Genomic DNA, 56,130 nt, shown 5'->3' with positions numbered 1-56,130 from the left:
CCGACCAGGCCGCGGCACCGAAACAGGCCAGATGCACCTCGGCCAGGAGATCGGCGCAAAGCACCGATGCAGCGATCACATGCTCGCTCAAATTGGCGCGGGACGCAGCCCGCCCGCCGGCAGTTTCGCTTCCGGTGGATCGACATACAACGGCATCGCCGGCCGCATCGGCAGTCCTGCCGCCACGCGCCGGCGCAGCGCTGCCGCAATCGCCGTGCCCGAACAATACCGCGCATCGGTCAGCATCACATCGTTACCACGCGCGGCCAGCCGCGCCGCGACCGCGCCGGCCTGTTCGCCGGCCAGGGCGATCGGCCCGTCCGGTTGCGGCAGATCGGCCTCATCGAAACCGGTGGCAACACCGTCCCGCTCCAGGAAAACCCGGCCGCGCCGCGCCGTCAGCGCGACCCACAGCGGCCGCTGCAACAGCGGTAACGCCGCCCCGAACGCCTCACCCATCGAAATCCCGTGAACCGGCACGTCGGCGGCAAGGCCCAACCCCTGGGCCAGCGCGATCGAAGCGCGCAGGCCGGTGAAGCTGCCCGGCCCGATCGTCACCCCGATCGCATCGAGCGCTCCGGGTACCACTCCGCCCTCATCAAGACATTCGCCAACCCAGACGGCCAGCATCTCGGCAAGCCCTGTCTCCGGCGCACCGGCCCGCACGGCCAAAGCCACACCATCGGCCACCAGCGTGACCGAAGCATGACGCTGCGCCGCATCGATCGCCAGAATCCGGAGCGGCATCACGCCAGCACGCACGCCTCATCGAAACTCAGCCGCGGCGACCGCTCGAAAGGATCGCCCGCGACCCCATGGCCGAGATTGACCAGAAAATTCGACCGCCAACCCTGATCCGACAGAAACAGTTGATCCACCTTGTGCCGATCGAACCCGGACATCGGGCCGCAATCCAGCCCCAACGCGCGCGCTGCGATCATCAGATAAGCCCCTTGCAGCGTGCCGTTGCGCGTCGCCGTTTCATCCGCCAGATCCGGATTGCCCGAAAACCACGACCGCGCATCGGCATGGGGGAACAAGGTCGGCAGTTTCTCGTAGAACTGCGGATCATACGCGACGATCACCGTCACCGGCGCGGTCATGGTCTTGTCGATATTGCCGGGGTTCAGCGCCGGCTTGAGCTTTTCCCGCGCCTCCGGCGTGCGCAAAAACACGAACCGCGCCGGCGAACAATTGGCCGAGGTCGGGCCGAATTTCAAAACCTCGTACAACGCCTGCAACACATCATCGCCGACCGGCTGATCGGTCCACGCGGTCTTGGTGCGCGCGGTGCGGAACAGGATATCGAGCGCCGTATCATCCAAAGACGAACCGCTCACGCCGCGACCTGCTCGACCGAGGTGACCTCCGGCACATAGTGCCGCAGCAGATTCTCGATCCCCATTTTCAGCGTCGCGGTCGAGGACGGGCAGCCCGAGCAGGCGCCCTGCATGTGCAGCGTCACGACACCGGCACGAAAGCCGCGGAATACGATGTCGCCGCCATCACTCGCCACCGCCGGGCGCACCCGCGCATCGAGCAATTCCTTGATCTGGTCGGCAATTTCACGGTCGGCGGGGTCGACATCCTCATCGGCCAGTTGCGCATCGCTGGCCATGACCGGCCGGCCCGACAGGAAATGTTCCATGATCGCGCCGAGCACCTGCGGCTTCAGCGCCGGCCAGTCCATCGCATCGCTCTTGGTCACGGAGATGAAATCGGCGCCGAGAAACACCCGCTCGACCGCCGGCAGATCAAACAGGGCCGTCGCGAGCGGGCTGATCGACGCCGCCTCGGCACGATCGAAATCCGCCGACCCCTGATCGAGCACGGTGCGCCCGGGTAAAAACTTCAAGGTTGCGGGGTTGGGCGTGATATCAGTCTCGATGAACATGGCTGAACTCCTCGGGAAAACTTGTATTTCTAAACCGGACAACTCCGGTACTCTCTATACCATCGTGATCCCGATCGCAAAACACAACCGCCGGATCACGCGCCGCTGTCGCGCGCATTAAACAACCGTAGGCCATGATTCCGACACCGCCCCGCCAGTATCCCGTCATCGCGCAAACCGTATAAGACACCAGCGCACTGCCTGACCACCTGTAACGGAGACCACACATGCCTTCGATGATCCATCGCAAACCCGCTCTGGCTGCCCTGATCCTGACCACCGGCCTCGGCCTGGCCGCCATCAGCGCCACGCACGCCGCCACCACCACCACAGCCGCGCCCGCCACGACCGCCAACACCACCACAGCGATGACCCCGGCACAAAAAGCCATCATCGCCCATGTCGATGCGCGGCTCGCCACGCTGAAAAAATCGATCGGCATCACCACGGACGAGGAATCGAGCTGGCACGGCTTCACCCAGGTGTCGCGTACCAACGCGCTCAACCTTTCAGCGATGTATGAGCAACGCGCCAAGACACTCGCGACCATGAATGCCGTCCAGAACATGGAATCCTACGCCGCCATCTCGGCCAAGAACGCGGATGACATGAACGCTTTATCGGCCTCGTTCCAGACGCTCTACAGCAAGCTTTCCCCGGCCCAGCAGAAAAAGATCGACGCGGCCTTCCGCGCCAAGGCCGAGGCCATGACGAAGAAACACCTCAAGAAGCTCAAGCACAGCTGAGCCACGCGGTTCAGTCAGCGGGATTCCGCAAATACCAGCCGCCGGCGCCCCTGCATCAACGGGATCACGCCGGCGACATCCTTCACCGCCTCGGCCAGCACCACGCCGCCAAGCTGGGGCACCGCCCGCCGGCCGATCCGCTCGAGCAGATCCGCGGTGCTCAAATCCTTGCCCAACCCCAGCGGCGGGATCAGCAGCGCCATATCCCGCCGCTCAACCCGGAACATCGAGCCGGCCAGCAGCCGCCCAAGCTGCGCAGCACTATACGGCTGGCCATGGCCGAACGGCGTGCGCTCCAGATACGCCCAGGGCGATGCACGGTTCGGCACCACCACGATCATCCGCCCCTCCGGCCGCAGCACCCGCCACGCCTCGCGCAGCATGCGCCGCGCCGCTTCGGCGTGTTCCAGCCCGTGGATCATCAGCAACCGGTCGATACTGACATCCGCAAGCGGCAGACTATCCTCCTCCGCCGCAGCACTCAGGTTGAGCCGGGATGCCGGCCACCGTGTAACACCCATCTGTGCCGGCGTGATCACCACACAGCGTGCCGCCTGCTCGCGCCACACCCGCAAATAGGGCGCCGGATAGCCCACCCCGAGCACCTCCATCCCCGTCAGATCCGGCCAGAGTGCGGCCAGCCGCGCGCGAATCTGCCGGGCTGCCATCACGCCGTGCCGCGTGGCATAGAAATCGGCCATCGCCGTCGCATCTATAGTCATCCAATCCCTATAGCACTTCTGAAGGATCGATCATGTCCATCGCCTACGCCGGCTTCACCATCACCCGTGTGCCCATGCTGACCGACAATTACGCCTGGTTCGTCGGGCACGACGGCGCCACCGCCTTCGTCGATCCGGCCGATGCCGAAGCCGCCATTTTCGCGGTCGACCGCGAGGGCTCGAAGCTCGACTATGTCCTGCTCACCCACCATCACGACGATCATGTCGCCGGCGCCCGCGCGCTCGCCGCCCGGTTCGATGCGAAAATCGTTGGCAACGCTGCCGATGCCAGCCGCCTGCCGCCGCTCGACATCGCGCTGAAAGACAACGATACCATCGATTTCGGTGGTGCCAAACTGAAAATGATCGCGACACCCGGCCACACCACCGGCCATGTCACCTACCTGTTCGACGATGAAATCGCCGCTGTCGGCGACACGCTGTTCAGCCTCGGCTGCGGCCGCATGTTCGAAGGCACGGCGGAGGCGTTCCACACCAGCCTGCATCGCCTCGCGACCCTATCACCCGACACCATGCTGCTGTGCGGTCATGAATACACTTTATCCAACGCCCGTTTCGCCCGCAGCGTCGATCCCGACAATGAAGCGCTGATGGCCCGCGCCAACGAGGTCGAACGCCTCCGCGCCGAGCGCGAACCCACCCTGCCGGTCCGCCTCGCCGAGGAACTGCTGACCAACCCGTTCCTGCGCGCCCAGACGCCGGAGGAATTCGCCCGCCTGCGCACGGCCAAGGATAATTTCTGATGTCATGAGCATGTCATGAATAAATCTTTCTCACCCCCCCGGCTTCGCGCTACCTAAACAGCAGAACGAAACGCTACTTAAAATAGAGGGCTGCATGAGCAAACATCACCCCGGCAAGCCACACCAGTTTGGCACGCCGATGGCGGAACACCATGGCGTCCATTCGCAAATGGCGCCGCTGAGCAAAGGCTCGGGCTTTCAGCCCCTGCCCGCGCCGACCGGGCCGTACCCCTACCGGCTCGACCTTGCGAGCATCATCCCCGACCAGGTCGCCGCGATGAAATCAGCCGGCGGCATGACCATGCACCTGATCGCCGATACCGGCGGTGTGCTCGACCCGACGCCGCAGGAACTCGTCGCCGCCGGCATGATCACCGATGCCGGCATCGCGGGTCCGTACGGCAAACCAGGCTTTGCCTATCACTGCGGTGACGTGATCTATTTCGACGGCGAAGCGAGCCGGTATTACGCCCAGTTCTACCTGCCCTATGAGTTCTACCCGATCCCGATCCTCGGCATCCCCGGCAATCATGACGGCGACATCTACGACAACGGCACACTGGTCGATAACGTCCCCTCGCTGACCGCCTTCGTCAACAATTTCTGCGCCGCCGAGCCCGGCACACACACGCCCGAAGCGATGGACATTCCCCGCACCGCGATGACGCAGCCCAACGTCTATTTCACGCTGGAAACGCCATACGCCACCTTCATCGGCCTCTACACCAACGTCCCCGAAGGCGGCGAAGTCCACCAGGATCAGCGCGACTGGTTCGCCGCCGAACTCAAGGCCGCCGACCCCGCAAAACCGATCATCGTCTGCATGCACCACCCGATCCACTCGCTCGATGCGTACCACTCCGGCAGCAAGACCATGGCCGCTATCCTCACCGAAGCCGAAACTACCGCGGGTGTTAACGCCCATATGGTGTTCGCCGGCCATGTTCATAACTACCAGCGCTTCACCGAGACCGACGATGCCGGCAACCAGAAACCCTTTTTCGTCGCCGGTTTCGGCGGCTACCACAATCTCCACCGCATGGAGAAAAACGGCGGCCAGGACATCGTCGCGCCGTTCACCCCGCCCGATCAGCCCAACGTCACGCTCGAGAATTTCGTCGACGACCGCTTCGGCTTCCTCCGCCTCGAAATCGACGAAACCACCATCAGCGTGAAATCCTACTCCGTCCCCCGCCCGCAGGACTCCTACCGCGCGCCACCCCGCCTGCGCGATGCCATGAAACTCGACTGGAAGAACCGCCGGCTGGTCGCCTGAACGCGCACACCAGAGCTAACGCCCGATCTGACGGTCCAACCCCGTCAGATTGGCGATGAGGGTCACCAGAGTGTCGAACATCTGCCCGATCGCCGTCTCGGATAATCGATGACGGCCGCGTGACGGCAGATCAGATGTGCTACATCGCGCATCCCAAACCACCGAGCACTTTCAGAGCCGCGCCGCTTTCGGGGTTCCAGACAAACTGCTTGCCGTTGTTATTCAACTCGCTTTTATTCACTTCACCCTGCCCGAAATAATATTTCTTGCCCTGACTCATATCCTGATTCTGCGGGTTCGCGACGTAGGACCGATTGCGATAAAAAACATAGCCAAGCCGCAGAATATCCTGCCCGGCGTTCTGCACCTCGGTCCAGTTGTTTGTCACGGCAATCGCGCCTGACGGCGCAAAAATTGTAATCCTGCCGTCCTGCTCAGGGAACTGCGTATTATCCATCTCGGTTCCGTGATGAACGACCGGATTATCCATGCCGTTGCAAGCTTGGTTGATCAGGTTCTTGGTCGCCTGCTGGAATGCGGTGATGCGGCCCATCTGCGGGTCCACATTGCGGCGCTCCTTTTGTCCGAGCGACGACATTACAGCGGTCACAGCCGCATATAGCCGACCCGACTTCCTATTTGATGTCTGGCTAAGTTGTCTGAGCATCTCAGGCCGCGCGCTGCTCAAATGCGGGCACATCGCGAACACGTCATAATCCGCCGTAACCGGCAGGCCCGCGGATTTATACCCCAGAGCGAACACCGGACTGAAACTACCCCCCGGCATCCGGTACACCACGATGTATCGCTTCCCGGCGGCTTTGATTTTACTCACCATGCTTGCGAATGCCATCTGGCTTTCGTTGCGAACTGCACCATCGAGCGTCTGCATAAAGAACGCGCGATCGCTGTAATCGACCAGGCCAAGTTCCACCGCCCCGCCTTTCGAACCCAGCGCCTTGGTCGGATACACGAAAACTTTCTTGACCGGCGATCCAGGCCAGGTGCCATCAACCCGGATCAATTGCGTGCCACGCTTGTTATCGGCGAGTTCGTCAATGCGCCCTTCGGTCAGGAGCAATGGAAACCGTGCCACTTTCGTTCCTGAATCGTGTAGCGAATGCGCCGAATCCTGGTTGCCCTTATCCACGCCTCCCTGCGTGTCCGCTTTACTGAGTAACTGGTTCTCGCAGATAAACCCCGCATGCGGCCCCCAGTCCGAACTCTTGCTATGAATGTCGAGCCCTTTGGTCCCGAACCCCTCCTTGATCAACGAAGTCGAGTTCGGATTGACCGGCCGAAACAAGAGAAACGCGTTCGAACTAACCGCAATCCGGCTGATCGCATCGGCATGCGAGTCAACGAGCCCTGACAACTTGACGGCCTTCGTTTTGTTTAGTTCCACTGACAATCTCCTTCCTGTAAATAATGCGCGACCTTTGACCTTATGTATCCGATATGGCAGCCATAAACGTTGGGCAACTAAAATGATACTGAATATCTGAGGCACCGAAAAGCACCCGGCGCAAATTTTTACGTGGTTAGATAAAGCGAGCCCTGTGGAGACCACAGCCAATATCGTAGACAAAAAAATGACACTGATGTCTTGAAAAAATGAGGCAAAAAAAATGAGCTTGATGTAGGCAACGTGACTGACATCGTCATGGCGCGCCCAGCACGTCATTGCAGCGATGCCACAGCGCCTCACTCAACTCGCAACAAAAATAATCACAATTCGCAGCAATCTACTGCCACACGCGCGCGTGCCACCCGGCAACAAGAAATTCGTAAAATCAGAATAGGTTCTTCCTTCTTTTTTACAAAAAAGAAGATCTGCCTTTACTTGTCAAAACTTCCCCGCAATCGCCTCCAGCACGCTGGCATCCTCGATCGTCGGTGGCACCACCGGGTTCATCCCGTTCGCCATCTGCTTCATCGTCGCGCGCAGAATCTTGCCCGATCGCGTCTTGGGCAGCCGTTGAACGATCACCGCAGTCTTGAACGCCGCCACCGGGCCGATTCGCTCGCGCACCAGCGCCACCAGTTCAGCCGCAATCACCGCCTCATCGCGCTCAACGCCGGATTTCAGCACCACCAGCCCGAACGGAATCTCGCCCTTGATATCATCGTGCCGCCCGATCACCGCACATTCGGCGACATCGGGATGCGCCGCCAGCACCTCCTCCATCGCCCCGGTCGAAAGCCGATGCCCCGCGACATTGATGATGTCATCGGTCCGCCCCATCACCCAGATATCGCCCTCCGCATCCACCGCTCCGGCATCCCCGGTCCGATACCAACCCGGAAACGCCTCGAGATACGCGCGCCGATACCCCGCATCGTCGTTCCACAAAGTCGGCGCACAACCGGGCGGCAACGGCAGCCGGATCGCCAGCGCCCCCACCTCACCCGCCGGCATCAAATCACCCTGCGGATCGAGCGCCTGCACATCAAACCCCGGGCAGGCCCGCCCGCCGGAACCAGGTTTGAACGGCGTCAACCCGGTGCCGCGAAACCGCGCGCTGATCGGCCAGCCCGTCTCGGTCTGCCACCAATTATCGATCACCGGTTTGCCCAGCAGCCCGGCAATCCAGGTCGCGGTCGGCGGATCGCACCGCTCGCCCGCCAGAAACAACGCCTCCAGCCGCGACAGATCATGCGCCCCGATCAACGCCCCGGTCGGGTCCTGCTGCTTGATCGCGCGCAACGCGGTCGGCGCGGTGAACAAGGTTTTCACCTTGTGCTGCGCGCACACCCGCCAGAATGCCCCGGCATCCGGTGTCCCCACCGGCTTGCCCTCATACATCACCGAAGTGACGCCCGCGAGCAGCGGCGCATAGACAATATACGTGTGCCCCACCACCCAACCGACGTCGGATGCCGTCCACATCACCTCGCTCGCCGCCCCGGGACCCGGCCGCACGTCGAAAATCAGCGGCACCGAATGCGCCAGCGCCACCGCATGCCCGCCATTGTCCCGCACAATGCCCTTGGGCTTGCCCGTCGTCCCCGATGTGTAGAGCACATAGAGCGGATCGGTCGCCGCCACCGGCACCGGATCATGCGCGATCCCCGCCGCCTCGGCCGCGCTGAAATCCTCATCCCGCCCCGCCAGCAGCTCAGCGCGCAGAGCCTCGCGCTGGAAAATCAGGCAAGCCTCGGGCCGATGCGCCGCCAAGTCCAGCGCCGCGTCCAGAATCGGCTTATAGGCAATCACCCGCCCCGGCTCCAACCCGCAGGACGCCGCAATCACCAACTTCGGCGCCGCCGCATCGATCCTGGCCGCCAGCTCCGGTGCGGCAAACCCACCGAACACCACCGAATGCACCGCCCCCAACCGTGCACAGGCCAGCATCGCAATCGCCGCCTCCGGCACCATCGGCATATAAATCACCACGCGATCGCCCTTGACCACGCCCCGCGCCGCCATCGCCCCCGCCAGCTTCGCCACCCGGTCCCGCAACACCCGATAGGTGAACTGCGCAACCCGACCTTCCATCGCACTATCCCAAATCAGCGCGACCCGTTCCCCCGCCCCGGCCTCGACATGCCGATCCAGGCAATTCGCCGCCGTATTCAGCACCCCGCCCGTAAACCACCGCCCGAACGGCCCGATATCCGGGTCGAACACACGCTGATACGGCTCGATCCAGTCGATCGCCTTGGCGGCTTCGGCCCAATACAACTCGTTCATTGATTTTGCTCTCGGACGGTTAAGAAAGGCCTACTTTTTTGAAAAAAAGTAGCAAAAAACTTTCAGCCGATTCTAGACAATGCCGCGTCTAATCTTGCCAACTCCGCATGCGCCGCGTCCAGACGGTCGCGGTTTTCCACGATGATATCCTCCGGCGCCTTGCTGACGAACTCCTGATTCTCCAGCTTACGCGCGATCTTCTCGGCATCGCTCGCCGTCTTCGCCCGCGTCGCCGCCAGGCGTTTCCGCTCGGCCGCCAGATCGATGATATCCGCCAGCGGCAAAATCAGCGTCGCCTCACCCAATATCGCCTGCGCCGCCCCCTGCGGCATCTCGCCCTCCAACGCCTCCAGGCTGGAAATCCTGGCCAGCCGCGCGATCTCCTCGCGCCACCGCCCGGCCCGCGCCAAGGTCTCGGGCGTGGCATCGCGGATCAAAATCGGAATCCGCGTCGCCGCCGGCACGTTCATCTCGCTGCGCACCGCCCGGATTTCCGAAATCGCGGCAATCACCCACGACACCTCATCCCGCGCCGCCGCAGCATCACTGACCACCTCACGCTCCGGCCACGGTGCCCGGATCAACGACCCCACCGCGCCATAACCCAACTCATCCCACAACGCTTCGGTCACGAACGGGATCATCGGATGCAGCAACCGCAGCAACACCCCCAGCACATGGGCCGCCACCGCCCGGCGCTCGACCGCATCCGCGTCCTCGCCCCCCAGACCGGGTTTGGCGAGTTCCAGAAACCAGTCACAGAAATCGCCCCAGGTGAACCGGTAACAAATCTGCGCATACTCCGCGACCCGATACGCCTCCAGCGCCGCCGTCGCTTCGCTCACCGCCCGGTTCGCCGCATCCAGAATCCAGCGCGACAACGCAAGCCGCGCCGCCTCGGGCTGAAACGCCGTATCGGGCCGGCATGCGTTCATCTCGCAGAACCGCGCCGCATTCCATATCTTGGTAATGAAACTCCGGTTTGCCGCCACCATGGTCGGCCCCAGCTTGATCGAGCGTCCCGCGCCGCTCTGCGCGCTCACGGTATAGCGCAGCGCATCCGCCCCGAAATCCTCGATCAACGTAAGCGGGTCGACCACATTGCCCTTGGTCTTGCTCATTTTCTGGCCACGCTCATCGCGCACCAGCCCGTTCATCATCACGGTGCGGAACGGCACCTCGCCCATCACGTACAGCCCCATCATCACCATCCGGGCGACCCAGAAGAAAATGATGTCGAACCCGGTGACCAGCACATCACCCGGATAATATTTCGCCAGTTCCGCGGTAGTCTCGGGCCAACCCAGGGTCGAAAACGGCCACAGCGCCGAGCTGAACCAGGTATCCAGCACATCCTCGTCCTGCCGCAACTCGACCGGATGGCCGAAATGCTCCTCGGCATCGCGATGCGCCTCGGCCTCGGATTCGGCCACGAAAATCACCCCCTCCGGCCCATACCAGGCCGGAATCCGGTGCCCCCACCACAGTTGCCTGGAAATGCACCAGGGCTGGATATTCCGCATCCAGGCGAAATACGTGTTCTCCCACTGCTTCGGCACGAATTCGACCCGGCCGTCCTCCACCGCCGCGATCGCCGGCTTGGCCAGCACTTCGGCATTGCAGAACCATTGCTCGGTCAGCAGCGGCTCGATGATGGTATCGCCCCGCTCCGCCTGCGGCACGGTATGCGTATGCGGTTCGGTCTTTTCCAACGCGCCGATCGCATCGAGATGCGCCACGATTTCCAGCCGCGCGGCGAACCGATCGAGCCCTTCCAGACTCTCGAAAAACTCCTTGTCCTGCGGGTCCGCGCCATCGCGCACCTCCGCCAGCGTCACCCGCGCCGCCCGATCGAAAATCGAGGGCGTCGCCAGCCCATGCCGCTGCCCCACCGCGAAATCGTTGAAATCATGCGCCGGCGTGATCTTCACCGCCCCGGTGCCTTTTTCCGGGTCGGAATACTCATCGGCGATAATCGGAAACCGCCGCCCGGTGATCGGTTGGATCACGGTCCGCCCCACCAGTGCCGCATAGCGCGCATCGGTCGGATGCACCGCGACCGCGGTATCGCCCAGCATCGTCTCCGGCCTTGTCGTCGCGACGATGATCACCTCGTCGCTCCCCTCGATCGGATAGCGCAGATGCCACAAAAACCCCTTCACCTCGCGCATCTCGACCTCGAGGTCCGATATCGCCGAGCCGAACGCCGGGTCCCAGTTCACCAGTCGTTTCGCCCGATAGATCAAGCCATCGTTGAACAGCCGGACAAAAATCGTCCGCACCGCGCGCGACAGACCCTCATCCATCGTGAACCGCTCGCGTGACCAGTCGGGCGAGGCGCCCAGCCGGCGCAACTGCCTGGTAATCGCGCCACCCTGCTCCTCTTTCCACCGCCAGACCCGCTCGAGAAACGCCTCACGCCCGATCTCCTTGCGGGTCGTGCCCTCACCCTGCAACTCGCGCTCGACCATCAATTGGGTCGCGATCCCGGCATGATCGGTCCCCGGCTGCCACAACGCATCCCGCCCGATCATCCGCTGAAACCGGATCAGCACGTCCTGCAAGGTCATGGTCAGCGCATGACCCACATGCAGCCGCCCGGTCACATTGGGCGGTGGGATCATGATGGTGAAGGGCTTGGCGTTGCGCGCCGGGTCGGCCGCAAACGCGCCCTCCCGTTCCCAGGTGTCATAAAGCCGCGTCTCGAACGCGGCGGCGTCGAAGTTCTTGTCCAGCATGGGCCGATTATGCGCGAAACGATCGCGCCCGCAAAGGTGAGCGCCTAAAAACCCTCAGGCCGCCCGACCAACCGCTCGATCTCGGCCCGCACCACCCGCTCGACGAGGTTGGGCAGATGCGCATCGAGCCATGATTTCAGCATCGGCCGCATCTCCTCGCGCACGATGTCCTCGATGCTGATGCCACCCCGGCTCACCGCCAGCCCCCGATCGGCCGAAACACTCCGCATCAGCGCGCTGAAATGGCTCGCCGCCGCCTCGGCCGCTTGCGCCCCCAAAATCGGCTGCGGCCCCTCGACCGAACCCGCCGTGGTGGCCTCCGGCGCATGCGCCCGCTGCGGCTCGTAAGGCAGATCGGTCGATGCGGTGTCGGGTGGCGTCGCGCTCGACAGCGTCGGCGACAGGGCGATCGCCTCATGCACCGGCGCGCCACTCCGCGCCGCCCGCGCGGCTCCGTTCGCCGGTTCGCTCACCATCATGGAGGAATCCAGCACCATCACCGAGTCGGCATCAGCCGGTACTGCGCCGCCCTGAGGCTCCGGCGGCACCGTCACCGTCTCGGCATCCTTCAAAACGCGCCGGATCGATGAAAGAATTTCGTCCATCGAAGGTTCCGCCCCGATCGGCTCGTTCGAGATGCTCATGGCCTGATTCCCCCTGACTGGTTTTACCTATTTCGGCGACATGATCAGCTTCGGCACCACCGGCGCCGGCGTGCGCAGCAGCGCGCCGTCGGGGCTGATCCCCGCCTGTTCATACGCCTCGTTGCCATTGCCGAACAAGGCATCTTTCACCTGATCATAATACTTCAAATCGTCGTAATGCGTCACCGGCAACGCCAGATCCGTCGCGGTCAAACGCCCGATCGCCGCGGCGATCCCGTAGGATTCATTCACGACATTCGCAATGTTCTGAATTTGCGTGGTCTGCGCATTGAACAGCAATTGCTGCGCATTCAACACATCGAGCGTATCACGCGTGCCCACGATTTCCTGCCGCTCGGTACCATCGAGCGCGATGGCATCGGATTTGATCTGTTCCGTGGTGCTCCGCACCGCGGCCTTCGAGGCGATCAGCCCTTCCCAGGCCTGCGTTGCCGACTGCACCGCCGTCCGCCGCGCATCCACCACGCCGGCGATGCCATACTGCACCTTGTCGCGCGCCTGGCGGATCGCCGCATATTCCGAGCCACCCTGATACAGCGGCACCGTGAGGTTCGCGAGCACCTGCCCGCCGCGCGAAGAACTGTTCGGCCCCAGCGGATTATGCTCGCTGAACGCCGAGGCCGAAACCGAAAGCTGCGGCGCCAGCGCCGCGATCGCGACATCCACGGCATCGACATCGGCACTCTGGGTGAACAGCGCCGCGACGACATCGGGATTGTTGATCATCGCCTGGCGCACCAGATCGGCCTTGCCCTTCACCGGCAGCGCCAGGGGCTGCGGCGGCACCAGTTCGGCGGCCGGATACGAACCGACCAGCTGGCGGAAGGTCTCGTTCGCGATATTCAGATTGCCGCGCGCCACCTCCACCTGCTCCTGCGCGCCGGCCAGCGAAGCCTTCGCCTGCGCCACCGACGTCTCGGTGATCTCGCCGACACCGAACTGATCATTCACCGCCTTCAACTGCTGGGCCAGCACGCTGCGGTTATTGATATCGAGTGCCAGCAACTGCCGATCGGTGATCACTGTCACATAGGCGTTCACCACTTTGGTGAACACGGTCTGCTCGGTCGACAGCAACTGCGCCCGCGCAGCGTAAACGCTGTTTTTCGCCTCATGCGTTTTCGCAACCGTTGCACCGCCGCTGAACAATTGCTCGGTCACGGTCAACTGGCCGATTTCCTCGTTGCGTGATTGCGGCAAGCGCAGATGACTGAGTGTCGGTGCACCGGTCAGCGGGTTGGTGCCTGGCAATTGCTCGGTTTCGACGCCGGTAATCCGCCCCGCCGTTCCCTGCAACTCGACCGTCGGGCGCCATCCGGCCAGTGCCGCCGGCACCGTCTCGTCAGTCGCCCGCAGGTTCGCGCGCTGCTCCTGCAGGGTCGGATTATCCGCATAGGCTTCCGACAGCGCTTGGGTCAACGTCGCCGGCCGCTCGTCCGGGCTGGCCCACGCCAACGGCTGCAAGGCCAGAACACTCATGGGTACAATCGCGCAAAGGGTCGTGATTCGACGGCGCATGGTCATCCTTCTGCAAGCCTCGGAAAAACGCCGGCCACGCGGGCCGCATCTGGTCAATCGTTCCATCAGAACGCGAACGTCTGCGCGGGGCTGAACCCAGGCAACGGACCGGCCTGGCAATCGGCCAACACAATCTGCGCAAACCCCCCGCCGCTCACCTCCGCCCGCACGATCCGGCCAACGCCCCGCTGGCGCACGATCGCAATCACCCGCCCCTGCGGCGTCAATTGGCTGGCAAGTGCCGTCGGCAGCACATCGATCGCACCCTCGATCACGATCACATCGAACGCGGTATGCTGTGGTGCGCCCTCGCTCAACCGCCCCGCCAGCACCCGTACCTCGGGCGCCTCGCCCGCCAGGGCCGCCGTTGCCATCGCGCGCAGATCCGCGCTCGATTCCAGCGCCACCACCGCACCGCCGCACGCCGCGAGCACCGCCGCGCCGTAGCCGGTGTTCGCACCAATAACCAATACCCGCTCGCCCGGCCGCACCGCCGCAAAGCTCGCAAGCCGGCCGATGGTCAGCGGCGAAGGCATGGTCCGCCCTTCGCCCAGCGGCAATTCGGCGTCGCTATACGCCTGCCCGATCAGGGCGGGCGGCACGAACCGCTCGCGGCGCAGCGTGCGCATCGCGGTCACGATCCGATCATCGACGATGTTATTCGGCCGGACCTGACAATCCACCATCAAGGCACGAGCGGTGCGGAAATCGCGGTCTTTTTCCTTCATCGGGGTCCTTCAACCGGAAGCCTCTACGCGGGAGCGCCATCATCTATAAAGCGAGTCCGCGATCTCGCAAAACATTCCTGCCCCGCGCTGCCCTTCTTCTGCACCACCGGTCTTGACCACCAACCGCCGATGGCCCGATAAGCCAGCAATCGTCGTGCCCGGTCCGGTGGCAGAGTGGTGATGTAGCGGACTGCAAATCCGCGTATGCCGGTTCGATTCCGGCCCGGACCTCCAACGCACGATGCCATTGACGAAAATTTTCTTAAGAATAATTCATCAATGCCGTGCCGCCCGCACCCCGGGTCGCCCATCACCGACAGGCGCATGTCATGAACCGATCCGCCGCCGCCATCGCCATCATCCTGATCGTCATCGGCGCCCTCGCGGCCGGCGTTCTTCGCCTGTTCGGCCCCGGTGTCATCCTCATCCTGATCGGCGCCGGCGTCGCTCTGTCCCTGCGCATGGCAAATGAATGGGAACGCGCCGTCGTCCTCCGCCTCGGCCGCTTCGCCGGCATCCGCGGCCCCGGCGCCTTCTTCATCATTCCGGTCATCGAAACCATCTACGTCGCCGTCGATACCCGCAAGCAAAGCACCGTCATCAGCGCCGAAAACACCCTCACGCTCGATGGCGTCTCCGTCGCGGTCGATTCCATCCTGTTCTGGAAAGTCGAAGACGTGAAACGCGTTGCCACCGAATTGCTCGACTACCGCGCCATGATCAGCCAGGTCGCCCAAACCTCGCTGCGCGAAACCATCAGCGGCATGTCGCTCGCCGAAATCCTCGGCAACCGCGAACAGATGGACCAGCGCATCCGCACCGTCATCGCCGATAAATCGCAGGACTGGGGCATCGGCGGCATCGGCGTGCAGATCCGCGACGTGCGCATTCCCGCCGAGCTGAACGACGCGATGAGCCGTAACGCCCAGGCCGAAAAGGAAAAACAGGCCCGCGTCACCCTCGCCAGCTCCGAAGTCGCCATCGCCGAACAAATCGTCCGCGCCGGCGACATCTACGCCGCCAACCCCGCCGCCCTGAAAATCCGGCAGATGAACCTGATCTATGAGATGAATAAAAATAAGGGCACCACGATCCTGATCCCGACCGATCTGGCAAATGCGATGAGCGGCGTGATCAAGGCGAAGGAAAGTTGAAGCCAAGCAGGTCTTTTTTGAAAAAAAGAACCAACAAACTTTTTTTAAACTGGCGATCGACTTGGAACCGATCGGGATCAGGTTCCTGCGACTACGTCGATGGGGCACGGAAACCGCCGACGCCGCGCTCGATCTCCGTCACATGCCGCGGCTCGAACCAGGCCGCATCTGTCAGTCCGCAAGAATGCGCGATCATCTCGACCTCATCGATGATCTGCCGGGCATAATTCGCCACCCGCACCGCCTTGTCCGCAGGATCGAGCCCGGCGATCAACTTGGGCTCCACCGCCGTCACGCCGGTCGGGCAACGCCCCGAGCCGCATTTCATTGCCTGAATACACCCCAGGCTGAACATGAACCCGCGCGCCGAACTGACGAAATCCGCCCCCATACACAAAGCCCACGCCACCTTGTCCGGCGTGATCAACTTGCCCGACGCCACAATCCGCACCCGATCGCTAAGCCCATGCCGCGCCCGTACCGCCGCCACCAGCGGCAGCGCCTGGGTGATCGGCAATCCGACATAATCCGCCAGCGGCGCCGGTGCAGCGCCGGTCCCGCCCTCACCGCCATCCACCTGCACAAAATCCGGGCAATGCTCCGGATGAACCACACAATCGGCGAACCACTCTTCGACGAACGCGATATCGCCCACCACGAACTTCACCCCCACCGGCTTGCCCGTCACCGCGCGCACCCGCGCAACGAAGGCACCCAACTCGGCAATACTGCCGATGTCATGATGCCGGTTCGGGCTGATACTCGCCTCACCCTCCGGAATGCCGCGAATCGCCGCAATCTCCGCCGTCACCTTGCCCGCCGGCAAAATCCCGCCCTTGCCTGGCTTCGCCCCTTGCGCCAGCTTGACCTCGAACATCCGCACCTGCTCATGCGCCGCAATCGCCCGCAACCGGTCATCGGAGAGCGCCCCAGCACCATCGCGCACCCCATACTTCGCCGTGCCGATCTGCATGATCAGATCACCGCCGCCGGCCAGATGATAATCGGATAGCCCACCCTCGCCCGTACTCATCCAGATGCCGCCCAGCCGCGCCCCTTTCGATAGCGCCAGCACCGCCGCATGGCTCAAGGCGCCGTAGCTCATGCCGCTGATATTAAAAACATGCCGCGCCAGAAACGGCGTCCGGCACGCGCCCGGCCCCGCCGCAACCCCGATCAGCTTGCCGCCATAGTGCCGCTTTTCCTCATCGAGCACCGGAAACGGCGCGTTGCGGAAAATAAAACTCGGCACCGTCTCGCTGCCGAAATTCACCAGATTCGAAACGCCCTTGGCCGACCGATACACCCAGGATCGTTCGAGCCGATTGAACGGCCGCTCCGCCCAGTCCGGCAGGTATTGATACTGGCGCATGTACTCGCCCCAGGTTTCCGCAAAATACCGGAAATGCCCGATCACCGGAAAATTACGCAAAATCGTATGCGTCGTCTGCCGCCGATCATGAATATAAACCGCCGAAATGGCGGCCAGAATCCCGAAACCGACCAGCGCAACAACCATCATTGAAATCATCGAACTCTCAAAAACCGGCTTGAACGCGATACCGGCAATCGATAATCCGAAAAAGTTAATATCCGCTGAAGTTTACAGCTCAACCGAGCGAATACTCGACCTCGGCGGTATATTCAGGGTGCGCATCGCCCAGATGCGAACTGAACAGCGTGATATGCTCGACCGCGATCGGCGGTGAACGATACAAATTCCGGCTCTGCACGAATTCCGCAAACCGTGGCCCGATCGGCATGTCCATCCGCGCCAGCGTCACATGCGGCGTATAGCGCCGCCGCTCCGCCGCCAGCCCGATGCGGCGCAGCGCGGTCTCGATCTTCGCCTGCAGATGCAGCAACGACTCGTTGCGCTCGACGCCGACCCACAACGCCGAAACCCGCCCCGCCTTCTCGAACCAGCCCGCCCCGGTCAGCACCAGTGAAAACCCGCGTCCGCGGATCGCCGCCAGCGCATGATCGATCTCCTCGGCTTCCAGCCGCTTGGCCTCGCCGATGAACCGCAGCGTCAGATGCATGTTCTGCGCCGGCACCCAGCGCGCCCCCGGCAGGTTGAACGCAAACCCCGCCAGGGTCTGCTTGACCTCCCACGGCAGATCAAGGGCGACGAACAAACGCATGATTTGCCCTCCAGTCGCCATCAATGTTGCCGAGGCAACCGCGCCGGTCAAGCTCAGGCCGGCACGCGCTCCGCTGCCCAAGCCGTTACCCCGAGCCCCAGCATCAGCCCGATATTCTGCACCGCAGCACCCGCCGCGCCCTTGCCCAGATTATCCAGCCGCGCCACCAGCACCACCTGGCTCGCGGCCTCGTTCTCGAACACGAACAACTCCATCACATCCGACCCCGCCGCAGCTTCGACATAGAGCCGCTGCTCAACCTGCGTCATCCGCACCCGCACTTGCGCCGCACCCTCATAGTGCCCCACCAGCGCACACCCGATCTCGCGCGCGGTCGGCCGGCCCGGCAACGCATCCAGATGCAGCGGCACCGAAACCAGCATCCCCTGGCGAAAATGCCCGACGGAGGGCACAAAAATCGGCCGCCGCGCCAGGCTGCCATGGCGCTCGATTTCCGGAATATGCTTATGATTCAACGACAGCCCATAAAGCCCGAACGCCGGCCCGCCATCGCGCTCATGGTCCGCAATCAACGCCTTGCCGCCACCCGAATAGCCCGACACCGCATTGATCGTCAGCGGATGATCCGCCGGCACCAACCCCGCATCGACCAAGGGCCGCAGCAACGCCACCGCCCCGGTCGCATAACACCCCGGATTCGAAACCCGCGCCGCCTGCGCAATCGCGCCCGCCTGCCCGGGCACCATCTCGGCAAACCCGTACACCCAGCCGTTGGCGACCCGATGCGCCGAACTCGCATCCAGCAACCGCGGCGCCGCACTGCCGAGCCCCTCGACCATGTCCGCCGCCTCGCGCGCCGCCTCATCCGGCAGGCACAACACCACCAGATCGACCGATGCCATCATCGCCCGGCGCGCCGCATTGTCCTTGCGCGCGTGCAAATCCAGGCTCTGCACCACGACACCATCGAGCCGTCGCAACCGCTCGACAATCTGCAACCCCGTGGTCCCGGCCTCGCCGTCGATGAAAACACGCTTGCTCATGGCTTTTCTCCGCCCCCATGCTGGCACCAAAATCAACACCGTGCTAGGCGGGCGCCCAACCGGATCGCATATGTTCAGATGGAGCCAATCGTAATGTCCGAAACCCAGACCCCGCCGCTCACCCTCAACATCCAATACACCAAAGACCTCAGCTTCGAAGTCCCCAACGCACCGGCAATCTATACCATCCTGCGCCAGCCCCCCTCGGTGAACATCAACCTCGACGTCCAGGTCCGCCGCATCCAGGACGACCAGAACGTCTACGAAGTCACCCTCGCCACCCGCGCGGAGGCCACCATCCCCGCGCCCGCCGAATCCACCAACGGCGCCGAACCCGGCAAAGACATGACCGTCTTCATCGCCGACCTCTCCTACTCCGGCATCTTCACCCTCACCGGCATCCCGGATAACCAGGTCGAACCCGTCCTGCTGGTCGAATGCCCGCGCCTGCTGTTCCCCTTCGCCCGCAACATCCTCGCCGATGTCACGCGCGACGGCGGCTTCCCCCCCGTCATGCTCGGCCCCGTCGATTTCGTCGGCCTCTGGCAATCCCGCCGCGAACAGATGGACGCTGCACCCGTTGCGAATGCCTGAACGGTTAAGAAGGCCAGGGGGCTCTGCCCCCTGGACCCCCGCTAAGGGCTTAGCCCTTAGAACCCGCTAGTTTTAGGCAAGGGGAGGGCGCTGCCTGGGATTTTCCGTCGATCTGACCTGGGTCGCCCTCCCCTTGCCTAAAACTAATGGATTTTAAAGGCTCCGCCTTTAACGGGGTCCAGGGGCAGAGCCCCTGGCCTTGCTAACCGACCATGCATTAAGGACCGAGTGATGCGTTACATTTCGACGCGTGGGGTGGCCCCGGCCCGGACGTTCGACGGGGTGTTGCTCGCCGGGCTGGCTGAGGATGGCGGGTTGTTCGTGCCCGATGAATGGCCGGTCTTTTCGCCTGCCGAGCTGCGCGCGATGCGTGGCCTGCCGTATGCGGAACTGGCGGCACGCGTCATGGCGCCGTTCGTGTGTGGCGGCGCGGTTTCGGTCGATGATCTGCAGGGCATGTGCCGGGCGGCCTATCGCGGGTTCGACCGTGCAGCGGTGGTTCCGCTGGTGCAGTTGGAGCCTGGGCTATTCGCCCTCGAACTGTTCCATGGCCCGACGCTCGCGTTCAAGGATCTGGCCTTGCAGGTGGCCGGCCGTCTGTTCGATCATGTGCTGGAGGCGCGCGACGAGCGCGTGATGATCGTGGGCGCGACATCGGGGGACACCGGGTCCGCCGCGATCGAGGCGTGCCGCGACCGCTCGCGCGTCGACATCGCCATTTTGCACCCCGAAGGCCGCACGTCCGCGGTGCAGCGCCGGCAGATGACGACGGTGCGCGCCCCCAACGTGCTCAACATCGCGGTCGGCGGCAATTTCGACGATTGCCAGGACCTCGTGAAAGCGATGTTCGCCGATGCGCCGTTCCGCACGGACATGCGGCTTTCCGCGGTCAACTCGATCAACTGGGCGCGCATCGCCGGCCAGATCCCCTATTTCGTCGCCGCCGCCCTCGCCCTCGGCGCGCCGGACCGCGCGGTCGCGGTAGCGGTGCCGACCGGCAATTTTGGCAATGTCCTGGCCGCCTGGGCCGCCAGGCAGATGGGCGTGCCGATCGCGCGCTTCATCGTCGGCAGCAACGCGAACGACATTTTGGCCCGTTTCCTCGCCGGCAACGACATGAGCACGGCCGGCGTGGTCGAAACCGTCTCACCCTCGATGGATATTCAGGTCAGCTCGAATTTCGAGCGCCTGCTGTTCGAATTCCTGCACCGCGACGCAAGCGTGACAGCCCGCACCATGGCCGATTTCCGCACCACCGGCCGCATGGCGGTGCCCGACCCGGTCTGGCGCGCGGTCCGCCGCGAATTCACCGGCTTTGCGCTCGACGATGCGGCGACATTGGCGGAAATCGGCCGGATCAAGCGCGATTACGGCTACATCGCCGAGCCGCATACCGCCATCGGCATTGCCGCCGCGCGCGCCTGCGGCCCGATCGGCATGCCGGTCATCGCGGCCGCCACCGCGCATCCGGCCAAATTCCCCGATGCGATGGAACGCGCAATCGGCATCCGCCCCTCTCTCCCCGAACCTTTAAAAGACCTATATCATCGTCCTGAAGTCTTTCAGCGCTCCAGCAAGCGCCTCGCCGAGGTGCAAGCGCTGGTTCGCAATTTCGCGCATAGGAACAATGCATGACCGACGGTGTTCAGATCACCCATCTCGATTCCGGCCTCACCATCATCACCGAACGGATGGAGCGGGTGGAAACGGTCTCGTTCGGCGCCTATGCCGGCGTCGGCACGCGCCACGAAACCGCGCCGGAAAACGGCGTGTCACATTTTCTCGAACACATGGCGTTCAAGGGCACCGAAAAGCGGAACGCGGTGGAAATCGCCGAAGCGGTCGAGGATGTCGGCGGCCATATCAACGCCTACACCTCGCGCGAGCAGACCGCCTATTACGTCAAGATGCTGAAGGACGATCTCCCGCTCGGCATCGACATCATCGGCGACATCCTCTGCCATTCCACCTTCGATGCTGGCGAATTCGAGCGCGAGCGCGGCGTGATCCTGCAGGAAATCGGCCAGGCGAACGACACGCCGGACGACATCGTGTTCGACCATTTCCAACAGGCCGCCTATCCCGGCCAACCGATGGGCTGGCCCACGCTGGGCACCGAGAGCATCATCAAATCGCTCTCGCCCGACGTGCTGCAGCGCTACATGCGCGCCCACTACACGCCCAAAAACATCGTGGTCTCGGCCTCCGGCAAGCTCGAGCACCAGCGCGTGGTCGATCTGGTCAGCGAGCATTTCGCCGACCTGCCGAACGCGACCCAGACCCCGCCGATCCCCGGCATTTACGGCGGCGGCGAGTATCGCGAAATCCGCGATCTCGATCAGGCGCATATCGTGCTCGGCTTTCCCGCGGTCGGTTACAGCGACCCCGATTTCCACGCCGCCATGCTGCTCTCCACCCTGCTCGGCGGCGGGATGTCCTCGCGCCTGTTCCAGGAAATCCGTGAAAAGCGCGGGCTGGTCTATTCGATCTACTCCTTCGCCCTGCCCAACAACGATGCCGGGCTGTTCGGCATCTACGCCGGCACCGGCGAGGCCGAAGCCGCCGAACTCGTCCCCGTCACGCTCGGCGAACTCGCCAAGGTGCAGGACAGCATCACCGAGGCCGAGCTTCGCCGCGCCCGCGCGCAGGTCAAGGCCGGCATGCTGATGTCGCTCGAATCCACCGGCAGCCGCTGCGAACAACTGGCCCGGCAGTGGCAGGTATTCGGCCGCGTCGTGCCGATCGCCGAAACCGTCGCCAAGATCGACGGCGTGACGGCGGCCGACATCACCCGCGTCGCCACGCGGATTTTCCGCGGCAAACCCACCCTCGCCGCCATCGGCCCGATCGGCCGCGTGCCGCAGATGCCGAAAATCCTGGAAAGGCTGGCGGCATGAGCGCGCTCGATCATCTGAGCGCCCTGCTCGCCGCCGCCAAGCGTGCCGGCGCCGATCAGGCCGATGCCCTGCTCGGCTCGGGGGCCTCGGTCTCGGTCGGCCGCCGCATGGGCAAGATCGAGGAGATCGAGCGCGCCGAGAGCAACAACATCGGCCTGCGCGTGTTCGTCGGCAAGCGTAGCGCCATCGTCTCGTCCGGCGCGGTCGATCCCGCCAGTTTCGACCGCCTGGCCGAACAGGCCGTCGCCATGGCCAAGGTCGTGCCCGAAGACCAGTTCGCCGACATCCCCGACGCCCCACCCCCCGACGACGCCGCAGCGCTCGACATGGACGACGCCGTCGAGCCCTCGATCGATACGCTGATGGCCCGCGCCGCCGCCGCCGAGGAAGCCGCGCTCGCCTTCCCCGGCATCACCAATTCCGAAGGCGCCGGCGCCTCCTGGTCACGCAGCCACGTCGCCCTCGCCACCTCGCGCGGCTTCGCCGGCGCCTACAGCCGCTCCGGCCACGGCGTCTCGGTCTCGCCGATCGCGGGCGAAGGCGTCGGCATGCAACGCGACTATGAATATTCCTCCTCGGTCCACGGGTCGGACCTGTCGGACCCTGCCGTGATGGGCCGCGCCGCCGCGGAACGCGCGGTCAGCCGCCTCAACCCCGGCCGGCCGGTCACCGCGAAACTGCCGGTGGTCTATCATCCGCGCGTCGCCGGCAGCCTGCTCGGCCATTTCACCGGCGCCATCAACGGCTCCGGCATCGCGCGCGGCACCAGCTTCCTCAAGGATGCGATGGGCAAGCCGGTCTTCGCACCCGGCATTTCGATCATCGATGATCCCAAGCGCGTCCGCGGCATGCGCTCGCGCGCGTTCGACGGTGAAGGCCAGCGCGTCGAGCGCCGCGCCCTGATCGAAGACGGCATCCTCACCACCTGGCTGCTCGATTCCCGCAGCGCCGCCCAGCTCGGCCTGAAAACCACCGGCCACGCCGCGCGCGGCACCTCCGGCCCGCCCAGCCCGGCGGCCAGCAACCTCTACATCGAGCCCGGCACCCTATCCGCCGAGGCCCTGATATCGGACATCAAGCTCGGCCTCTATGTCATCGAACTCATCGGCATGGGCGTGAACGGCATCACCGGCGATTATTCACGCGGCGCCGCCGGCTTCATGATCCGCGACGGTCAAATCGCCGAACCGGTCGCCGAGATTACCATCGCCGGCAATCTGCGCGAGATGTTCATGCACCTCACCCCCGCCAACGACCTCGAATTCAAGCGCGGCACGGATGCCCCGACCCTGCGCGTCGAAGGCATGACCATGGCGGGCGGCTGACCGGGCGCCCATGTCCCTCGTCCTGACCGGTGCCGGCGGCCAGCTCGGCGTCGTCCTCCGCCCCCGCCTGGTCGCGCGCGGCATTCCGCTCCGCGCGGTCGATATCGCGCCGATCACGCCGGTCGATCCGCGCGAAACCACCGTGATCGGCGATTTGCGCGACCCCGCCATCGTCGATCAGGCGCTGCACGGCGCCACCGCGGTCCTGCATCTGGCCGGCACCAGCGTCGAACGGCCGCTGCCCGAGATCATCGAGAACAATCTGGTCGCCCTGCACGCTTTGTATGAAGGTGCCCGCCGACACAATGTGCAGCGAATCGTGTTCGCGAGCTCCAACCACACCATCGGCATGTACCAGGTCGGCCACCGCCTCGGCCTGTCCGACCCGTACCGGCCAGATGGGCTCTACGGCCTGTCGAAACTCTGGGGCGAAGGCATGGGAAGGCTCTATTGGGACAAATACGGCATCGAAGGCGTCGCATTGCGGATCGGCAGCGCCCTGCCCCGCCCCACCGAAGCGCGCCACCTGTCCACCTGGCTCGGCCACGAAGACCTCGAACATCTGGTGATGCAGAGCCTCACCGCCCCGATCAGCGACTACCGCCCGGTCTGGGGCGTCTCCGCCAACACCCGCAGCTGGTGGAACAACGCGGAAGCCGCCGAACTCGGCTACCGCCCGACCCAGAACGCCGAGGATTTCGCAACCGAAATCGCGGATGTGCCGGACGCGGGCTGGGACTGCCAGGGCGGTGCCTTCGCCGCCGCCCGATAAAACGCGCCCCCGATTCACCTTGCCCAATGCGCATTAAAGACGCATATATGACGCATCATCCCCAAGGAGCCCACCATGTCCGCACGCTTCAATCTCGTCCTGTCCGATGAATTGAACCGCCGGGTCGATGCCGTGGCGACCGACCCGGAAACCAAATCCTCACTGATCCGCAAGGCGCTGGCGATGTATATCGCCGCGGTCGAAGCGCAGCGCGATCGCGGCCTGCATGTCGGTCTGTTCGATCCGGCGACCAGGGAGATCAAGACCGAAATCATCGGCCTTTGAGCCTGATCGATCTCAACAACCTGCCGTCCGATGTTCAGGCAACGATCGGGCGCAAGGAAACCGATGGTGAACGCCGGGTCCGCCTCGTCAAGGATCTGGTCGTCTTCACCCTGGCGATCATCCTCATGGTCATCGTGGTCGCCTATTCGTTGGATATCCTGCTCGCCGCCACCGCTACGTCCGCCGACAAGCGCTGGGCACAATCGATCATCAGCGCCATCGCCGGCGGTGTCATCGGCTATCTGCTTCGCCGCTGAACCGGCGCGGCGTCAGTAAATCGCCTCGTACAACCCGATGATCGCCGCCGCATCCGGCACCGCCGGGTTATTCGCCGGACTGCCCGAGGCCAACGCCTGATCCGCCATCACCGCGCGCCTGCCATACCAATCATCCCGCCCGATCCCGAACGCCTCCGGCGTCGGCACGCCAAGGTCGAAATTGATCGTATCCAGCTCATCGACCAGCTTGGCACCCGCCAGTTGGTCCGCATCATCCGGCTGGGCAAACCCCGCGATCCGCGCCGCCTCGGCATAGCGCGGCAGCGCCGCATGCAGCGAATACCGCGTCACCACCGGCAGCAACATCGCGTTGGACAGCCCATGCGGCACATGGAAATGCGCCCCGATCGGGCGGGACATGCCATGCACGAGGGCCACCGAAGCATTGGAAAACGCGAGCCCCGCCAGCGTCGCCCCCAGCATCATCGCCTCGCGCGCCGCCCGGTTGTCCGGCTCATGATAGACCGCGCGCAAATTCGCCCCGATCAATCCCAGTGCGGCCCGCGCATAACTGTCCGACACCGGATTGGCCCGCCGCGACACGAACGCCTCCAGCGCGTGGGTGAACGCATCGATGCCGGTATCCGCCGTGGTCCGCGCCGGCACGCTCATCGACAATTCGAAATCGACAATGGCCGCGAGCGGTAACGCGCCCAACCCGCCGATCAGCATTTTCTCATCGGTCTCGGTATCGGTGATCACGGTAAATCGCGTCGCCTCGGAACCGGTCCCCGCCGTGGTCGGCACCGCGATCAGCGGCAACGCCGCCGCATCCGCCACTACCGGCACCTTGAACGCCCGCATCCTGGTACCCTCGGGTGCCGCGAGCAGAATATTGATCGCCTTGGCGGTATCGATCGGCGATCCGCCGCCGAACGCGACGATACAGTCGATATCCAGATCCGCCGCCAGCCGCACGCCCGCCTCGATCACCCGATCCACCGGTTCCGGCACGGTCTCGCTGAACACCGTATAAACCATTCCGGCCCGATCGAGCGGCTCGGTCACCCGGGCGATCAGCCCGAGCTTCACCATCATCGGGTCGGTCACGATCAACGGCCGGCTCAACCCCAGCTTGCCGAGCATCACCGCAATGCGCGACGCAGCACCGGCACCGATATCCATATAGCGCGGCGCAAAAAAACTCATGTCCATCATGGGCCGTCCTGGTTTCCTGCCAAGCATAATGACGCGAAAAGGTTAATAATCAATGAACAGCCGCGCGTTCCATACACAATTCACCGGTTTCTGAACGCCAACAGCACAATCACGCGAGCGCCGTCGCCCGCCAGCCCTGCCCCACCGGCTCGCATAAAATCGGCGTCGCATTCGTGGTCGGCACGTCCAACTCCAGCCCCATCAACCCCCGCACGGCGCGGAAAAACGCGCCATGCGATACAATCAGCAACGGCCCCGGCGTACCGCTCAGCACACGCCCCAGCACCAGCCCCGCCCGCACCGTGATCTCCGCGAAACTCTCCGCCCCCTCCGGCGTCGCCGTGCCATCCAGCCACTGCGCGAACCACGGATGCAAAGGCTGGCCTTCCATCCCGCCGAATACCACCTCGCGCAAATCCGCCTCCAGGCTGATCGGCAGCTTCAGCGTTTCATTGACAATCTCGGCCGTCACCCGCGCGCGCTGCATCGGCGATGCCACAACCGCCGTAATCCCGCGCCCCGCCAGCAGCGGCGCCGCACGATGCGCCTGGGCAATGCCGGTCTCGTTCAACGGAATATCGACCGCCCCCTGCGAAATCCCGCGCGCATTGTAATCGGTCTGCCCATGGCGCAGAAACCAGAACGCAACGCGCGGCAGCGCCATCAGACCAGGCCTTCCTGCGTCATTGCCCGCAACACCGCCGGCCGCGCCTTCATCCGCGCATAATGCGCCGCAATCCCCGGCGGCAGCGGCACCGTATTGCGTCCCTCCGCCCAGAACGACACATAAAACAGCGCCGCATCGGCAATCGAATACGACCCCAACAGCCATTCGCGCTCACCGAGCGCATGCTCCATCAGATCGAACCCTTCGATGAAAATCCGCTTGCCCTCGGCCCGCACCGCCTCTTTCTCTTCGGGGTTCGGGGAGAATTTCTCGGGGCGGAAAATCCGCGAAAACCCCTGCATATGCATGGTTCCGTTGATATAGCTGATATACCCCATCGCGCGCGCCCAATCGAGCCGATCCGCCGGCTCCAGCCCCGCCGCCGGAAACGTCGCCGCCAGATAGCCGGCAATCGCGATCCACTCGGTCAGCACGGTGCCATCATCAAGCTCCAGCACCGGCACTTTCGACGCCGGATTGACCGCCTTGAACGCCGGCTGATACTGCATCCCCTCGCGCAGATTAACCAGCTGCCCCTCATGCGGCACGCCGATCTCCTCGAGAATGACGTGAATACCCAGCGAACACGCGCCCGGCGCATAATAAAGCTTCATGATGATCTCCCTGACAATGGTTTCAGTCGAACAGTGAACTGACCGAGGTCTCCTCGGAAATATTCCGCATCGCGGTCGCCAGCAGCGGCGCAATGCTCAACACCCGCAAATTCGCCGGGCATGCCCGCGTCGCATCGAGCCGGATACTGTCGGTAATCGTCAGCGTCTCGATCGGGCTCGCCTCGATCCGGTCGAGCGCCTTTCCCGAAAGCACGCCATGCGTCACATAGGCCGAAGCCGAGGTCGCGCCATGCAGCAGCAAGGCTTCCGCCGCGTTGCAAAACGTACCGCCGGAATCGACGATATCATCGATCAGGATGCAGTTGCGCCCTTCGACATCGCCGATCACGTTCATCACCTCGGAAACGCCTGCCCGTTCGCGGCGCTTGTCGATGATCGCAAGGTCACAGTTCAACCGGCTCGCAATCGCCCGCGCGCGCGCCACACCGCCCACATCAGGCGACACCATCATGATATCCCGCCCCGCAAACCGCTCCTTGATATCCCGCGCAAACAGCGGCGCGCCGTACAGATTATCCACCGGAATATCGAAAAACCCCTGAATCTGCCCCGCGTGCAAATCAATCGTGAGCACCCGGTTCGCCCCCGCCTCGGTAATCAAATTCGCCACCAGCTTCGCCGAAATCGGCGTGCGCGGGCTGGTCCGCCGGTCCTGCCGCGCATACCCGAAATACGGAATGACCGCGGTAATCCGCCGCGCCGAGCTGCGCCGCAGCGCATCGAGCGTGATCAGCAATTCCATCAGATTATCATTGGCCGGAAACGCGGTCGACTGGATCACGAACACATCCTCGCCGCGGACATTTTCGAGAATCTCGACATGGATCTCCATATCGGCAAACCGGCGGATCAGCGCCTTCGCCAGCGGCAGATCAAGCGCGGCGGCCACCGCCTCGGCGAGCGGCGGGTTCGAATTGCAGGCGACAATCTTCATCAGGGAGGTTCCAGGGGCTGATGCGCGCGCTCGCGCTCGATACGGGGCGAAGCGGCGCGTTTAGCAATCGCTTGGCGCGCTGTCCATTGTGGGCCGCCGAATCAGACGATGTCCGAAAAAGCGAATTCGTCTCTTTCATGGACAAAAACCCAGCACAAAAACGCTGCTCCTCCGTCGTGTGCTCGCGAAACCATCGGCGGCCCCGTGCGAATCGCCATTGCGTTATACCCAACCGGACCATACTCTCTCACCCATGAGTCAAAGCCTGTCGCTCCGCCCGGACATCGTGCTCGATGCATGGCTCACCCGCGATGTCTGGCCGCGCCGGATCATCGCCTTCATCATCGACATCATCCTGATCGCCGTGCTCGGAACGGTGCTCGCCTGGGTCATCGCCGTGCTCGGCATCCTCACCCTCGGCCTCGGTTTCCTGCTGTTCCACCTGATGCCGCTGATCCCCGCCATCTACTACGTCGCCTGGCTCTGCACCCGCAGCGCCGCCACCCCCGGCCAGCGCCTGCTCGGCCTCACCCTGCGCCAGGACGACACGCTGAGCCTGCCCGTGCCCGCGCGACCCAGCCTCGCCCAGGCGATCGCCTGGACCGTCCTGCTCTATCTGTGCTTCGCTCTCAGCATGATCCCGTTTCTCCTGGTGCTGATCACCCGCCGCCACCGCGCCCTGCACGATCTGCTGTCCGGCCTCACCCTGGTCCACGCCGCCGCCCTCAACCGGGCCCCCGCCGCGTGAGTCGATCGCATACCCCATGAAACCCGGCCCACCCATGTCGCGCTCGCCACAGTTCTTCTACGCCACAGCACCGCTGCCCTGCCCCTATCTGCCCGGCCGCACCGAACGCAAAGTCGTCACCGAACTCGGCGGCACCGGCGCCGAAGCCCTGCACGACCGCCTCTCGCGCGGCGGCTTCCGCCGCAGCCACAACATCGCCTACGCCCCGGTCTGCCACGGCTGCCGCTCGTGCATCCCCATCCGCATCGTGGTCGCCGAATTCACCCCCAGCCGCACCCAGCGCCGCATCGCCGCGCTCAACACCGGGCTGCGCGCCTATGAAATGCCGCCGCGCGCCACCTCCGAACAATTCCTGCTGTTCCAGCGCTACCAGCAAGCCCGCCACGGCGATGGCGACATGGCCTCGATGAGCTTCTATGACTACCGCGCCATGGTCGAAGACACACCGATCGAAACCTGGCTGGTCGAATACCGCGACGAGTCCGATCGCCTGGTCGGCGCCTGCCTGACCGATCGCCTGGGCGATGGTCTCTCGGCCGTCTATTCCTTCTTCGCCCCCGACCTCGCCCGCAACTCGCTCGGCACGCAATCGATCCTCTGGCTGGTCGAGCGCGCCCGCGAGCTCGGCCTGCCCTATGTCTATCTCGGCTACTGGGTCCCCGAAAGCCCGAAAATGGCCTACAAAGCCAAGTTCCGCCGCACCCAGGTGCTCGCCGGCGGTGCCTGGGTCGACCGTGAAACCATGTTCGACCCGCAGCACATCGCCATCGAACGGACCCCCATCACGTCGGCTTGATCACCAATCCTCCGGTTCAGCCGCCCCAACGCACCCGCGCCGCACGATAAGCCTTGCATCCGCCCCGCCGGGTTCTAACTGGCAATCAGCAACCGAGCTTGCTGCACCGCACCATGACCGTTGCGGCACATGCCAGAGGAGGCTCCATGGCCCAAACCGCGACAAGCACCAACCCAACCCAAGCCCTCGCCCCATCCAACCCGATCTCGCACGCCGCAAACAACGCCACCACCGCCATGCACGGCCTGCCGCATGCCCTGATCACCCTGATCCTGATCGCCGCCGCCCTGCTGGCCGCCGCCATCATCCACTTCGTCCTGGTCCACGCCGTGCCCGGGCCGCTGCTCAAGCGGCGCCCGGTCCTCGCCATCCTGGTCAAACGCACCAGACGCATCCTGTTCCTGGTGCTCGCGGTCGTGCTGGTCGGCACCGTTCTGCCCGAAGCGCCGATGGCGGCGTCCACCCTCGCGCGGGTGCTGCACGTCCTGAGCGCCGGCTTCATCGTGCTGCTCGGCTGGAGCCTGATGGTCGCGGTCGACACCTTCACCGTCTATAAATTATCGCTCCGCCCGGACAATATCCAGGCGGACGTCATGGCGCGCAAGCACGTCACCCAATGGCAGGTGCTGCGCCGCGCCAGCCACGTCCTCATCCTCATGATCACGGTTGCGGCCGCCCTGATGGTGTTCCCCGCCGTCCGCCAGTACGGCGTCTCGCTGCTCGCCTCGGCCGGCGCCGCCGGCCTCGTGGTCGGCCTCGCCGCCAGGCCCGTCCTGTCCAACCTGATCGCCGGCATCCAGATCGCGATCACGCAGCCGCTCCGCGTCGAAGACGCCGTCGTCATCAACGGCCAATGGGGCTGGATCGAGGAAATCACCAGCACCTACGTCGTCGTCCGCATCTGGAACTGGCAACGCATGATCGTGCCGCTGGCCTGGCTGCTCGAACAACCCTTCCAGAACTGGACCCGCGATTCCTCCGAACTGATCGGCACCGTCCACTGGAACGTCGACTACACAATCCCGGTCGATGAACTCCGCAAAAAACTCGACGAAATCGTCCACTCCACCCCGCTCTGGAGCGGCAAGGTCGTCGTCCTGCAAGTCACCCACGCCCTCGCCACCACCATCGAACTGCGCGCCCTGGTCTCGGCCCGCAACTCCGGCGAAGCCTGGGATCTGCGCTGCTACGTCCGCGAAAAAATGATCGACTACCTGCAAGCCACCCACCCCGGCGCCCTGCCGAAACAACGGCTCGAACTCGAAGGCCAACCGATACCCGACCACCCCGCAGCCGCCGAACCCATCCACGAGGACGCCTAGCCGCCGATCACCCACGCCGACCGGCGACGCGCGGAACCTCGCCAACCCGGCCCGCGTCAGCGGAACATCAGCACCGGAATCCGGCATGATCGCAGCATGGCGGTGGTCGTGCTGCCGATCACCAGGCTGCGGATGCGCGAATGGCCATAGGCACCGATCACCAGCAGATCGAATTTTTCGCTCTCGGCCAGCCGCGCGATCACAATCTCAGGCTCACCCGCCTCGATCCGCGTGCTCACCCGGGCGCCGCCGGCCTCGGCCTGCGCCCTCGCTTGCTCCAACTGGGCGTGACGCGCCGCATCGGCTGTCCCGACCGCGAGTATCTGCACATCCATGCCCCGCAGCAGCGACGATCGCGCGGCGAATGCCATCGCCTTGCGAATACTGGCGCCGCCGTCATGGGCAATGATCACCCGCTCGATCGGCCTGAACCCCCGCGCCGCTGCCAGCACCGGGCATCGGCTCGCCCGCGCCACCCGCTCCAGATTGGCACCCAGATGCATCGTCGCGAAATCCGCCGCCTCGCCGCGCTTGCCGAGCACCACGATCGTCTCGTCGGTCTCCAGCGCGGTCAGCGTCTCCACCAGCGAGCCGTGGCGCTGCGTCGTCGCAACCGCCGCCCCGGCTGCCCGCACACGCGCCGCACCCTCCTGCAAAACCGCCCGCCCCTTCGCGAGGCCGAGCCGCGCCTGCGCCGCCTCACTCTCGATCAGCTCGGCCATCAGCGCATCATTGGCATCGATCCCGATCGCGCCGCTGAAATTGGCCACCGAAGCATGCTCCCGATGATGATCGAGCACATGCAGCAACGAAACATCCCCGCCCAGCCGCGCCGCCAGCCAGGCCGCATGGTCACACACGCTGGCCGCATAAATCGAGCCGTCGAGGCAGCCGATGATATGGTTCATGATCAATCCTCCCTCAGCCATGGTCCAGCAGTGCCAGCGCGTCCGGCTTGTCGTGAACGGCGAGCCGATCAACGATGGTCGCACTGGCTTCGTTGAGCCCGATCACCTCGACCATCGTGCCGTTGCGGCGCAGCTTCAGCACCACTTTATCGAGCGACTCGACCGCCGAAATATCCCAGAAATGCGCATGGGTCAGATCGATCCGCACCCGCTCCACCGCCTCCTTCAAATCGAACGCGTTGGCAAACGTCACCGTCGAGGCAAAGAACACCTGCCCGGTCACCCGATAGACGCGCAGCGTCCCATCCTCGGCCAGTTCGCCATCGATCCGCACCAGCTGCGCCACCTTGAACGCAAAGAACACAGCGCTCAACACCACCCCCGCGCCCACGCCGGCGGCGAGATTATTGGTCGCGACCACAATGCCCACGGTCGCCAGCATCACCACGCTGGAACTCTTCGGATAGGTGCGCAGATTGCGCAGCGAGCGCCAGTTGAACGTGCCGATCGAAACCATGATCATCACCGCAACCAGCGCCGCCATCGGAATCACCCGCAGCCACGGGCCGAGCACCACGATCAGGATCAGCAGGAACACGCCGGCAAACAGCGTCGACAACCGCCCCCGCCCGCCCGATTTGATGTTGATGACCGACTGCCCGATCATCGCGCAACCGGCCATTCCGCCCAGAAACCCGGTCACGATATTGGCAAGGCCGAGCCCCATGTTTTCACGATTGCGGTTGCTCGGCGTATCGGTCAGGTCATCGACGATGCTGGTCGTCATCATCGACTCTAAAATACCAACCAGCGCCATCGAGACCGAAAACGGCAGCACGATCATCAGCGTATGCCAGGTAAACGGCACGTTGGGGATCAGCAGATGCGGCAGGCCATCCGGCAACTGCCCCATGTCGCCCACGGTGCGGACCGGAATGTGAAAGAACACGGCGGCCAGCGTCAGCACCAAAATCGCCACCAGCGGCGAAGGCACCACCCGCGTGAAACGCGGCAGCCCGTACAGAATGACCAGCCCGACCGCAACCATCGCATAGGTCTGCCAGGTCACGTTGATCAGCTGCGGCAGCTGCGCCATGAAAATCAGAATGCCGAGCGCGTTCTCGAACCCGGTGATCACCGACCGCGACACGAAACGCATCAGGACCGCAAGCCGCATCATGCCGAAGGCGATCTGAAATATCCCGGTCAGGATCGTCGCCGCGAACAAATACTGCACCCCGTAATGGCGGACCAGCAGCACCATCAGCAGCGCGACCGACCCGGTTGCCGCCGAAATCATCCCGGGCCGGCCGCCGGCAAACGCGATCACGATGGCAATGCAGAACGAGGCATCGAGCCCGACCACCGGTGACACCCCCGCAATAATCGAAAACGCGATCGCCTCGGGGATCAACGCGAGCGCCACCACCATGCCGGCAAGCAGATCGCCCCGGACATTACCGAACCATTCGGTCCGAATTCTGGAAAGAGACATGGAATTCCTAATACGTGCGGACCCGACAACACAGGAGAGCCTGAACGTCATGCCGGGTCAGGAATCGGGCCGGCCAGCCGGCGGGCCCATCGAATCATCAATCCCGCGGCATCGGCATAACCGGAACGGTCAGCCGACCCTCATCACAGGATCAACAGCAATCATGCGGGATCTCAACGAGATCGACGCGCGCGCACCTATGGCGGCCGTCGCTCGGTCATCGTGGGCATGAAACAAATTTCCATTTAATGGAACCAATTCCCGGAAATCGATGACAGTCCGGGGCTTTCACCAAGACAAAATAGCATGACGATAGTCGAAACGACCACCCCTTGCCACACATGAGGCAAGGGGCTGGAACCGGAACCGATCAGGCCGCGTCGAACGCGCGATCGGCCTTCTTGCGCGAATGCGGGTCCAGATGCCGCTTGCGCAGCCGGATCGCACTCGGCGTCACCTCGACCAACTCATCGTCCTCGATATAGGCGATCGCCTGTTCGAGGTTGAGGCGGCGGGGCGGGATCAGCAGCAACGCCTCATCCTTGCCGGCGGCGCGGATGTTGGTCAGCTTCTTCTCGCGGATCGGGTTGATATCAAGGTCGTTCTCGCGCGAATGCTCGCCCAGGATCATCCCCAGATAAACCTTCTCGCCGGCGCCGATGAACAGCGCCCCACGATCCTGCAACGCGAACAACGAATACTGCACGCTCTCGCCATCGGAATTGGAAATCAGCGCGCCGTTGCGCCTTCCCTCCAACGTACCCTTCCACGGACCATAGCCGGTGAAATGGCGGTTCATCACGCCCGAACCACGCGTATCGGTCAGGAACTCGCCATGATACCCGATCAAGCCACGGCTCGGAATATGAAACGTCAGGCGTTGCTTGCCGCCGCCGGAGGGGCGGATGTCCTGCAACTCGCCCTTGCGGCGCGACATTTTCTCGACCACGACGCCCGCATAAGGCTCATCGACATCGATCAGCACTTCTTCCATCGGCTCTTCACGCTCGCCCGCCTCGTTCTCGCGCGTCAACACGCGGGGACGACCGATGGTGAGTTCAAACCCTTCGCGCCGCATCTGCTCGATCAACACGCCCAACTGCAATTCGCCGCGTCCGGCAACCTCGAACGCCTCGGTCTCGTTGGAATCCGTCACCTTGATCGCGACATTGCCTTCCGCCTCGCGGAACAGCCGCTCCCTGATCTGGCGCGACGTGACCTTCTTGCCTTCACGCCCGGCCAGCGGACCGTCGTTGATGCGGAACGTCATCGACAGCGTCGGCGGATCGATCGGCGTCGCCGGCAGTGCCGCGGTGATTTCCATGCCGCCGATGGTGTCCGGCACGGTCGCTTCCTTGAGGCCTGCGACCGCAATGATGTCGCCGGCGGAGACTTCATCCACCGGCACGCGCTCGAGCCCGCGGAACGCCAGCAGCTTGGTCAGCCGGCCGGTTTCCACACTTCGGCCATCGAAGCTGATCACCCGCACCGGCATATTCACGGTGGCGCGCCCTTGCTCGACCCGGCCGGTCAGCACGCGTCCGAGGAAATTATCGCTCTCCAGAATCGTCACGACCATCGCGAACGGCGCATCTTCCGGCAAATTCGGCGCCGGCACATGGCTCACAATCAAATCGAACAGCGGCTTCAGCGTCTCGCGCGGCCCATCGAGGGCCACGGTCGCCCAGCCCTGCCGGCCCGAAGCGTACAGCATCGGAAAATCGAGCTGCTCGTCATTGGCACCGAGGGCGGCGAACAGGTCGAACACTTCGTTGTGAACTTCATCGGCCCGCGCATCCGGCCGGTCGATCTTGTTGACCACCACGATCGGCTTCAACCCGCGCGCCAGCGCCTTGCCGACCACGAATTTGGTCTGCGGCAGCACGCCCTCGGCGGCATCAACCAGCACGACGACGCCATCGACCATGTTCAGAATCCGCTCGACCTCACCGCCGAAATCGGCGTGGCCAGGGGTGTCGACAATGTTCAACCGCACATCGCCCCACTGCACGGCGGTGCATTTGGCCAAAATGGTGATACCGCGTTCGCGCTCCAGATCGTTCCGATCGAGCGCGCGCTCGGCGACGTGCTGATGCGCGCCGAACGAGCCGGATTGCTTCAGCAACTGATCCACCAACGTGGTTTTGCCATGGTCGACATGCGCGATGATGGCGACATTGCGCAGCATATTCTGGGTCATATTATCGTCTTTCGGGGTTCAACGGGCTCCTCCTACACGTTTTGCACCGCAAAAGCGAGCATATCGGACGAGCGATCTTCGCATATGCAAAAAAGGGACGGCTCATGGCCGCCCCTTCCCGCCAGTTTTCAGTCGCAGGCGTCGATTACATCGACGAATTGGTCATCTGTTTGTGCATGGTGCTGTCCTTCTTGCCCTGCGCCGCGCCGGGGCCAGGCTGCGCGTTGCTGCCCATCGCCCCATTGCCCATCGCACCATTATTCATCGCACCATTGTTCATGGCGCCGTTGTTCATCGACCCGTTACCCATGCCGGTGTTGGACATCGAGCCCGGCGTGTTCATCGTCGAACCCATGCCGCCCTTGTTCATCATGCCACCATGCATATCCATCATCGCCTTGTGGATCATCATCGATGCGCCATGATAATCACCATCCCGCACCGCCTTGCGTGCGCCGCGGATGGCGGAAATCGCCGGCGTGCTGATCGGGCCATTGACCGAACCCTGCACGTAGGAATTGGTCAACAAATCCGTCTCGGCGCGGCCCAGCGCGTCGGTCGCGCGCGTCTTGTTGTGCGCCATCACCGCCTGCTGCGCCATGTGCATATACTGCCCGGCCGAGCCGTTTTCCGGCATCATGCCGCCGCCCGCCATGCCGTGGTTCATCATCGCGCTATGATGCATCATACCGGTTGAATGACCCATCGTCTTGGTCATGGTGCTGCGGCGCTGCTTCGGCATCGTCTGCATGCCGGTGGTCGATTTCGCGGTCCCGGCAGCGTCCGGGGCGGCCATGCCACCCGCCGTGGCGGACATGTTGCCCGACGATGTGCCAGGCTCCTGACCGGTCACGCCGGTCGAGTTCATCCCAGCGGTCGCGGGCTGTCCGCCGGTCGTGCTCGCCGGCGCATTCTGCGCGAGCGCGATGCCGCTCAAAAGCATCAAAGCTGAACCTGCCATAAGAAGAGTACGCATGATAAAATCCTTCCTGCGATCACGTCGGAGTGCGTGACGGCTGTTTTATGTCGAGATCAAACCCCGACGGTTAAGTGTGCCGTAACGACTTGGGGATAATGTCGGCCCTGAACAACCGCGCAGAATTGACCGCGCGATTAAACCGGAGTCAGAAATGACCGCGGTCGTCCTCCGTGCCGTTGCGATCCTGGGTCTGATCCTCCTGTCCGGCCACACCGCCCGCGCCGACGGCGGCTGCCGCGCCGCCGCAGCCATCGCATCCCGCCAATACAACCTGCCGCCCGGCCTGCTCGCCGCGATCGGCGTGGTCGAATCCGGCCGCAGCGCCTGGCCAGGGAACGCCAAAGCCGCGTGGCCCGACACGGTCGATGCCGATGGCCAAGGCCATTGGTTCGCCACCGCCGCCGATGCCGCTGGCTTCGTCCGCACCGCCGAGGCCAACGGCGCAAAATCGATCGACGTCGGTTGTTTCCAGATCGACCTCGAAGCCCACCCCGATGCCTTCCCCGATCTCGCGACAGGTTTCACCCCCGCCGCCAACGCCGCCTACGCCGCCGCATTCCTCGCCCGCCTGCACGCAAGCCTCGGCTCATGGCACGCCGCGACCGCCGCCTATCACTCGGCCACCCCGGCACGCGGCCTACCCTACGCAGCCCTGGTCAGCGCCGCCTGGCACGGCATCGCCGCAACGCCCGCCGCAACTCTCGCTCCGGCCGACCGCCACGTCATCCACCTCGCCCCGCCGCACGGCCACCTGCCGCTCATCATCACGCCATAACCCGCACCGCCATCAAGTGCTTGACGCGGCAACGCCCCACCCTGGCAAATGGCGGCATGAAGCGCATCCTGCCCATCGCCCTGATCACCGCCCTCGGCTTCTCCTCCGGCCTGCCTTTGGCCCTGTCGGGCTTCACCCTGCGGCTCTGGCTCGCCCGCGCGCACCTGCCGCTCGCGGCCATCGGCTTCACCACCAATCTCGGCATCGCCTATTCATTGAAATTCCTCTGGGCCCCCGCGCTCGACCAGATCCGCCCGCCCCCACCGTTCCGCTCGCTGGGCCGCAGGCGTGGCTGGCTCCTGCCGATCCAGCTCTGCCTCGCCGCCGCCATCGGCGGCCTCGCGCTGACCCACCCGGCGCATCACCTCGCCCTCACCCTGATCCTCGGCGGCATCGTCGCCTTCCTGTCGGCCAGCCAGGACATCATGATCGATGCCTGGCGGATCGAGTTCTTCCCGCTCACGATGCAGGGGGCCGCCACCGCCGGCTACGTCTGGGGCTATCGCGGCGCGATGCTGATCTCAGGCTCCGGCGTCATCGCCCTGTCGGTCACGCTCGGCTGGCACGCAGCCATCCTCCTGCTGGTCCCCCTGCAACTGATCGGCGCCGCCACCACCCTGCTCTGCCCCGAACCCGCCCCGCCCGAAACCGTCGATACCGGATCGATCGCAGCAAGATTCCGCGATGCAGTGATCGCCCCGCTCGCCGAATTCTGGTCGCGCCGCGGCGCCGCCGTCATCCTCGCCTTCGTCGTGCTGTTCTACCTCGGCGAAGCCCTCGCCGGCGTGATGCTCGCCCCCTATTACACCCATCTCGGCTTCAACCGCGCGATCATCGCCCTCGCCACCGGCCCGGCCGCCCTGGTCGCGGTGCTCGCCGGCACCGCCCTCGGCGGCGTGCTGGTCGCCCGCGCCGGGGTCGGCACCGCGCTGATGGCCGCCCTGCTGTTCCAGACCCTCGCCCTCGGCCTGTACCCCGTCCTCGGTCTCCACCCGCACCTGCCGCACATCCTGCTGGTAGTCAGCGTGGTGGAATCCTTCGCCCAGGGCATCTCGGACGCCGCGTTCATCACCTATCTCTCCGGCCTGTGCGACAAGCACTACACCGCAACCCAATACGCTTTGCTGTCCTCCGTCGCCGCCGTCGCCCTGCGCACGGTCGGCGGCCTGTCCGGCGTGCTCGCCCAGGCGCTCGGCTGGATCAGGTTCTACGAATTCACCATCGTCTCAGCCCTGCCGGCGATCCTGGTGCTGGTGGTGATTCTGCGCAAATATCCACCGGCACGCACCATCGCCGCACCGTGAGCTAGGCACCATGGCCACCGCATTGATCAAATCCCGCTACGCCATCAGCCTGAATATCGCAGGCCTGATGATCTACCTCACTTTAGCCTCGGCGCTCTGGGCACCGTTGGGCGATCAGTCCCTGCCGATCGGCGCGGGTACCCCGATCGTCTGGGGGCTGACCGCCTTGCCCGTCCTGATCCTGTTCCTGTGCATCAATTTCGTATGGCTCGACCTGATCGTGCTGCGCACCCACGAAGAGCGGAACTGGCGGCGTCTGCTGGTCTGGCTCGTGGTCATGCTGATCTGGTTCGGCGTCAACCGGTTCGATCTCGCAATGCAGGGCACCACTGGCAACGCATCCATCACGATGAACAGCCCGGCCAGTTCCTCGGCGCACGCGCTCAGCGGATCACAACCACCCTGAACCCCTCAAGCCGCCCCCACGCCGCATCCGCCGTCAACGCTGGGCCGCCAGGATGCCATTTCGCCGGACCCGATCAGCCACATAGGCAAAACAAAAGCCGCACAGCAGGAAGAGTCTTCTTTTTTGTGAACAAAAAAGAAGCAAAAAAAACTTCATTCATCTGTGCCCGTGAAACCGCCCCTGCCCCAAACGAATAAAAGTTTTTTGGTTCTTTTTTACAAAAAAGAACCGCTTCCTACTCCTCGCTCACCGCAAACTCGACATCCCGATGCACATGAATCGACATCAGCACGCCAAACCCCAGCATCACCGCGGTCAGCGCCGAGCCACCGTAGGAAACCAACGGCAACGGCACCCCGCCCACCGGAATCAACCCCATCACCATCGCCAGATTGACGAAACAATAAAGAAATAAATTGGTCGCAATCCCCAGCGCCGCGAGCCGCCCGAACTGGTGGCGGCACCGCAGCGCGGTATAAATCGCCATCATCACCATCGAGAACAGCACGCCCAGCAGCACGATCGAGCCGGCAAAGCCGAATTCCTCCGCAATGATGGTAAACACGAAGTCGGTCTGCTTCTCCGGCAGGAAGTTCAACTGATTCTGCGTCCCGTGCAAAAACCCCTGCCCCCACATCCCGCCCGAGCCCAGCGCGATCTTCGACTGGATGATATTATACCCCGCCCCCAGCGGATCGCGCCCGGGGTGCAGAAACGTCAGAATACGCTCCTTCTGATACCCGTGCAGATGGCTATAGGCATAGGGTGCAATGATCGCCACCAGCGCGATCACGATGGCGAATTTCCACCACCGCACGCCCGCCCCCAGCAGCACCGAACCGCCGATCGCCATGGTGATCACCGCGGTGCCAAGGTTCGGCTCCTTCAAGATCAGCGCCGCCGGCACCAGAATCGCAAGCACCGGCGGGATCAGGAACAGCGGATTGCCCACCCGCTCATGCGTCGCCCGCTGAAACCACGATGCCAGCGCGAGCGCCAGAAACAGCTTCATCAATTCCGAGGGCTGCACATGCACCCCCCCCACATCGAGCCAGCGCTTCGCCCCAAGCCCGACATGGCCGAATTTCCACACGGCGATCAACAGCACAATCCCCAGCCCATACAGCGGCCAGGCGCATTTCGCGATAATCCGGATATCGATCATGGCAATCGCGATCATCAGCAACAGCGAGGCAAAAAACCGCTCGATCTGCGGCGTCGCATAAGGCTGGCCATGCCCGCCCGCCGCCGAATACAGCGCCGCATAGCCAATGCCCGCCAGCGCGCAGCACGCCAGCACGAACAGCCAGTTCACCCGCAGCAGCTTGCTCGCGAAGCTGAACGAGCGGTCGTATTGCGGCCGGTAGAATTTGGTGGTGAGCGGCGCGTTCATGCCGGTCCCGCCTCGCTGATCAGGGCTTGCGGCGCGCTCTGAATGGTGCCAGGCGGCGCCGGCGTCAGATTGCGCGTCAACGCCGCGGTGATCAACGCCTGCGCGATCGGCGCCGACACCGCAGCGCCTTCATTGCCGTGCTCCACCGCAACGGCCACGGCAAACCGCGGCACATCGGTCGGCGCAAACGCAATGAAGAACGCATTGGGCCGGAATTTCCACGGCAGGTTGGCATCGTCGTAATTCGCCTTCTCCTGCGCCTGCGACAAATCATGCACCTGCGCGGTCCCGGTCTTGCCCGCCATGAACACACCGGGAATCGTCAGGCGCGAGGCATAGCCGGTGCCGAGCTGCGTATTGACCACATCGAACATGCCCTGCCGCACCGCCGCCAGATTGCGCATATCGAACCCGAGCGAGGGCCAATCGTCCGGCCCGTTGCCCGATTGCACGACATCACCAACCGCCCCCGCAATATGCGGCCCGACCGCCCTTCCCGTCGCAATGCGCGCGGTCATGGTCGCCAGCCCGAGCGGCGTGACCTGGGTATACCCCTGCCCGATCCCCTGGATCACGGTATTGCCCTTCGTCCACACCAGGCGCCGGTCGCGCGCCCATCGCCGGGTCGGCAGAAACCCCTGCGAAACCCCCGGCAGATCAAGCGGCAACGGCCCGATCAGCCCCAGTTTCCGCCCCATCGCGGCAATCCGGTCGATGCCGGTGGCCAGCGCGGTGTGATAAAAAAACACATCGCAACTCTGCTGCAACGCGTTCACCACATTGATCGAGCCATGGCCCTGATGCCGCCAGCAGTAAAAAATATGGTTGCCCAGCTTCAGATACCCCGGGCAGAAAAACTGCGTACTCGGCGTAATCGCACCGCATTCGAGCGCCGCCATCGCGACGTTCGGCTTGAAGGTCGATCCCGGCGCGTACAACCCGCCGGTCGCCCGGTCGTTCAACGGCCGTTTCGGATCTTCCATCCAGCGCTGCCACACCGCTTCCGGCACCCCGGCATCGAACAGCGTCGGGTCGAACCCGGGCTGGCTCGACATCGCCAGAACTGCACCATTGGTCGCATCGAGCATCACGGCCGCCCCGGCCTGACCGGCGAGTTTCTGCGCCGCCAGGCTCTGCAACCCCGCATCGATGGTCAATTGCACGGTCGCACCCTGCGTGCCGTTGTCCCGATCGAGCACGCGCACCACCGTGCCATGCGCATTCACCTCGGTCTGCACGATGCCGGGATCACCCCGCAGCGCATCGTCGCGCGCCCGCTCCACCCCGGCACGCCCCACCCGCATGCCCGGCAAGGCGAACACCGGATTGAGCGCCGCCTGCGCCTGGGTCGGCCGGGCAACGTACCCGATCGTGTGGGACATCGTGTCCCCCATCGGATAGACCCTCGATGCGCCGACATCGACGAACACGCCCGGCAGATCGGTCGCATTGACCTCGATCCTGGCCATGTCCGACCAGTCCAGATAATCCTTCAGCAACACCGGCACATAGCGCGGCTTGCCGGCGATATCATGGGCAATGCGCTGGCGCTCGCCGTCCGACAGGCTGACCAGTCCGGCAAACCGGTCGATCACCGCGGCCGGATCGGGTGCCTGGATCATCATGAACAAGGCGCGCCAATGCTGCTTGTTGCCCGCCAGGATTGTGCCATGCCGATCCGTGATCATGCCGCGCAGCGGTGCCAGCAGCCGCTCGTTCACCGAGTTCTGCTTGGCGAGCGTCGCGTATTTGCCGTGCTGAAGCACCTGCATCCGATACAGCCGCGCGCCAAGCGCACCGAACGCCGCAAGCTGCACGCTGCCCAGCAACAGAGCCCGGCGGCTGAAAATCGGCCGCAATTCCCGTTCGCGCTTCATGCCCACATCAACTCACCCATCGTCACGCCTGCTCGGGCGCCGCAGCACCCCGATGCGCCCGGATCAGCGCGACCGCAAGCAAGGGATAGATCAAGATCGTGACAATCCCCTGCGCCAAAATGGGCGCAGGCGGCAGCATCGCGAGGTCGAGCACCGCGCGCGCCGCGTACTCCGCCGCGGTCAACACGGCAACGAAACCGGCAAACACCAGCCAGACCATGAGAAACCCCCGCCGCACCAAAGCGCGCCGGATCGTCGCCATCGCCGCCTGTTCCAGCAGCAACAGCACCGCCCACAGCCCGAGCGGCGAGGCACCCAACAGATCGAGCAGCACGCCGAGCACAGCCACCAGCGGCGCCGGCAGCGCGGCCGGCCGATACAGGCTCCAGAAATAGACCGAAGCCATGACAAACCCGACCCGCACCCCCGCCTGCAACGGCACCAGCCCCGGAATCGCCAGCAGAATCATCACGATCGCAATGCTGACCGCCGGCAGCGCGTGCCGCGCCACCCGATCGAGGCCGCGCCAGAATTCCACGCCTTCCACTACGAAACCCCAACCATCATGAGAAACCCGCGATCATTTGCATCAGGTCACCACCACAGTGGCATGATGCGCAGATAGCCGCCATTCAGGGGGTGGCCGCGGCGACATCGGCGCCGGGCTGGTGATCGTATTCAAACAGGCGCAGCACGCGCAGCCGGGTCATCCCGGCAAATGGCCGCACCACCGGATCGTTCTTGCCATCATAATGCACGGTGCCCACCGGCAGCCCATAGGGAAACACGCCGCCGACCGCGCTGGTCAGCACGATCTGACCCTCGCGCGGCGGGTTGCCGGGCGCCCAATAGATCAGCCGCGGCGTCGCACTGTTCTGCCCTTCCATGATCGCCCGCGCGCCATGCTGCCCGATCGCAACCGGCACCCGGCTGTTCAAATCGGTGATCAGCAGCACCCGCGCACTGCGCGCCCCGGATTGCACAACGCGCCCGACCACGCCGCTGCCATCCATCGCGATCGCATTCACAATGTCATGCGCGTCGCGCGGGATCGTCACCAGCACCGAACGGGCATAAAGCCCACCCAGATCCGCAATCACGCGGGCGGCGAAAAAATTCGGCGTCGGCGTCGGGACGAAATGCAGCTGCGATTTCAGCGCATCGTTCTGCGCCGCCAGCGCCAGCGCCACCGCGCGCCAGCGTTTGAGCTGATCGTTCTCGGCCACCAGGCGGGCATTGTCGGCATGCAGACGGAACCAGTCGCCGATCGCGCCACGCCCCTGTTCCACCTCTGCCACCGGTGCCGCCGCCGCGCGATACAACGGCGTCAGCGCATCATCGAGCCCCGTGCGCAGCGTATCGCCCAAATGACGATCGGCCCGGCCGGCGAGTACCAGCCCGAGCGAGACGATCAGCATCACAGGCAGCGTCAGGCGCGAGAGAGCTTGTCGAACCGGGATTGAAAGCCGCAGCATGCGGCGGGCTCCGTTCAAAATTGGGACGATGGACGAGAAAATACACGCAATCGACACAATTGCGCCTCCCTCGGTCTTACGCCACCTGAACGCCGCCGCCAATGCCGATCAAGCAATGAACGCGAGCACAAGGCATATTTTTAATGAACCGACCGCGCAGGTCAGTCCCGCGTGTCGGATTGCCGCTTCGTGGTATATTCCGTGATCGCACCAAGAATCAACGCCGCCAGCACCGCCTTGCTCGGGTCCTTGCGGATCAGCGTCTGCGCGAGCCGCAGCACCTCCGCCGCCACCCCGTAGCGCGCACGCGCCAGCATCGGCCGCGGCCTCCCGTTCCAGATCATGCTGGCCGTACCGAACAACCCTAGCGCGATCACGATAAACACCGCGCCGAAAATCAACGAGGCATCGATCGCGCCCAGCGCATCCGCCACCGCCCGGAAAGCGGCGGCCAACAAAAACGCGAGCCCGAGCAGCCCGGCCACCAGCCCGGCCAGGCTGAGGGCGATGCGCTGCGTCAGATAGCGAAACGAAAACCCGTCGATCAGGTTGAAAAACACCCTCAGCACGCCACGATCTCCGCTACCCCGACGTGCCTGACGCTCATGATGACTGACGGCGCCGACGCAGCAGATGAGCCGCCACGAACCCGACACCCGCCGCAATCGCAAGCGCTGCGAGCGGCTGCTCATGCACCTTCGTCTCAACCTGGCTCACGGCGCGCCCACCCTTGATCCGAAGCTGCTTGCCGAGGTCGGACATCTCATCCTCGATGCTCGACAGGCGCAGATCGATCGCGTGCTTGAGCTCGGCGAGTTTTTCCGGGCTGTCGTTGAATTCCTTCATCGTGTCGCCGGCCAGACGCACCAGCTTGGTCCGCAGCGTCTCGAAATCGCCCTGGAACCGATCGAACTCATCGGTCAATGTGCCCATCGCATCTTTTCGCTTGCCGCCCCAACTCGCCATTGCCGAAATCCTTTCGATGGTTGTCGCGGCCGCGCGGCCGCTCGATACCGATCAGGAGTGGGGTTTCGCGCAACCGGCTTCAAGTTACGAAATCCGTAATGAATTGCCCGCCGAACCGCCTGATACCACGGCAACCGGCCTCAATGCGATAGGCCAAATCGATGTTCACCATTCCCCCGATCGGCGAAATCGATTAAATATCCCGCCATGGACCCGCACCCCACCCGCACCCTCGCCGGATTATCGCTGCGCGATCTCGAATACGCCCAGGCCGTCTCGGAACTGCGCCATTTCGGCCAGGCCGCCGAGCGCTGCGGCGTGTCGCAACCCGCCCTGTCCGAACAGATCCGCAAGCTCGAAGCGCTGCTCGGCGTCGCCCTGTTCGAACGCACCAAGCGCCGCGTCGCCCCCACCGCCGCCGGCGCCACCCTGCTCGCCCAGATCGAGCGCGTCATGGCCGAAGCGCGCCATCTCCTCGCTTTGTCGCACGGCCAGCCGAGCGTCATGGCAGGCACGGTGGCGCTGGGCGCAATCGAGACGCTCGGCCCCTATTACCTGCCCGGCATCCTGCGCCTGCTGCGCGCCGAACGCCCTGCCCTGTCGCTCCGCCTCACCGAAGCGCGCACCGCCCCGCTGATCGAGCGCCTGGTCAGCGGCGCGCTCGACCTCGCCTTGCTCGCCATGCCGGTGCCGCGCGCCGGGCTGGTCGCGGCCCCGCTGTTCTTCGAGCCTTTCCTGCTCGCCACGCCGCCCGGCCATGTGCTCGCTGCCCTGCCGCGCCTGACGCTCGACGATCTCCCCGCCGAAGACCTGCTCCTGCTCGAAGATGGGCATTGCCTGCGCGATCAGGCGCTCGCCCTGTGCAACGCCAAGCCGGTCACCCGCCACGCCACCAGCCTCGAAACCCTCTGGCAGATGATCGCGGCCGGCGAGGGCTATTCCCTGCTGCCCGCCCTCGCCGTCGCCGCCCGCCCCGACCTGCACGACCTCGTCCTGTGCCAGACCCTTGCCGACGCCGATGCCGGGCGCACCATCGCCCTGGTCTGGCGCGCCTCGGACCCGCGCGACCCGGCCTTCCGCGCGCTCGCCTCCCTGTTCGCCGCTCTTCGGCCGGCGGTCACGCTCCCAGCACCCGGCACATGACCCGCGCAGCCCCAAACGCCCGTGCCCTCGAGTCAAAAAGTTTTTTGCTTCTTTTTTCCAAAAAAGAAGCCCTTCCTTAACCTCCAAGTCCTTTACTCATCTCCCCCTGATGACGCCCCGCACCGCAGATGCTACCGCCGCCCCAATGGCCACCCAGCGCGCCCCGATCTTCCAATCCCCACTGAAATCACCGCTCGTGCGCGGCTGGCTCGGCGACGCCGCCGGCCGCTATCTCGCCGCCACCATGCGCACCACACGCTGGACGATCGAGGCCGATGCCCTGCTCGCCACGCTGCGCGCCGGCACGCCCTGCATCATCGCCTTCTGGCATGAATGCCTGCCCGCCATGCCCATCCTCTGGCATACCGCCGGGCGCATCGCTTCCGGGCCGACCGGCTACGTCCTCGCCAGCCGCCACCGCGACGGCCAGTTGATCGCCCGCACCATGGCCCGCTTCGGCGTGCGCGCCATCGCCGGCTCCACCTCGCGCGGCGGTGCCGCCGGCCTGCGCGAACTCACCCGCCTGATCACCGCCGGCAACCCGGTCGGCCTGACGCCGGATGGCCCGCGCGGCCCGCGCCGCCGTGCCGCCGCCGGCGTCGCCCAACTCGCCGCCCTCACCGGCGCGCCGGTGTTCTGCGCCGCCGCCGCCACCGCCCGCGCCGTCACGCTGACCAGCTGGGATGAAATGCGCATCCCCCTGCCGTTCGGCCGTGGCGCGCTGATCGCAAGCGGCCCGGTCGAGGTCACGCGCGCCAACCGCGCCGCCGCGCTGACCGATATCGAAGCCCAACTCACCGCCAACCTCGCCCGCGCCCTGATCGCATGTCGCTGAGCCTGAAACTCTACCGCCTCGCCACAAGCCTCGCCGCCCCGGCGCTGCCCTGGTGGCTGAACCGGCGCGCGGCGATCGGCAAGGAAATCCCAGCCCGCCTGCCCGAGCGCCACGGCATCCCAAGCCGCCCCCGCCCGGACGGAAAACTCATCTGGGTCCACGCCGCCAGCCTCGGCGAGACCATGTCAGCCCTGCCGCTGATCGCGTCCCTCGCCCGCCACACCGGCGTCCTGCTCACCACCGGCACCGTCACCTCCGCCCAACTCGCCGCCGAACGCGCCGCCGCCATTCACCAATTCGTCCCGCTCGACGTCCCGCGCGCGGTCAACCGCTTCCTCGATCATTGGCGCCCGGATGCCGCGATCTTCCTCGAATCCGAACTCTGGCCCAACCTGCTCACCGCCCTCGATGCGCGCGGCACCCCCCGCTTCCTGTTCAACGCCCGCCTCTCGCCGCGCAGCGCCGCCCGCTGGCGCCGCTTCCCCCGCGCGATCCGCCAGATCTTCGGCGGCTTCACCATGATCGCCGCACAATCCCCGCGCGATGCCACCCGCCTGCGCGGCCTCGGCCTGCGCGACATCGAAAGCTGGGGCAATCTGAAATTCGCCACCCCGGATTTGCCGGACGACGAAGCCGCCCGCGCCGCCCTCGCCAAAGCCTGCCCCGGCCCCTGGCTGCTCGCCGCCAGCACCCACGCCGGCGAAGACATCCCGGTGATCGAAGCCCACCGCGCGCTCCGCGTCCTGCACCCCAGCATCACCACCATCATCGTCCCCCGCCACCCGCACCGCGCCGATGCGGTCGCCAGCCTCGCCCGCGGCGTCCCGCTCGCCCGCCGCTCGCGTGGCGAACTGCCGGTCCCCGGCGGCCTCTACCTCGCGGATACGATCGGCGAACTCGGCATCTTCTACCGTCTCTGCCCGCTCGCCTTCATCGGCGGCACCCTGGTCCCGATCGGCGGCCACAACATGATCGAGGCCGCCCAACTCGGCTGCGCCACCATCGTCGGCCCGCATTACGAAAACCAGTTCGAAGCCATGACCACGCTGCACAGCGTCGGCGCCCTGGTCGATGTCGCCGATTTCATGGAGCTCGAAGCCACCCTGATCCGCCTGATGTCCAACACCGCCCACCTCGCCGCCATGGGCAGCGCCGGCAAGCGCATCTGCGAAGGCTTCGCCGACCTGCCGGACCGCCTGGCCCGCCGCGTGCTGGAGGCCATGCCCTGATGCGCCCGCCCGCCTTCTGGCAACGCAACGGCATCCTCGCCGCCGCCCTCGCGCCGCTCTCGCGCATCACCACACGCATCACCGCGCAGCGCGTCGCCAAACCCGGGTTCGATTGCGGCCTGCCCGTGCTCTGCATCGGCAACGCCAGCGTCGGCGGATCGGGCAAGACCATCCTGGTCCGCCACATCCTCGCCCGCTACCGCACCCGCCGCGCCCGCCCCTTCGCCCTCACCCGCGGCCACGGCGGCACGATGCCGGGCCCGGTCGAGGTCGATCCGGCCGAGCACACCGCGCGCGAGATCGGCGACGAAGCCCTCCTGCTCGCCGCCTCCGCCCCCACCATCGTCGCGCGCGACCGCGCCGCCGGCGCCCGCCTCGCCCTCGCATCCGGCGCCACCATCATCGTCATGGATGACGGTCTGCAAAACCCCACCCTGCGCAAAACCACCGCCCTGCTGGTGATCGATGGCGGCGCCGGCTTCGGCAACGGCCGCACCCTGCCCGCCGGCCCGTTGCGCGAACCCGCCCCCGCCGCCGCCGCCCGCTGCGCCGCCGCCGTGCTGATCGGCGCGGATACCCACGGCGCAACCCGCCTCCTGCCGCCCTCCCTCCCGATCCTCCAGGCGCAATTGATCGCCACCAGCCCGATCCCCCTGGCAGGACGGCGCGTCGTCGGCTTCGCCGGCATCGGCCGCCCCGAAAAATTCTTCACCACCCTGCGCGAGCTCGGCGCCGATCTCGTCACCACCATCGCCTTCCCGGACCACCACGCCTACCGCCCGATCGACCTCGCCCGCCTGCAAATGACCGCGGCCCAATCCGGCGCCCTGCTCGCCACCACCGAAAAGGACGCGGTCAAACTCCCCGCCGCAATGCGCGCCCGCTGCTGCGTCATCACCGTCGATCTCGCGTTCGACAATCCGGCCGCGCTGGACCAATTCCTGCCATGACCCGCCTGCAACACCTCGAATACGCCATCGCGCGCCTCTTCCTCGCCCTGTTCCGCGCCCTCACCCCCACCCGCGCCAGCAACCTCGCCGGCGCCATCGGCCGCACCATCGGACCACTGATCCCCACCTCGCGCATCGCCGATGCCAATCTCACCGCCGCCCTGCCCGGCCTCGATGCACCCTCCCGCCGCGCCATCATCGCCCAGGTTTGGGATAATCTGGCCCGCAACGCCGGCGAATTCCCCCACCTCGCCGCCCTGCGCGCCACCGCAGCCGGCCCCGGCTTCACCATCACCGGCGCCGAACACGCAATCGAACTCGCAAAGCGCGGCGGCCCCGCCATCATCCTCACCGCCCATTGCGGCAATTGGGAAATCCTGCCCGCCGCACTCCGCACCCTCGGCCTGCGCTTCGCCTTCTTCTACCGCGCCGCCGCCAACCCGGCAGTCGATCAACTCATCATCGACCTGCGCGCCGCCGCGATGGGCGAACCCGTCACCATGTTCGCCAAAGGCGCCAAGGGGGCCCGCGGCGCCTACGCCCACCTCGCCCGCGGCGGCCTGCTCTGCATGCTGGTCGACCAGAAACTGAACGACGGCATCCCCGTCCCCCTGTTCGGCATCGAGGCCATGACCACCCCTTCCCTCGCCGTCTTCGCCCGCAAATTCCGCTGCCCGATCCTGCCCGTCCACGTCGAACGCCTCGGCCCCGCCCGCCTGCACCTGATCATCGAACCCATCGCCCACGCCGCCATCACCGACGACAAACCGGCCGACATCGCCGCCACCACCCTCTGGATGAACCAGACCATCGAACGCTGGGTCCGCGCCCAGCCAGGCCAATGGCTCTGGCTGCACCGCCGATGGCCAAAGAACCCGTCCACGCCATTGGCGAAATCGCCCGTCACGGATTAAGCTCTGGCCACAATAACAAACGGGGGCCATCATGAGCATCATCGGATCGCATGAACGTCTGAAAAAAGACGCGCTGGGACTACCGCAGATCGTCGCCTCGACTCTCGCCAACATCGCGCCCGCGATGAGCTTCTTCTTCGGCTTCGGCCTGATCGTCAGCGGCGCCGGCGTCGCCGCCCCCATCACCATCCTCGTCGCCATGGTGGTCATCCTGTTCCTGACCAACACCCTGTCCGAATTCTCGAAATACCGCCCCTCCACCGGCAGCTTCGTCACCTTCATCGGCATGGCCTTCGGCCCGGTCGCCGGCGCCGCCGCCTCGGTGTTCGTGGTGTTCGGCTATCTGGTCGCCGCCTCCTCGGTCGTGGTCATCGCCGGCGGCTGGGCGCACGACACACTCAAGATGTTCCTCGGCATCGACATCCCCTGGCAATTGCTCAGCCTGATCGCGACCGGCATCGTCGGCCTGCTGGTCTCGCGCGGCGTCGCCCTCTCCACCACCTGGGCCGCGATCTTCTTTTATTTCGAACTCGCCCTCCTGCTGGTCGGCGCCGTCATCATGCTGATCGTCAACCGCGCCAGCCTCTCGCTCGCCCCGTTCGAATGGAGCCACCTGTCCGGCGGCCTCAAAGGCATCGGCCTCGGCTTCCCCATCGCGATCTACCTGTTCATCGGCTGGGAAAACTCGGCAACCCTCGCCGAGGAAACCCGCGATCCGCGCCGCAACATTCCCCGCGCCCTGATCATCGGCACGCTCTCGATCGGCCTGCTCTACATCTTCCTCGCCTACGCGACCGAAATCGCCTTCCACAACAACGCCACCGCCATCGGCAAATCCGACATCCCCTTCATCGATGCCTTCAAAGCCTCCGCCGCCGCCCTCCTGATCATCGCCTACCTCGCCGGCATGACCAGCATCTTCTCCTCCCTGCTCGGCCTCACCAACAGCCAGGCCCGCATCCTGTTCAGCTCCGGCCGCGAAGGCCTGCTGCCGCGCGTCTTCGGCAAAATCCACCCCCAACACCGCACCCCCTTCGTCGCGATGTGGAGCTTCGTGCTCATCGCCCTCGCCATCGTCATCCTGTTCGGCTGGAACGCCAAACCGGTCGATCTCTATGGCGAAACCGGCTCGCTCGGCACCATCCCGATCATCATCACCTACCTCATCACCAACCTCGCCCTGCCGGTCTACATGCTGCGCCACCACCGCGCCGAGTTCCGCCCGCTCCGCCACGCCGTCATCCCCGTGCTCGGCACCATCCTCACCCTGTTTCCGCTCTGGGGCCTCGTCCAACCCGGCCAGCCCGCGCCCTACAACATCTTCCCCTACGCCGCCCTCGGCGTCCTGATCCTCTCGATCATCTACGGCATCATCCTCGAACGCCGCGACCCGGACCTCGTCCAGAAAATCGGCTCCTACGTCGCCGATGAGGAATACTGATGTCGCGCACCCATAAAATCGCCATCATCCCCGGCGACGGCATCGGCCGGGATGTCATTCCCGCCGCCCAGCAAGTGCTCGACCGCGCCGCCGCCCTCTGCGGCTTCACCCTCGCCTACCACCCGTTCGACTGGAGCTGCGAAACCTACCACGCCACCGGCCGCATGATGCCCGACGACGGCATCACCCAACTCGCCGACCACGACGCCATCTTCCTCGGCGCCGTCGGCTACCCCGGCGTGCCCGACCACATCTCCCTCTGGGGCCTGCTCATCCCGATCCGCCGCGAGTTCGACCAATACGTCAACCTCCGCCCGGTCCGCCTGCTCCCCGGCGTCCCCTGCCCGCTCGCCAACAAAAAACCCGGCGATATCGACTTCTGGGTCGTCCGCGAAAACGTCGAAGGCGAATACTCCCAAATCGGCGGCCGCATGTTCGCCGGCACCAATCGCGAATTCGTCGAACAGACCGCCATCTTCACCCGCTTCGGCACCGACCGCATCCTCCGCTTCGCGTTCGATCTCGCAACCAAACTCGGCCGCAACCACGTCACCTCCGCCACCAAATCCAACGGCATCTTCCACTCGATGCCCTTCTGGGACGAACGCTTCGCAGCCATCGCCGCCACCTACCCCGAAACCCGCATCGACCAATACCATATCGACATCCTCGCCGCCCGCTTCGTCATGTCCCCCGAACGGTTCGACGTCGTGGTCGGCTCCAACCTGTTCGGCGACATCCTCTCCGACCTCGGCCCCGGCGTCACCGGCACCATCGCCGTCGCCCCCTCGGCCAATCTCAACCCGGAACGAAAATTCCCCTCGATGTTCGAACCCGTCCACGGCTCCGCCCCCGATATCGCAGGCAAAGGCATCGCCAACCCCGTCGGCGCCATCTGGGCCGGTGCGATGATGCTCGAACACCTCGGCGAAACCGAAGCCGCCGCCCTCGTCATGCACGCCATCGAATCCGCCCTGGCCGATCCCGCAACACCGCGCACGCCCGATCTTGGGGGCGTGGGCACTATGTCCGCGTTGAACGCCGCTATTGTCGAACAGTGTGGGAAACAGAAGTAAAAGCAAGCAGTTCTTTTTTATAAAAAAGAACCAAAAAATTTTTGATTGTTGGCGTTTTACGGTACGAGCGTTTTCACAAAACTGAACGCCTCGATCGTCATGCCCTCGCGAAAATAAAACCGATGCGCCGCACCACGCTGCACGCCTGACTCCAACGTGAACGCCGTACACCCCCACCCGCGCGCCAACGCCTCACACCACCGCAACAACGCCCCGCCATACCCCGCACTGCGCCGCGTCTCATCCGTCACCAGATCATCGACATAAAACCGATACCCGTTCCACGTATTCCGATACGCCCGAAACACCGCCAACGCCCGCACCACCCCCGCCTCATGCAGCAACGCCATCTGCGCCCCATCCGCCAGAACGCGCCGCATCTCCCCCTCATACCCCGCCACCAACTGCGGCCGCAGCATCCGATGCACCCCCTCCGCCCGACCAAGCCACACCGCCAGATCAGCCGAATCCGCGGTCAGATGGATAATCTCAAATGTCATCCACCCACTATAGCGCGATCCCCGCACCCGTCGATCACGTCAGACGCGATCAAGCGAACACCACCCATCGCCACAACCCGGGAAACCAGCCGCCAAACCCATTCCCAAACCCCGCCAATCTTGATAACCTCGTAGTCATGGCCGGCGAAAAACCCGCAGCACGCCTAACCGACATGCACACCTGCCCGGAGTCCACCGGTCCCGTGCCCCACGTCGGCGGACCGATCATGCTTGGATCGCCAAATGTATTCATCGGCGGGCTCCCGGCGGCACGTGTGACCGATCCGGTGACCTGCGTCGGCCCGCCCGATACGATCGTGATGGGCGCCCCCACCGTACGATCCGCCGATCCAGCCGGTCTATCCGGTCGAAGCAGCACTCGCCATCGCAGCCGCCATCGCGACAGGCGGCGCGTCGGCAGCCATAAAGCAGGGCCTATCCGCGCTGGCCCGCCAGTTGATACCAAACGAAACACGGATTTCCCGAAGCGACGGCCAAACCGGTGTTTCTGGCCGACGCGGCAACCAGTTGGAAAACCCGAAGTATCAGCGATCAAGAAATCCGCCTGTGACGATCAATGGTCGTGAGTTCTCAGGACATGCGCTGGACCAGATGCAAAATCGTGGAATCCCGCCTTCGGCTGTTGAAAATGCCATAAAACCCGGCAATCTTTTTAGTACAAATGAAGCCAAGGGGACCTATGGTTATTTCGATAAATCCAATGATCTTCGTGTGATAACGAATATCCAATCAGGCCGCGTTGTAACCGTTATCCCGGGATCGCCATGACAACCGACAACGAAGCAATCTCACGACTGCGAAAAACTGTAAGCGATATCCTTTGGAACGACTGGGATCCGATTGGCATCAGTTCGTTTTCAAATGCTCGCGATGAATACGACGCCTATGTCATCCCGATCTGCCGCCTGCTGGCAGCACGGCCGGATCAAGCAGCGATCTATGACGAACTGGTCCATTTGGCCCAAGACATCATCGGCCTGGACACGGTAGACGCCGACAGCACGAGCAAGGCGGCCCGCAAACTCTATCTGTTGACAGTTTAACCAGGCATTCACACCACACAGACCATGCGTGTCCCATTGTCCCATGGCCCTTCGCACTTCCCACCCTGGTCAAAAATAGGGAAACCACCGTCGCCCAATTCGTCGCCCAATCGGAAACCACAGGCTGCGACTTCGGCATCGAAACAAATTATGGCGGTAGTAGAAGTAGGATGGGCAGAGCCCTTGCGAAGCCCATCACTGCCCAGCCACAACTTAAGCAAGTCAAGAAAGCCCTTCTTTTTTGTAAAAAAGAAGCAAAAAACTTTCAACAACAAACGCAAACACTCACCACGTCATTGCGAGCCCTTGCGAAGCAATCCAGCCCGGCCACCAATCGCTTTACCACCCTAGCCAACCACCCCACCAAACCGTCCGCAATCAACCGTATCCGCTCGATTCGACCATGCCCGAAAATCACCGTTCCGGTACGACGATCACGTAAACCTCTCGCTCCATTCTCGCACCACCCCCGCCTCATGCAGCAACGCCATCTGCGCCCCATCCGCCAGAACCCGCCGCATCGCCACCTGACACCCCGCCCCCAACTACGGCCGCAGCATCCCATGCAACCCCTCCGCCCGACCAAACCACACCGCCAGATCAGCCGAATCCGCAGTCAAATGAACAATCTCAAATGCCATCCCACCCTCTACCGCAATCTCGTGTCGGAATTCTTTACACTCACAAAACCGTGATTCTATCAAATCATTGATAAATAACCAGAATCGATTCTAGCACAAAAATTGCAAGTAATTTTATTGCTACCCCGAAACACACTGGGAACTTCAACATGAAACGAATTTTGCTGACCTCTGCCCTCACCTTGGGTCTTGTCGCCGTAACCGCCGGCATCGCCATGGCGGGACCGACCAACGAACCGCCTCCCACCGGTGCTATCCTTGATCTAAACGGCCAAATCATTCCTAAGAACACGCCACAACTCTATACCACAACTTTCACCGCAACACTCACCGAGACAGCAATCACCTTCGCATTCCGCGATGATCCGGCTGGCATGGTCCTTTCCGATCCGTCATTGGTTGACACGACGACCCCGGCCAGCAACCTCTTCGCGAACCCAACCTTCACGGCGGGGACGTATACGAGTAATAGCAACTCCGACACACCAACTGATTGGACCTACGCAAATCCATATGATGTTCTCGGTGTAGGAGGTCAGTCTGGAGATTGTGGGGCAATCAGTGGCAGTAATTGCTGGTCTGACGGCGCGGTTGGTGCCTACGACTCTCTGAGCCAGACTGTCACGACAACCATCGGTGACAGCTACTCGCTCAGCTTTTATGTGCTCGGTGGAGGTGGCAACCCGTCAAATTTTTCAGATTTGAGCACAAATGGTCGGTCTGGCAGCTTTTCAAACGCTGTCGATGTCCTAGCCTATGCGAAGGGAGGCGTTCAGCCGACAAACGTGCCCGAACCCAGCTCCCTCGCCGTGCTTGGCTCCGGCCTCATCCTGCTCGGCGTCGCCGCGCGCAAACGCCACAAACGCGCCTGACGCCTGAATAGAACGATCGGCGTGGCACGGATCGATCGAACCTCGTGCCACGTCGAGCGACAAGGATGGGCAGAGCCCTTGCGAAGCCCATCGATCATAACAACACAGCAAGCCGTAGGATTTGTCTCCCGCGATCCCCACCAATTCACCCCCGCCAAAACCCAAACCAAAAATTCTAACGCACCCCCTAACAAACCCCTTTCTCACCCCCCACCCTCTATGTTTATCT

General features: G+C 64.3%; 58 protein-coding genes and 1 tRNA gene (1 of these 59 only partly in view). 30 read left to right on the top strand and 29 right to left on the bottom strand.

All coding sequences use genetic code 11. From position 1 onward, the window contains the following. The 4 genes in view from BW994_RS06240 to BW994_RS06225 are tightly spaced (at most 11 nt apart) and all read right to left on the bottom strand, a layout consistent with a single transcriptional unit that may run on beyond the window. Positions 1–91 carry the beginning of a GNAT family N-acetyltransferase gene (locus BW994_RS06240; RefSeq protein WP_029312273.1) on the bottom strand. It extends 344 nt beyond the left edge of the window, so 91 of the gene's 435 nt are visible here — the first part of the coding sequence; the start codon lies at positions 89–91; the stop codon falls past the left edge of the window. Next, positions 88–747 (bottom strand): tRNA (adenosine(37)-N6)-threonylcarbamoyltransferase complex dimerization subunit type 1 TsaB, encoded by a 660-nt coding sequence (gene tsaB, locus BW994_RS06235; protein WP_029312274.1) that lies wholly within the window; start codon positions 745–747, stop codon positions 88–90. The genes BW994_RS06240 and tsaB overlap by 4 nt, the downstream gene beginning before the upstream one ends. Further along, on the bottom strand, positions 747–1,325 hold the full coding sequence (locus tag BW994_RS06230; RefSeq protein WP_245801527.1) for a malonic semialdehyde reductase: 579 nt from the start codon (positions 1,323–1,325) through the stop codon (positions 747–749). The genes tsaB and BW994_RS06230 overlap by 1 nt, the downstream gene beginning before the upstream one ends. 11 nt (positions 1,326–1,336) lie before the next feature. After that, positions 1,337–1,894, bottom strand: a complete 558-nt coding sequence (locus BW994_RS06225; protein ID WP_029312276.1) for a NifU family protein — start codon at positions 1,892–1,894, stop codon at positions 1,337–1,339. Positions 1,895–2,121: 227 nt separating this feature from the next. Here BW994_RS06225 and BW994_RS06220 point away from each other — a divergent pair, with 227 nt between their 5' ends. Beyond that, positions 2,122–2,640 (top strand): Spy/CpxP family protein refolding chaperone, encoded by a 519-nt coding sequence (locus tag BW994_RS06220; protein WP_029312277.1) that lies wholly within the window; start codon positions 2,122–2,124, stop codon positions 2,638–2,640. A gap of 14 nt (positions 2,641–2,654) precedes the next feature. On the opposite strand, the gene BW994_RS06215 is transcribed toward BW994_RS06220, so the two are convergent. Then, positions 2,655–3,362, bottom strand: coding sequence for a class I SAM-dependent methyltransferase (locus BW994_RS06215; protein ID WP_029312278.1), 708 nt, complete (start codon positions 3,360–3,362; stop codon positions 2,655–2,657). 32 nt (positions 3,363–3,394) lie between these two features. Between BW994_RS06215 and gloB the strand changes: the two genes are divergently transcribed. Together gloB and BW994_RS06205 are read left to right on the top strand one after the other, a co-directional pair. After that, complete coding sequence (gene gloB / locus BW994_RS06210; protein WP_035229110.1) at positions 3,395–4,126, top strand: hydroxyacylglutathione hydrolase; 732 nt, start codon at positions 3,395–3,397, stop codon at positions 4,124–4,126. Between the two features lie 94 nt (positions 4,127–4,220). After that, entirely contained in the window at positions 4,221–5,402 is a 1,182-nt protein-coding gene (locus BW994_RS06205; RefSeq protein WP_081849112.1) for a metallophosphoesterase family protein, read from the top strand. 139 nt (positions 5,403–5,541) lie between these two features. On the opposite strand, the gene BW994_RS06200 is transcribed toward BW994_RS06205, so the two are convergent. The 6 genes from BW994_RS06200 to BW994_RS06175 form a co-directional block, all read right to left on the bottom strand. Continuing rightward, positions 5,542–6,807, bottom strand: a complete 1,266-nt coding sequence (locus BW994_RS06200; protein WP_029312281.1) for an anthrax toxin-like adenylyl cyclase domain-containing protein — start codon at positions 6,805–6,807, stop codon at positions 5,542–5,544. Between the two features lie 441 nt (positions 6,808–7,248). Continuing rightward, on the bottom strand, positions 7,249–9,096 hold the full coding sequence (locus BW994_RS06195) for an AMP-binding protein (protein WP_035229112.1): 1,848 nt from the start codon (positions 9,094–9,096) through the stop codon (positions 7,249–7,251). 62 nt (positions 9,097–9,158) lie between these two features. Next, positions 9,159–11,834 carry a valine--tRNA ligase gene (locus BW994_RS06190; RefSeq protein WP_029312283.1) on the bottom strand — a complete coding sequence of 892 codons (2,676 nt, stop codon included), beginning with the start codon at positions 11,832–11,834 and terminating at the stop codon, positions 9,159–9,161. A gap of 44 nt (positions 11,835–11,878) precedes the next feature. Further along, a complete protein-coding gene (locus BW994_RS06185; protein WP_029312284.1) occupies positions 11,879–12,478 on the bottom strand; it encodes a DUF2497 domain-containing protein in 600 nt (199 codons plus the stop codon). Positions 12,479–12,505: 27 nt separating this feature from the next. Further along, on the bottom strand, positions 12,506–13,978 hold the full coding sequence (locus tag BW994_RS06180) for a TolC family outer membrane protein (protein WP_081849114.1): 1,473 nt from the start codon (positions 13,976–13,978) through the stop codon (positions 12,506–12,508). 104 nt (positions 13,979–14,082) lie between these two features. Continuing rightward, on the bottom strand, positions 14,083–14,745 hold the full coding sequence (locus BW994_RS06175; RefSeq protein WP_029312286.1) for a protein-L-isoaspartate O-methyltransferase family protein: 663 nt from the start codon (positions 14,743–14,745) through the stop codon (positions 14,083–14,085). Positions 14,746–14,905: 160 nt separating this feature from the next. Between BW994_RS06175 and BW994_RS06170 the strand changes: the two genes are divergently transcribed. Together BW994_RS06170 and BW994_RS06165 are read left to right on the top strand one after the other, a co-directional pair. Next, positions 14,906–14,979: transfer RNA gene (locus tag BW994_RS06170), tRNA-Cys, on the top strand. Positions 14,980–15,074: 95 nt separating this feature from the next. Beyond that, positions 15,075–15,899 (top strand): slipin family protein, encoded by an 825-nt coding sequence (locus tag BW994_RS06165; protein WP_029312287.1) that lies wholly within the window; start codon positions 15,075–15,077, stop codon positions 15,897–15,899. Between the two features lie 91 nt (positions 15,900–15,990). Here BW994_RS06165 and BW994_RS06160 read toward each other — a convergent pair whose 3' ends face one another. The 3 genes from BW994_RS06160 to argC form a co-directional block, all read right to left on the bottom strand. Further along, positions 15,991–17,430 carry an FMN-binding glutamate synthase family protein gene (locus BW994_RS06160; RefSeq protein ID WP_035229114.1) on the bottom strand — a complete coding sequence of 480 codons (1,440 nt, stop codon included), beginning with the start codon at positions 17,428–17,430 and terminating at the stop codon, positions 15,991–15,993. A gap of 79 nt (positions 17,431–17,509) precedes the next feature. Further along, complete coding sequence (gene thpR / locus BW994_RS06155) at positions 17,510–18,043, bottom strand: RNA 2',3'-cyclic phosphodiesterase (protein WP_029312289.1); 534 nt, start codon at positions 18,041–18,043, stop codon at positions 17,510–17,512. Positions 18,044–18,096: 53 nt separating this feature from the next. After that, positions 18,097–19,047, bottom strand: coding sequence for an N-acetyl-gamma-glutamyl-phosphate reductase (gene argC / locus BW994_RS06150; RefSeq protein ID WP_029312290.1), 951 nt, complete (start codon positions 19,045–19,047; stop codon positions 18,097–18,099). A 93-nt stretch (positions 19,048–19,140) separates the two neighbouring features. Here argC and secB point away from each other — a divergent pair, with 93 nt between their 5' ends. The 7 genes from secB to BW994_RS06115 all read left to right on the top strand — a co-directional run bounded on the left by secB (position 19,141) and on the right by BW994_RS06115 (position 25,177). Continuing rightward, complete coding sequence (gene secB / locus BW994_RS06145; RefSeq protein ID WP_029312291.1) at positions 19,141–19,641, top strand: protein-export chaperone SecB; 501 nt, start codon at positions 19,141–19,143, stop codon at positions 19,639–19,641. A 231-nt stretch (positions 19,642–19,872) separates the two neighbouring features. After that, the gene (gene thrC, locus BW994_RS06140) at positions 19,873–21,276 is read left to right on the top strand and encodes a threonine synthase (RefSeq protein WP_029312292.1); all 1,404 of its coding nucleotides are present in this window, start codon (positions 19,873–19,875) and stop codon (positions 21,274–21,276) included. Next, positions 21,273–22,538, top strand: a complete 1,266-nt coding sequence (locus BW994_RS06135; protein WP_029312293.1) for a M16 family metallopeptidase — start codon at positions 21,273–21,275, stop codon at positions 22,536–22,538. The genes thrC and BW994_RS06135 overlap by 4 nt, the downstream gene beginning before the upstream one ends. Beyond that, positions 22,535–23,863 (top strand): TldD/PmbA family protein, encoded by a 1,329-nt coding sequence (locus BW994_RS06130; RefSeq protein WP_029312294.1) that lies wholly within the window; start codon positions 22,535–22,537, stop codon positions 23,861–23,863. The genes BW994_RS06135 and BW994_RS06130 overlap by 4 nt, the downstream gene beginning before the upstream one ends. 10 nt (positions 23,864–23,873) lie before the next feature. Then, entirely contained in the window at positions 23,874–24,635 is a 762-nt protein-coding gene (locus BW994_RS06125; RefSeq protein WP_029312295.1) for an NAD-dependent epimerase/dehydratase family protein, read from the top strand. A gap of 75 nt (positions 24,636–24,710) precedes the next feature. Next, a complete protein-coding gene (locus BW994_RS06120; RefSeq protein ID WP_029312296.1) occupies positions 24,711–24,920 on the top strand; it encodes a hypothetical protein in 210 nt (69 codons plus the stop codon). Next, positions 24,917–25,177 (top strand): hypothetical protein, encoded by a 261-nt coding sequence (locus BW994_RS06115; protein WP_029312297.1) that lies wholly within the window; start codon positions 24,917–24,919, stop codon positions 25,175–25,177. The genes BW994_RS06120 and BW994_RS06115 overlap by 4 nt, the downstream gene beginning before the upstream one ends. A gap of 12 nt (positions 25,178–25,189) precedes the next feature. Here BW994_RS06115 and BW994_RS06110 read toward each other — a convergent pair whose 3' ends face one another. The 4 genes from BW994_RS06110 to BW994_RS06095 all read right to left on the bottom strand — a co-directional run bounded on the left by BW994_RS06110 (position 25,190) and on the right by BW994_RS06095 (position 28,592). Beyond that, positions 25,190–26,353, bottom strand: a complete 1,164-nt coding sequence (locus BW994_RS06110) for an iron-containing alcohol dehydrogenase (RefSeq protein ID WP_029312298.1) — start codon at positions 26,351–26,353, stop codon at positions 25,190–25,192. A gap of 112 nt (positions 26,354–26,465) precedes the next feature. Then, a complete protein-coding gene (locus BW994_RS06105) occupies positions 26,466–27,020 on the bottom strand; it encodes a histidine phosphatase family protein (protein WP_029312299.1) in 555 nt (184 codons plus the stop codon). Further along, the gene (locus BW994_RS06100) at positions 27,020–27,637 is read right to left on the bottom strand and encodes a glutathione S-transferase family protein (RefSeq protein WP_029312300.1); all 618 of its coding nucleotides are present in this window, start codon (positions 27,635–27,637) and stop codon (positions 27,020–27,022) included. Before BW994_RS06100 ends, BW994_RS06105 begins: the two co-directional genes overlap by 1 nt. A 22-nt stretch (positions 27,638–27,659) precedes the next feature. Continuing rightward, positions 27,660–28,592 carry a ribose-phosphate pyrophosphokinase gene (locus BW994_RS06095; protein WP_029312301.1) on the bottom strand — a complete coding sequence of 311 codons (933 nt, stop codon included), beginning with the start codon at positions 28,590–28,592 and terminating at the stop codon, positions 27,660–27,662. A 253-nt stretch (positions 28,593–28,845) separates the two neighbouring features. Here BW994_RS06095 and BW994_RS06090 point away from each other — a divergent pair, with 253 nt between their 5' ends. The 3 genes from BW994_RS06090 (at position 28,846) to BW994_RS06080 (ending at position 31,458) form a co-directional block, all read left to right on the top strand. Continuing rightward, positions 28,846–29,340 carry an RDD family protein gene (locus BW994_RS06090; RefSeq protein WP_029312302.1) on the top strand — a complete coding sequence of 165 codons (495 nt, stop codon included), beginning with the start codon at positions 28,846–28,848 and terminating at the stop codon, positions 29,338–29,340. A 34-nt stretch (positions 29,341–29,374) separates the two neighbouring features. Further along, positions 29,375–30,136 (top strand): arginyltransferase, encoded by a 762-nt coding sequence (locus tag BW994_RS06085; protein WP_139334009.1) that lies wholly within the window; start codon positions 29,375–29,377, stop codon positions 30,134–30,136. Positions 30,137–30,282: 146 nt separating this feature from the next. Continuing rightward, positions 30,283–31,458: a mechanosensitive ion channel family protein gene (locus BW994_RS06080; protein WP_076454413.1), complete on the top strand. Its 1,176-nt coding sequence runs from the start codon at positions 30,283–30,285 to the stop codon at positions 31,456–31,458. A 56-nt stretch (positions 31,459–31,514) separates the two neighbouring features. Here BW994_RS06080 and BW994_RS06075 read toward each other — a convergent pair whose 3' ends face one another. The 4 genes from BW994_RS06075 to BW994_RS06060 all read right to left on the bottom strand — a co-directional run bounded on the left by BW994_RS06075 (position 31,515) and on the right by BW994_RS06060 (position 37,037). Beyond that, the gene (locus BW994_RS06075; protein ID WP_029312305.1) at positions 31,515–32,366 is read right to left on the bottom strand and encodes a universal stress protein; all 852 of its coding nucleotides are present in this window, start codon (positions 32,364–32,366) and stop codon (positions 31,515–31,517) included. Between the two features lie 13 nt (positions 32,367–32,379). Next, a complete protein-coding gene (locus BW994_RS06070; protein ID WP_029312306.1) occupies positions 32,380–33,861 on the bottom strand; it encodes a SulP family inorganic anion transporter in 1,482 nt (493 codons plus the stop codon). A gap of 370 nt (positions 33,862–34,231) precedes the next feature. Further along, on the bottom strand, positions 34,232–36,061 hold the full coding sequence (gene typA, locus BW994_RS06065; RefSeq protein WP_029312307.1) for a translational GTPase TypA: 1,830 nt from the start codon (positions 36,059–36,061) through the stop codon (positions 34,232–34,234). A 145-nt stretch (positions 36,062–36,206) separates the two neighbouring features. Beyond that, positions 36,207–37,037, bottom strand: a complete 831-nt coding sequence (locus tag BW994_RS06060; protein ID WP_139334008.1) for a hypothetical protein — start codon at positions 37,035–37,037, stop codon at positions 36,207–36,209. A gap of 154 nt (positions 37,038–37,191) precedes the next feature. Between BW994_RS06060 and BW994_RS06055 the strand changes: the two genes are divergently transcribed. Genes BW994_RS06055 through BW994_RS06045 form a run of 3 tightly spaced genes read left to right on the top strand, consistent with a single transcriptional unit; the run spans position 37,192 to position 39,525 of the window. Continuing rightward, entirely contained in the window at positions 37,192–37,815 is a 624-nt protein-coding gene (locus BW994_RS06055) for a transglycosylase SLT domain-containing protein (RefSeq protein ID WP_051657403.1), read from the top strand. A 20-nt stretch (positions 37,816–37,835) separates the two neighbouring features. After that, positions 37,836–39,119: an AmpG family muropeptide MFS transporter gene (locus BW994_RS06050; protein WP_245801525.1), complete on the top strand. Its 1,284-nt coding sequence runs from the start codon at positions 37,836–37,838 to the stop codon at positions 39,117–39,119. Between the two features lie 10 nt (positions 39,120–39,129). Beyond that, the gene (locus tag BW994_RS06045; protein WP_029312311.1) at positions 39,130–39,525 is read left to right on the top strand and encodes a hypothetical protein; all 396 of its coding nucleotides are present in this window, start codon (positions 39,130–39,132) and stop codon (positions 39,523–39,525) included. A 235-nt stretch (positions 39,526–39,760) separates the two neighbouring features. Here BW994_RS06045 and rodA read toward each other — a convergent pair whose 3' ends face one another. The 6 genes from rodA to BW994_RS06015 form a co-directional block, all read right to left on the bottom strand. Beyond that, on the bottom strand, positions 39,761–40,918 hold the full coding sequence (gene rodA / locus BW994_RS06040) for a rod shape-determining protein RodA (protein WP_029312312.1): 1,158 nt from the start codon (positions 40,916–40,918) through the stop codon (positions 39,761–39,763). Then, a complete protein-coding gene (gene mrdA / locus BW994_RS06035; protein WP_051657404.1) occupies positions 40,915–42,795 on the bottom strand; it encodes a penicillin-binding protein 2 in 1,881 nt (626 codons plus the stop codon). Before mrdA ends, rodA begins: the two co-directional genes overlap by 4 nt. A 22-nt stretch (positions 42,796–42,817) precedes the next feature. After that, complete coding sequence (locus tag BW994_RS06030; protein WP_245801523.1) at positions 42,818–43,333, bottom strand: rod shape-determining protein MreD; 516 nt, start codon at positions 43,331–43,333, stop codon at positions 42,818–42,820. Between the two features lie 94 nt (positions 43,334–43,427). Then, a complete protein-coding gene (mreC, locus tag BW994_RS06025) occupies positions 43,428–44,270 on the bottom strand; it encodes a rod shape-determining protein MreC (protein WP_029312315.1) in 843 nt (280 codons plus the stop codon). A 161-nt stretch (positions 44,271–44,431) separates the two neighbouring features. Then, a complete protein-coding gene (locus tag BW994_RS06020; protein ID WP_029312316.1) occupies positions 44,432–44,839 on the bottom strand; it encodes a hypothetical protein in 408 nt (135 codons plus the stop codon). Between the two features lie 34 nt (positions 44,840–44,873). Further along, positions 44,874–45,236 (bottom strand): DUF883 family protein, encoded by a 363-nt coding sequence (locus BW994_RS06015; RefSeq protein ID WP_029312317.1) that lies wholly within the window; start codon positions 45,234–45,236, stop codon positions 44,874–44,876. Between the two features lie 207 nt (positions 45,237–45,443). On the opposite strand from BW994_RS06015, the gene BW994_RS06010 reads away from it, so the two are divergent. The 7 genes from BW994_RS06010 to BW994_RS05980 all read left to right on the top strand — a co-directional run bounded on the left by BW994_RS06010 (position 45,444) and on the right by BW994_RS05980 (position 52,824). Continuing rightward, complete coding sequence (locus BW994_RS06010) at positions 45,444–46,379, top strand: LysR substrate-binding domain-containing protein (protein WP_029312318.1); 936 nt, start codon at positions 45,444–45,446, stop codon at positions 46,377–46,379. 145 nt (positions 46,380–46,524) lie between these two features. After that, a complete protein-coding gene (locus BW994_RS06005) occupies positions 46,525–47,214 on the top strand; it encodes a lysophospholipid acyltransferase family protein (RefSeq protein ID WP_245801521.1) in 690 nt (229 codons plus the stop codon). Beyond that, complete coding sequence (locus tag BW994_RS06000) at positions 47,205–48,443, top strand: 3-deoxy-D-manno-octulosonic acid transferase (RefSeq protein ID WP_029312320.1); 1,239 nt, start codon at positions 47,205–47,207, stop codon at positions 48,441–48,443. The genes BW994_RS06005 and BW994_RS06000 overlap by 10 nt, the downstream gene beginning before the upstream one ends. Further along, a complete protein-coding gene (gene lpxK / locus BW994_RS05995) occupies positions 48,443–49,393 on the top strand; it encodes a tetraacyldisaccharide 4'-kinase (RefSeq protein ID WP_029312321.1) in 951 nt (316 codons plus the stop codon). The genes BW994_RS06000 and lpxK overlap by 1 nt, the downstream gene beginning before the upstream one ends. Then, positions 49,390–50,307 (top strand): lysophospholipid acyltransferase family protein, encoded by a 918-nt coding sequence (locus BW994_RS05990; protein ID WP_029312322.1) that lies wholly within the window; start codon positions 49,390–49,392, stop codon positions 50,305–50,307. Before lpxK ends, BW994_RS05990 begins: the two co-directional genes overlap by 4 nt. Positions 50,308–50,338: 31 nt before the next feature. Next, on the top strand, positions 50,339–51,748 hold the full coding sequence (locus tag BW994_RS05985; protein ID WP_029312323.1) for an APC family permease: 1,410 nt from the start codon (positions 50,339–50,341) through the stop codon (positions 51,746–51,748). Further along, a complete protein-coding gene (locus tag BW994_RS05980; RefSeq protein ID WP_029312324.1) occupies positions 51,748–52,824 on the top strand; it encodes a tartrate dehydrogenase in 1,077 nt (358 codons plus the stop codon). The genes BW994_RS05985 and BW994_RS05980 overlap by 1 nt, the downstream gene beginning before the upstream one ends. Positions 52,825–52,880: 56 nt before the next feature. Here the strand turns inward: BW994_RS05980 and BW994_RS05975 are convergent, their stop codons facing one another. Beyond that, positions 52,881–53,324, bottom strand: coding sequence for a GNAT family N-acetyltransferase (locus tag BW994_RS05975; protein WP_029312325.1), 444 nt, complete (start codon positions 53,322–53,324; stop codon positions 52,881–52,883). On the opposite strand from BW994_RS05975, the gene BW994_RS20490 reads away from it, so the two are divergent. The 5 genes from BW994_RS20490 (at position 53,318) to BW994_RS18825 (ending at position 55,901) form a co-directional block, all read left to right on the top strand. Next, complete coding sequence (locus BW994_RS20490; RefSeq protein WP_342743244.1) at positions 53,318–53,911, top strand: PAAR domain-containing protein; 594 nt, start codon at positions 53,318–53,320, stop codon at positions 53,909–53,911. The two genes, BW994_RS05975 and BW994_RS20490, sit on opposite strands and share 7 nt — an antisense overlap. Next, the gene (locus tag BW994_RS19100) at positions 53,892–54,113 is read left to right on the top strand and encodes a DUF4258 domain-containing protein (RefSeq protein ID WP_139334007.1); all 222 of its coding nucleotides are present in this window, start codon (positions 53,892–53,894) and stop codon (positions 54,111–54,113) included. Before BW994_RS20490 ends, BW994_RS19100 begins: the two co-directional genes overlap by 20 nt. Further along, entirely contained in the window at positions 54,110–54,388 is a 279-nt protein-coding gene (locus BW994_RS05960; protein WP_035229125.1) for a hypothetical protein, read from the top strand. Before BW994_RS19100 ends, BW994_RS05960 begins: the two co-directional genes overlap by 4 nt. A 170-nt stretch (positions 54,389–54,558) precedes the next feature. Then, complete coding sequence (locus BW994_RS19565) at positions 54,559–55,083, top strand: hypothetical protein (protein WP_156038141.1); 525 nt, start codon at positions 54,559–54,561, stop codon at positions 55,081–55,083. A 95-nt stretch (positions 55,084–55,178) separates the two neighbouring features. Beyond that, a complete protein-coding gene (locus tag BW994_RS18825; protein ID WP_081849116.1) occupies positions 55,179–55,901 on the top strand; it encodes a PEP-CTERM sorting domain-containing protein in 723 nt (240 codons plus the stop codon). Positions 55,902–56,130: the final 229 nt, after the last annotated feature.

Source organism: Acidiphilium rubrum, from assembly GCF_900156265.1.
In the GTDB taxonomy this organism is placed as follows: domain Bacteria; phylum Pseudomonadota; class Alphaproteobacteria; order Acetobacterales; family Acetobacteraceae; genus Acidiphilium; species Acidiphilium rubrum.
The sequence above is the reverse complement of the archived record's forward strand: the minus strand, read 5'-3'. Positions and strand labels throughout refer to the sequence as shown.

Bases quoted from the DNA above. Each gene is read 5' to 3' on its own strand.
- tsaB (WP_029312274.1), bottom strand. From the start codon at position 747: ATGCCGCTCCGGATTCTGGCGATCGATGCGGCGCAGCGTCATGCTTCG.
- BW994_RS06225 (WP_029312276.1), bottom strand. From the start codon at position 1,894: ATGTTCATCGAGACTGATATCACGCCCAACCCCGCAACCTTGAAGTTT.
- BW994_RS06220 (WP_029312277.1), top strand. From the start codon at position 2,122: ATGCCTTCGATGATCCATCGCAAACCCGCTCTGGCTGCCCTGATCCTG.
- BW994_RS06215 (WP_029312278.1), bottom strand. From the start codon at position 3,362: ATGACTATAGATGCGACGGCGATGGCCGATTTCTATGCCACGCGGCAC.
- gloB (WP_035229110.1), top strand. From the start codon at position 3,395: ATGTCCATCGCCTACGCCGGCTTCACCATCACCCGTGTGCCCATGCTG.
- BW994_RS06205 (WP_081849112.1), top strand. From the start codon at position 4,221: ATGAGCAAACATCACCCCGGCAAGCCACACCAGTTTGGCACGCCGATG.
- BW994_RS06195 (WP_035229112.1), bottom strand. From the start codon at position 9,096: ATGAACGAGTTGTATTGGGCCGAAGCCGCCAAGGCGATCGACTGGATC.
- BW994_RS06190 (WP_029312283.1), bottom strand. From the start codon at position 11,834: ATGCTGGACAAGAACTTCGACGCCGCCGCGTTCGAGACGCGGCTTTAT.
- BW994_RS06185 (WP_029312284.1), bottom strand. From the start codon at position 12,478: ATGAGCATCTCGAACGAGCCGATCGGGGCGGAACCTTCGATGGACGAA.
- BW994_RS06180 (WP_081849114.1), bottom strand. From the start codon at position 13,978: ATGAGTGTTCTGGCCTTGCAGCCGTTGGCGTGGGCCAGCCCGGACGAG.
- BW994_RS06175 (WP_029312286.1), bottom strand. From the start codon at position 14,745: ATGAAGGAAAAAGACCGCGATTTCCGCACCGCTCGTGCCTTGATGGTG.
- BW994_RS06165 (WP_029312287.1), top strand. From the start codon at position 15,075: ATGAACCGATCCGCCGCCGCCATCGCCATCATCCTGATCGTCATCGGC.
- BW994_RS06160 (WP_035229114.1), bottom strand. From the start codon at position 17,430: ATGATTTCAATGATGGTTGTTGCGCTGGTCGGTTTCGGGATTCTGGCC.
- thpR (WP_029312289.1), bottom strand. From the start codon at position 18,043: ATGCGTTTGTTCGTCGCCCTTGATCTGCCGTGGGAGGTCAAGCAGACC.
- argC (WP_029312290.1), bottom strand. From the start codon at position 19,047: ATGAGCAAGCGTGTTTTCATCGACGGCGAGGCCGGGACCACGGGGTTG.
- secB (WP_029312291.1), top strand. From the start codon at position 19,141: ATGTCCGAAACCCAGACCCCGCCGCTCACCCTCAACATCCAATACACC.
- thrC (WP_029312292.1), top strand. From the start codon at position 19,873: ATGCGTTACATTTCGACGCGTGGGGTGGCCCCGGCCCGGACGTTCGAC.
- BW994_RS06135 (WP_029312293.1), top strand. From the start codon at position 21,273: ATGACCGACGGTGTTCAGATCACCCATCTCGATTCCGGCCTCACCATC.
- BW994_RS06130 (WP_029312294.1), top strand. From the start codon at position 22,535: ATGAGCGCGCTCGATCATCTGAGCGCCCTGCTCGCCGCCGCCAAGCGT.
- BW994_RS06125 (WP_029312295.1), top strand. From the start codon at position 23,874: ATGTCCCTCGTCCTGACCGGTGCCGGCGGCCAGCTCGGCGTCGTCCTC.
- BW994_RS06120 (WP_029312296.1), top strand. From the start codon at position 24,711: ATGTCCGCACGCTTCAATCTCGTCCTGTCCGATGAATTGAACCGCCGG.
- BW994_RS06110 (WP_029312298.1), bottom strand. From the start codon at position 26,353: ATGGACATGAGTTTTTTTGCGCCGCGCTATATGGATATCGGTGCCGGT.
- BW994_RS06105 (WP_029312299.1), bottom strand. From the start codon at position 27,020: ATGGCGCTGCCGCGCGTTGCGTTCTGGTTTCTGCGCCATGGGCAGACC.
- BW994_RS06100 (WP_029312300.1), bottom strand. From the start codon at position 27,637: ATGAAGCTTTATTATGCGCCGGGCGCGTGTTCGCTGGGTATTCACGTC.
- BW994_RS06095 (WP_029312301.1), bottom strand. From the start codon at position 28,592: ATGAAGATTGTCGCCTGCAATTCGAACCCGCCGCTCGCCGAGGCGGTG.
- BW994_RS06090 (WP_029312302.1), top strand. From the start codon at position 28,846: ATGAGTCAAAGCCTGTCGCTCCGCCCGGACATCGTGCTCGATGCATGG.
- BW994_RS06085 (WP_139334009.1), top strand. From the start codon at position 29,375: ATGTCGCGCTCGCCACAGTTCTTCTACGCCACAGCACCGCTGCCCTGC.
- BW994_RS06080 (WP_076454413.1), top strand. From the start codon at position 30,283: ATGGCCCAAACCGCGACAAGCACCAACCCAACCCAAGCCCTCGCCCCA.
- BW994_RS06075 (WP_029312305.1), bottom strand. From the start codon at position 32,366: ATGAACCATATCATCGGCTGCCTCGACGGCTCGATTTATGCGGCCAGC.
- BW994_RS06070 (WP_029312306.1), bottom strand. From the start codon at position 33,861: ATGTCTCTTTCCAGAATTCGGACCGAATGGTTCGGTAATGTCCGGGGC.
- typA (WP_029312307.1), bottom strand. From the start codon at position 36,061: ATGACCCAGAATATGCTGCGCAATGTCGCCATCATCGCGCATGTCGAC.
- BW994_RS06060 (WP_139334008.1), bottom strand. From the start codon at position 37,037: ATGCGTACTCTTCTTATGGCAGGTTCAGCTTTGATGCTTTTGAGCGGC.
- BW994_RS06055 (WP_051657403.1), top strand. From the start codon at position 37,192: ATGACCGCGGTCGTCCTCCGTGCCGTTGCGATCCTGGGTCTGATCCTC.
- BW994_RS06045 (WP_029312311.1), top strand. From the start codon at position 39,130: ATGGCCACCGCATTGATCAAATCCCGCTACGCCATCAGCCTGAATATC.
- rodA (WP_029312312.1), bottom strand. From the start codon at position 40,918: ATGAACGCGCCGCTCACCACCAAATTCTACCGGCCGCAATACGACCGC.
- mrdA (WP_051657404.1), bottom strand. From the start codon at position 42,795: ATGAAGCGCGAACGGGAATTGCGGCCGATTTTCAGCCGCCGGGCTCTG.
- mreC (WP_029312315.1), bottom strand. From the start codon at position 44,270: ATGCTGCGGCTTTCAATCCCGGTTCGACAAGCTCTCTCGCGCCTGACG.
- BW994_RS06015 (WP_029312317.1), bottom strand. From the start codon at position 45,236: ATGGCGAGTTGGGGCGGCAAGCGAAAAGATGCGATGGGCACATTGACC.
- BW994_RS06010 (WP_029312318.1), top strand. From the start codon at position 45,444: ATGGACCCGCACCCCACCCGCACCCTCGCCGGATTATCGCTGCGCGAT.
- BW994_RS06005 (WP_245801521.1), top strand. From the start codon at position 46,525: ATGGCCACCCAGCGCGCCCCGATCTTCCAATCCCCACTGAAATCACCG.
- BW994_RS06000 (WP_029312320.1), top strand. From the start codon at position 47,205: ATGTCGCTGAGCCTGAAACTCTACCGCCTCGCCACAAGCCTCGCCGCC.
- lpxK (WP_029312321.1), top strand. From the start codon at position 48,443: ATGCGCCCGCCCGCCTTCTGGCAACGCAACGGCATCCTCGCCGCCGCC.
- BW994_RS05990 (WP_029312322.1), top strand. From the start codon at position 49,390: ATGACCCGCCTGCAACACCTCGAATACGCCATCGCGCGCCTCTTCCTC.
- BW994_RS05985 (WP_029312323.1), top strand. From the start codon at position 50,339: ATGAGCATCATCGGATCGCATGAACGTCTGAAAAAAGACGCGCTGGGA.
- BW994_RS05980 (WP_029312324.1), top strand. From the start codon at position 51,748: ATGTCGCGCACCCATAAAATCGCCATCATCCCCGGCGACGGCATCGGC.
- BW994_RS20490 (WP_342743244.1), top strand. From the start codon at position 53,318: ATGTCATCCACCCACTATAGCGCGATCCCCGCACCCGTCGATCACGTC.
- BW994_RS05975 (WP_029312325.1), bottom strand. From the start codon at position 53,324: ATGACATTTGAGATTATCCATCTGACCGCGGATTCGGCTGATCTGGCG.
- BW994_RS05960 (WP_035229125.1), top strand. From the start codon at position 54,110: ATGACAACCGACAACGAAGCAATCTCACGACTGCGAAAAACTGTAAGC.
- BW994_RS19565 (WP_156038141.1), top strand. From the start codon at position 54,559: ATGGGCAGAGCCCTTGCGAAGCCCATCACTGCCCAGCCACAACTTAAG.
- BW994_RS18825 (WP_081849116.1), top strand. From the start codon at position 55,179: ATGAAACGAATTTTGCTGACCTCTGCCCTCACCTTGGGTCTTGTCGCC.